The organism is Campylobacter concisus (assembly GCF_003048615.2).
Lineage (GTDB): Bacteria > Campylobacterota > Campylobacteria > Campylobacterales > Campylobacteraceae > Campylobacter_A > Campylobacter_A concisus_C.
Genome location: NZ_CP049263.1, coordinates 171784 through 228916 on the forward strand (window position 1 = coordinate 171784; position 57133 = coordinate 228916).

Sequence of the window (57133 nt, forward strand, 5' to 3'; positions counted from 1 at the left end):
GAGGCAAGGACTAAATCCCTTGAAGCATTTATCGATGAGATAGAGCGAGCAAGTAAGCTTGGACTAAAGCTTTTAAATTTCCACCCAGGCTCGCACCTAAAGCAAATAAGCCAAAATGAGTGCCTAGATAACATCGCAAGATGCATAAACGAAGCGCTAAAACGCACGAGTGGCGTAAAGCTTGTCATCGAAAACACAGCCGCACAAGGCTCAAATTTAGGCTTTGACTTTACGCAGCTGGCATATTTGACCCAGAGAGCAGACGATGAAAGCAGGGTTGGCGTTTGCATCGATACTTGCCACGCATTTGCCGCTGGATACGATCTAAGAAGCAAAGAGACTTACGCTAAGACGATGGGCGAATTTGACGCGATCATCGGCTATAAATTTCTATCTGGCATGCACCTAAATGACGCTAAATTTGGGCTTGGCTCAAAAAAAGATAGGCATGAGAGCCTTGGCAAGGGCGAGCTTGGGCTTGGCGCTTTTGAAAATATAATAAATGATGATAAAATAGGCGAAATTCCCTTGATTTTAGAGACGATTGATGAGAGTATTTGGGAAGATGAGATCAAAATTTTAAGAAACCTAGAAAAGGAAAAGCTATGAAAAGAGTGCTTTTAAGCATTGTTGCGACGTGTTCTTTATTAAATGCTGGGGGTTATAAGGTCCCTGAGCAAAGTGCTGACTCTTTGGGGCTTGCTGCTAGTAACGTAGCCTTTAGTTTTGGGGCTGATGCGGCTTATTTTAACCCTGCAAATATGATGTTTTTAGACGGGCTTCACCATTTTGAAAGCACGCTTGGTTGGTTTCATATAAATTCCATCGACTTTAAAAGCGATGATGGCAAGAGCTACAGCTCAGAGAAATTTGACTCACTAGCTGGCACATTTAGCTTTGTAACGCCAGAAATTTATGAAAACTGGAGATTTGGATTAGCCCTTGCTGTGCCTGCTGCTGTTGGCATCTCGTGGGAGGATCCAGAGACTGCTTTTACTGGCAAGAGGTTTAAACTACAAGTTGTCGAGCTAAATCCAACTGTAGCTTACCGCATAAATGACAAACTTGCCATTGCTCTGGGCGCTAGAGGCGTTTATAGCAAGGGCAAGATAGCAAGCGATTTTGGACGTTTTGGCTACAGAGAGATACAAGGTGATGGTATAAACTACGGCTACAACGTCGCTCTTACATATAGACCTATCGAGGAGCTTAGCTTTGCAGTGACTTACCGCTCGAAGGTAAATTTAGAGCTTAAAGGTAGCGCTGATGCTGATTTTAACGCGCCGCTAGCAGCTATAAGCTATCATGGCAAAACAAGAGCTGAGATCCCACTGCCTGCTCAGCTAGTGCTTGCGACTGGATATAAATTTAGTGATTTTACTCTTTTGCTTGCTTTTGAGAGGACTTACTGGTCTAAATTTAAAGATTATGACTTTGAATATGACGACAAGACGGCTATTCATTCACACCACCCTGCTTTTAAAATGTTTATGGACGATCCAGTCGTTAAAAACGCAAAGGATACAAACACATATAGGATAGGCCTTGCTTACGACGTAAATGAGAAGCTTAGGCTAATGGCTGGCTTTTCATACGATGAGGATATAACTAGCAGCGAGCATACTGGCTTAGAGCTTCCAAACACCACTTCTCAGGCATATTCGTTTGGGGCAAACTATAAATTTACGCCAAATTTAGAGCTAGGACTGGGCTACCTCTATCAGCACCGAGACAAAAAGCGTGCGACAGGTATAAAAAATGGTACTCACAACGGCACCGGCTCAATGTCTGGCGAATTTGACGCAAGTAGCGTCCAGATAGCTGCAATGACGTTTAAATACTCTTTCTAGGGCTAAAAATGCAATACTCTTATAATAATTTTTATGAAATTTTGACCAAAGTAGCAAAGCAGAGTCCAAACCAGATAGCGATCTTTGACGAAAAAGAGAAGCTAAAATACCACGAGCTAAAGCAAAACGTCGATAAAGTGGCGGCTTACTTGCAACTTTGCGGGGTAAATTTTGGCGACAAAGTGGCTATGGCGGTGGCAAATTCGAAAGAATTTATCATCTCATACCTTGCAATCACGGCTATCGGTGCGGTTGCAGTGCCGATGAATACCTTTTTAAAGACAAATGAGTTTGAGTATATATTAAACGACTGTGGCGCAAGGGTGCTTTTTGCCTCTAGCTCGCTTGCAAAGGAGCTAATAGCACTTAGTGAGCTTGAAATTTTAAGAAAAATAATCTGGATCGGTCAAACGCCAAAAAAACTTCAAAGTGCCTCAAAAGACGACTATGTAAGCGTTGATGAGGAGTATGGCGAGAGTGCCTATCTATCTTCAACTCCACAAATTTCAAAAGAGGATATGAGTAAGGGCTATGAAAATAACGGCGTTGTAAAAAATGTAAATTTCAGCGAAGCGCTAAATCACAAATACACTCTAAGCATCACAAAATACCCTAAAATAGACAATCTCATGCACATCATCTACACCTCAGGCACCACAGGCAAGCCAAAAGGTGCTATGATAAGCTATAAAAATATCTTCTCAAACGTCATCGGCGCTCATGAGCGTTTTAAGGTTAAAAAAAGCGATAGATTTATCGTATTTTTGCCAATGTTTCATAGCTTTACGCTCACAGCGATGGTGCTTTTACCGATATATGCGGGCGCTTCGATGGTGCTTGTAAGATCAGTCTTTCCATTTTCAAATGTGCTAAAACAGACGCTGCTTAAAAGAGTTACTGTATTTTTGGGTATCCCAGCCATCTATACGGCCATCGGCAAGGCAAAAATTCCTTGGTATTTTAGATGGTTTAACCGCATAAGGCTATTTGTAAGTGGCGCTGCTCCGCTTGCTAAGCAAACGATTGATGATTTTAGAGTGAAATTCCCACGTGCAACGCTCGTTGAAGGATACGGCCTTAGCGAATGCTCGCCAGTCGTAGCGGCAAATTTATTTGACAAGCAAAAGCTTCTAAGCGTGGGTCCCGCGCTAAATGGCTATGAGGTCAAGATCGTAGATGATGAGATGATGGAGCTACCAGTCGGCCAGATCGGCGAGATCATCGTAAAAGGCGACTGCGTCATGCAAGGCTACTACGGCATGCCAGGCGTGACTGATGAAACCATCATAAATGGCTGGCTAAAGACAGGGGACCTTGGCAAGATCGATGAAGAGGGCTTTATCTACATCGTTGATCGCAAAAAAGACCTCATCATATCAAAGGGCATAAACATATATCCACGCGAGATCGAAGAGGTGATCTATAAGCTTGAAGCCGTCGAGGCTGCAGCAGTCATCGGTGTAAAGGACGTGCATGCAGACGAAGAGGTCGTAGCTTTCATACAGGTAAAAGAGGGTATGGATCTTGATGAAAAGACGGTTAGAGAGCATCTAAAGAAAAATTTAGCAAATTTCAAAATTCCAAAAAGCATTTATTTTGCTGAGGAGCTGCCTAGAAACGCAACTGGCAAGGTGCTAAAACGCGTGCTAAAAGAGCAGATAAAGGATAAAATTTAGTGAAGTATTTGCTTGATTTTCTAAACCAAGACCTCAAAAAAAGTAAAATTTACGAGCTTATAAAATGCGGCGATGAAGAGGGAGAAATTTTAAAATACCTAAGCAAAGCCTACGTGCAAGGCACAGCTAGTATGAGCGTTTTTGAGCTACTTGGAGCTGTTTTTGGCACGCAAAACGACAAGCAGCTTTTATACCTTAAATTTATAAAAAATTTGCTGGGTAGCGGCTGGATAGTGCAAAACTACAGCCTCTTTAAAATGCCAGAGAACTCGCAAAAAAGCTCTAGCCAAGGGCTACTCTCGCTACTTCACTCTGAAATTTCACTCTCTAGCACATTTTTAAAAATTCTAGAAGATGGCAACGCTGATATAAATTTACCAGAGCTTACGCCTTATGAAGATCATTTGGAGTATTTAAAAGATCAGTTTTTAAAGATAGAGCTTTACTCAAAGGCTGCGATATTTGAAGGTGGCTCAAATGACGCTAAAAAGCGCATAAACGAGCAAATTTCTGAGCTTACAAAACGCATAAACGAGCGTGTAAAACTAAGCAAGATCAGCCTAAAAATAGAGCAAATTTTTAAAGAAAATTCACTTGATGAAAAAGAGCAGATCATATTTTTAGCCCTTTTAAAAGAGGAGTACGCGGGCGACTTTGAAAACGGCCGCGACCTAAACACGCTAGTTGGGCTAATAAGCAAAGACGAGCTTGAACGCATCAAAAATCGCACTCTTTTAGAGGACGGCTCAAGGCTCATCGAGGGCGCACTAATCGACTACGACGAGGTTTTAAACGCTTATGGCAATGTTAGTAAGAGCTTTTTTATAAACGAAGAAATTTTGCAAAGCATAATGCACCCAAAAAATGACAAAAACAGCAAGAAAATCAAGATCGAAAGCCTGGTAAAAGAGCAAGAAATTTTTGAGCTCATTGAGCCAGTAACGAGCCTAGAAGATGTCGTGCTAAACGAAAAGACAAAGCAGCTTTTAAGCACGATACTAAAGCAAGTCGATAAAAAAGTGCTCGCTAGACTTAGCAGCTGGGGCATAAAAACTAGAAAAAACATAGACGCCAAGATCATCTTTTACGGCGAGCCTGGCACTGGCAAGACCATGAGCGCAGTTGGGCTTGCAAAGAGCCTAAAGAAGCAAATTCTAAGCTTTGACTGCTCAAAAATTTTAAGCAAATATGTCGGCGAGAGCGAACAAAATGTAAGAAAAATTTTTGATACTTACAAAGAAATTTGCAAAAAAAGCGGCAGCGAGCCAGTGCTTTTACTAAACGAAGCCGATCAGTTTTTAAGCACGAGAGTGGAGAGCTCAAGCGGGGCTGAAAAGATGCATAATCAAATGCAAAATATCTTTTTAGAGCAGATCGAGCGCTTTGAGGGTGTGCTGATCGCCACGACAAATTTCTTACAAAGCCTTGATGTGGCGTTTTCTAGAAGATTTGACTATAAGATCGAGTTTAAAAAGCCTGATTATAACGGCAGGCTTGCCATTTGGCGTAAAATTTTGCCTGAAAATGCGAGCTTTGAAGATGGCTTTAGCGTGGAAAGGCTAGCTGAGTTTAACCTAAGTGGCGCGCAGATCGTCCTTGCACTAAAAAACACCGCTTTAAAAGTGGCTATAAAAGATGATGGGATTTTTACCTTTGAGGACTTCAAAACCACGATAGAGCGCGAGCTAAATTCAAGCTTTGGCGAGGATAAAAAGATGGGATTTGGCTATTAGCTTTTTCCTTAATTTATAAATTTGACTTTACGCTACAAAAAATCACTGACTTTTATAAGAAATTTGCTTTACTCAATAAAAATTTAGACGAGTTTCGCTGCTAAAATCACGGAAAACGCGAGTTAAATTTAAACTTTGGTGATAAGAAGTGCAGATGATTGCCGAGAGTGTGAAATTTTATTTTATACGGAGCATGCCCCTAAAAGCGATAGGGAAAGTGGGCTAAATTCGAGCTTTGATGAGAATGAAAAGATAAATTTTGCTCTTAGATTTTTAAAGTATGTTGCAGGTTTTATGCAATCACAAAGACAAAAGCGCGAATATCAAATTTGCTTTTATCTATTAAATTTACAAGAAGACTGCTACCAAAAGTTATAGAAAACGCGAAGTAAATTCGATCTTTGGTAAAGAAAAAAGAGAGGTTTTCCTATTGGGCTTTTTTAAATATACGCTTTGCGTCACGAGGCAAAGCCTAAAGCACCGGTGCTTGTCAAACTAAATGTGGAATTTTTGTTTTACAACTAAATTTCCGCAAAAAGATAAGTAGGGCAGATATCAGCTCATAACCACATAGTATAAATTTAACTCGCTCGCTTGCCTCAAATTTACCGCCACATCCTTTACAAACAAGCAGATGATCTTAAATTTTAAAATTTTATCCTTTCTGTAATTGCCTACTTTTCATATATTGCGGGCTTTTTCATTAAGATAGATGACTGTGGGTCAAAGTGTGAAATTAAATTTGAGTAAAAAACTACAGCTTGACAGACGCCAACTTATAGGCACTAGTATAAATTAAGCCTATCCATATGGCATAAATTTACTACCCTAACCTTTGCAAAATGGTAGCTTTTATCCAAAAACCGCAAAATTTTGAAATTTATCCACTATGCCTTAAACATCAAGCGCACAAAGTGCATATCTCTAGTTGCGTATGCTTTTGCATTAAATTTTTGTTTTTATCTATGCAAATTTGCAAAAACCACAAGCATGATAAATGCACTCATAACCGCCTAATGTAAATTTAGCTCACAGCTTCAAATTTACTATTGCATTTTTATTAAAAAGCCAAAATTTTAAATTTTATCCGCCGTGTGAAGTGTGGGCGTGACTGCTTTTTTATAACGCTGTATCATTTTTACTAATACAAAAGTCGCTCACTTCATGAAATTTAACCCCAAAAACCCAGTAAATTTCAAACACGCTTCCGCGACTTTTATAGCAGCACTTTTCGCACCAAAAAATGCAAAATTTACCGATCTTTTTAATAATAAATTTAAAAGGCTATGAAATTTTAGTAGTCAAATTTATAGAGAAATTTACTGATTGATCTTATCAAGCAGCTCTTCAACCTCTTCAAGCGCAAAGGCCTCTTCTGAGCTTTGTTTTAAAAAGCTCTCCATAAATTCTTTCTTCGAGATCGCAAGGTCAAGCTCCTTGTCGCTACCCTTTTGATATGCGCCGATGCGAAGCAGGACCTCATTTTCTTTTAAAAGCGAGTAAAGGCGCTTAAATTTCATCGCATTTAGCTTGTGTTCTTTGCCGATCACGTCGCCCATGACACGCGAGGCCGAGTTTTGGATATTGATAGGTGGGTATATACCAAAGTCCGTTAGCTCGCGGCTTAGCACGATGTGGCCGTCTAGGATAGAGCGGCTTTGGTCAGCTATCGGGTCGCTCATATCATCGCCCTCGACTAGCACAGTGAAAAACGCCGTGATACTGCCCTTACCCTCCTCTTTGCCGGCGCGCTCCATTAGCTGTGGCAAGAGTGTGAGCGAGCTTGGCGGATAGCCCTTTGAAGTCGGTGGCTCGCCAAGCGCAAGGCCGATCTCACGCTGCGCCATCGCAAAACGCGTCACGCTATCCATGATGAAAAGCACGTCGTTGCCCTGCTGTTTGAAATACTCAGCCACGCTCATAGCGCAAAATGCGCCGTATTTTCGCATGAGCGAGCTATCGTCACTGGTCGCTACGATGATGACCGTGCCCTCCAGGTCGCCGCCTAGGTTTTTTTCGATAAATTCTGGCACCTCACGGCCACGCTCGCCTATAAGCGCGACTACTTTTATGGGAGCTAGCGTATTTTTTACGATCATGCCCATGAGGGTTGATTTGCCCACGCCTGAACCTGCGAAAATTCCCAGCTTTTGCCCCTTGCCGCAGGTAAGCAGCCCATCTATCGTCTTTATGCCAACACTAAAAGGCTCGTTTATAAGCCCCCTTTTCATCGCATCTATGGGCGCTCTCATGATCGGCATATATTCAGTCGTATCGATCGCCCCCTTGCCGTCAATTGGCTTCATAAATGGATCGACCACTCGGCCTAGTAAATTTGGCCCCACAGGTATGCTCATGCCTTGATCGCTCTCATAGACAAAGTCGCCTATCCTAAAGCCCTCGACAAAGCCAAATGGACTGATATAAGCGCCATCTGTCTTTATCTGAGTGACCATGCCAAGGCCGTTTTTGCTCTTGTCTTTTGCCACTATGCGCACGATGTCGCCGATACTTGGGCGAAGTCCGGTGATCTCTATCGTAGTAGCTGTGATCTTTGTGATGACGCCGAAGGTATTTGAGAGCTTCACACCCTCTTTAAGCCTTGAATTTATGCGCTCTAAGCTCAAAAATGCGTTTCCCTAGGCGAATTTATAAGCGAGAAAAACTCCCGCCTTGTGTCTGCATTTTTGATAAAGCAGCCCCTAAGCGCAGAGGTCGTGGTAGTCGAGTTTATCTTCTCCACACCCCTCATCTCAACGCACATGTGCCTTGCCTCGACGACTACTCCAACGCCTTTTGGAGCGATAACGTCCTCAAGCGCCTTTGCTATCTGCTCGGTCATCTGCTCTTGAATTTGCAAGCGTCTGGCGTAGATATTTACCATGCGTGGAATTTTACTAAGGCCAACAACCTTGCCATTTGGGATGTACGCCACATGCACGCGGCCAATTATTGGCAACAAATGGTGCTCGCAAAGGCTGTAAAACTCGATGTTCCGCATTAAAACCATCTCGTTGTTTGAGCTAGTAAATAGCGCGTCACCAAGGACTTCTTTTGGGTCTTGATCGTATCCGCTAGTTAGAAATTTAAAAGCTTTATAAACGCGCTCTGGGGTTTTAATAAGCCCCTCTCTATTTGGATCTTCACCAATGATAGTTAGCATATTTTTAACTGAATTTTCAAAACTCTCTTGCATAAATTTTCTCCATAATTTTATCGCCAAATTCTACGTTAAAACGCCTTTTATATCTATAAAAATTTACAAATTTACAATGAAATAAGGAAAATTCTGCTATATTTTGGGCTAAAAATTTGTATTCATAAAGGAATTCGATGGAAATCAAAATCAAAGCTCTAGATAGCGTAAATACCCTAGCAAGCACAACCATAAGTGCAGATGCTATAAAGTCTAGCGTAGAAAAACTAGCAAAAAAAGCAGCAAAAACTATGAAAGTAGATGGCTTTAGACAAGGCCATGTGCCAGTCGCTGTCGTGCTAAAACGCTACGAGAAAGAGCTAACAAACGACGCTGAGCAAGATGTCTTAAGAGATGTAGTCGAAGAGGCTATCAAACAAGCAGACAAGAAAAATGACGACCTTATCGGCGAGCCTATCGTTTCAAAATTTGACAGAAAAGATGACAAGATCGACGTTGAGCTAACAGTTTCATTTAAGCCAAGTGTCGATGTGAGCGGCTATGAGAGCTTGATACCTGAGTTTTCAAACCCACGCGTTTTGAAAAAAGATATCGATGAGAAAAAAGCTGAACTTCTAAAAATGATAGCTCCGCTTGAAAAAGTAGAGGGTAAAAGAGGCCTAAAAGTTGGCGATTTTGCTAAATTTGACTTTGAGGGCTTTGTTGATGGCGTTGCATTTGAAGGTGGCAAGGCTGAAAACTACGTGCTTGAGATCGGCTCAAATCAATTCATCCCAGGCTTTGAAGATGGCATGGTAGGCATAAAAGCTGGCGGCGAAAAAGATATCGAGGTAAAATTCCCAGAAAACTATGGCGCTGCACATTTAGCTGGCAAAGATGCTGTTTTTAAAGTCAAACTTCACGAAATTCAAGAGAGAAAGATCCCTGAGAAGCTAGACGAAGAGATGCTAAAAACTATCCTTCCAAACGAAGAAAAACCAACTGAAGAGCTACTTGAAGAGCGCATAAAAGAGCAAATTCGCCAAGAGAAAATTTATAAACTTATAAACGAAGAGCTAAAACCAAAATTTGCTGAAGCTGCGGTTGAGAAATTTAAATTTGATGTGCCAAAAAATATCGTCGAGCAAGAGATCGATATGCAGTTTAGAAACGCGTGGAGCACATTTACTCCAGACGATATGAAGAAATTTAGAGAAGACAAAGACGCTCTAGCTAAAAAACGTGACGAGTATAGAAAAGACGCTGAAAATAGCGTTCGCCTAACTTTCATCATCGATGAGCTAGCTCGCGTAAGAGGCGTAAAAGTGAGCGATCAAGAGGTCGTTCAAGCGATCTATTTTGAGGCATATAGAAGCGGTCAAGATCCAAAAGCACACCTTGAGATGTACCGTAACCAAGGCATGCTTCCAGCTATAAAGATGTCGATGATCGAAGAGAAGCTATTTAGCGAGCTTTTCAACAAAGAAAAAGACGAGAAAAAAGCAAGCAAAAAAGAGAAGGCTGAGTAATGAGCTATTACGTTCCTGTCGTAGTTGAAAGAACTAGCAGAGGTGAGCGAAGCTATGATATATACTCCCGTCTTTTAAAAGACAGGATCGTTATGCTAAGTGGTGAGATAGAGGACGGCATGGCTGCTTCTATCGTCGCTCAGCTGCTATTTTTAGAGGCTGAAGATCCAGATAAAGATATCTACCTTTACATAAACTCACCAGGCGGCGTGATAACAAGTGGCTTTAGCATATATGACACGATGAACTACATAAAGCCAGATGTTTGCACGATCTGCATCGGTCAGGCTGCAAGTATGGGTGCATTTTTGCTAAGCTGTGGCGCACCTGGAAAGAGATATGCACTACCAAATTCTCGTATCATGATACACCAACCACTTGGCGGTGCTAGAGGACAAGCGACTGATATCGAGATACAAGCACGTGAAATTTTACGTTTGAAAGAAATTTTAAATGGAATTTTGTCCAAAAACACGGGCCAAAAGCTAAGCAAGATCGTAAAAGATACTGAGCGCGACTTCTTTATGAGCTCAGCCGAAGCTAAAGGGTACGGACTTGTCGATAAAATTTTGGAGAAAAGTTTTAAATAAGGCCCAAAGTGATAAAGATAGATAACGCACCAGATCCAAAGAAAAAAGCAGCTGAAGCAAAGCTAGCTGTCAAAAAAGAAAAGGTAAATATCTATAAATTTTCAGAGGACGTTTTACACGAGCTAAGCGACGACAACGTCCCATCTACGCCGACAAACTACTCTATCTATTTTGAAAAGATGCTTGATGGGCAGTCAGACGAGTTTAGAAAAGAGATCGGCGATATCATCGTGGCAAATTCTGAAAGCTCAGTGCCGACAAATGGTAACATCTCTATCGAAAAAGAGGTAAAACAAGGCTTTATCCAGATAAAGAGCATGCTTCAAGCAGTCGTGCTCATCTATAAAAATTTAGGCGTTATGAGAAGCCTAGTACAAAAGCGTATGGATGGGCTTAAAAACAACACAAACGTCCTTGCGCTTCAAAACGTTTTAAGCGCCTTTAACCAAGACCTTATCAAGCTAAACGACCTCATGGACAAGCACCTTGACGTCATCAAGATGAGCTACGAAGAGGTCGGCAAGATGTTTAAGGCGATCGAAGAGCAGTCGATCTACGACACAACATACGAGGTCTATAACAAGAAATTTCTAGTAGCGACCATAAGCAGCGAGATCGAGTCTGTTAGGCGCTACGGCTATAATGCCTCATTTTTGTTAGTCAAGATAAAAGATAAATTTGCAAACCGCGTTAAAAATTTAAAAGAGCGAAACAATATGTTTAAAAGCATGTCGCAGCTTCTTTTAAGAACTTCACGTAGAAGCGATATAGTCGCACACTACGGCGATGGCTGCTTTGCTATGGTGATGAAATACACCGACGAAAACGGCACAAAGCAAGCGTGCGCGAGAATTTTAAACATGCTTTCATCTATGCCTTGGAAGATCGACAACGAAGAGTGCAAACTAGACGTGCAGATCGTCTCAAGCATGATCTCAAAGACAAAGAGCACTGAAGAGCTGCTATCTCACGCGCTTGACAAGCTAGAGACCAACCAAGACCTAAATGAGCCGCTATTTTTAGACGAGAAAGCAGAGAATTAGTTTGATCCTAGAAGTTTTATCCTATCCAAATAAAAAACTTTATGAAATTTCAAAAGAAGTTGAAGTCTTCGATGAGAAGCTTCACAAACTTCTTGATGATATGTATGAGACGATGATCGCAAAAGAAGGCATCGGTCTTGCAGCCATACAAATAGGCGTTGCAAAGAGAATTTTCATCATAAATTTAGCCAACGAAGAGGGTGTGCAAGATAAAGAAAATTTAATCGAGATCATAAACCCAAAATTTGAGCTGCGTGAGGGCGAGTGCGTCTATCAAGAGGGCTGCCTTAGCGTGCCTGGCTACTACGAGGACGTTAAAAGAAGCGAGGTAGTTGCTATCAAATTTCAAGACCGCTTTGGCAAAGAGCAGACCTTAAAAACTGATGGGCTACTAGCGATCGCTATCCAGCATGAAAATGACCACCTAGACGGACATCTTTTTATAGAAAAAATAGGCTTTAACAAACGCAAGAAATTCGACAAGGAATACAAAAAGCAGAAAAAAGAAAAGACATCATGAAGTCCTTAAAATGTGCTACTTACGGCGACGGACTAAAGATCATTGATGTTGAGTCGATCTTTTCTCGTGGGCTTCCTGGCTTTAGCATCGTGGGTCTTGCAAGCACCAGCATCAAAGAGAGCACAGAGCGCGTAAAGGCGGCACTTTTGGCGCTTGACTTTGCCTTTCCAGCGCAAAAAATAACCATAAATTTATCCCCCTCAGACCTACCAAAAAGTGGCTCACATTTTGACTTAAGCATCGCCCTTTTAATCGCTCTTCAAAAGGCAAAAAGCTTGGAGAAAATTTTTGTTTTTGGCGAGCTTGGACTTGACGGTAGTGTAAAAAGCACGGCAAATTTATTTTCGATCCTACTTTTTTTAAGCACGCAGGTGCAAAAGGCTAAAATTTTAGTGCCAAAAGAGATAGCTGCAAAAGCTTCGATGATACCAAATTTAGAGGTTTATGGCGTTAGCACACTAGAAGAGGCGATAAAGTTTTTTAGCGACGCAGAATTTGCTAAAAGCACGCATTTTAGCGCCACACACGAGCTATTTTCAAATGTGATAGAAATTTCTGGCAAAAGATATGTACCAAATTTAAATTTCGAGCTTGATTTTAAGGACGTTTTAGGTCAAGAAAGAGCCAAAAGAGCCTGCGTCATCGCAGCTGTTGGCATGCACAATATCTTATTTGAAGGTAGCCCAGGCAGTGGCAAGAGCATGTGCGCAAAACGCCTCGTCTACATCATGGCGCCACAAAGCCTAGAAGAGGTGCTAAAGTCCGCCGCCTACCGCTCGCTAAATCTTCAAGATAGCGAATTTACAAGCACTAGAGCCTTTCGCTCGCCGCACCACACCTCGACTAAAAGCTCGATCTTTGGCGGAGGCTCAAACGTCGCAAAGATCGGCGAGATCGCACTTGCAAATGGCGGAGTGCTATTTTTTGACGAGTTCCCACACTTTGCTAAACAGGTGATAGAAAGCCTTAGAGAGCCGCTCGAGGACAATCAAATTCACATCGCAAGGGTAAATTCAAAAGTGACTTACGAGACTAAATTTATCTTCGTGGCCGCTCAAAATCCCTGCCCTTGTGGAAATTTATTCTCCCGCAACCTAAACTGCAAATGCAGTGAAAATGAGATAAAAAACTACAAAGCCAAAATTTCAGCCCCAGTGCTTGACCGCATAGACTTAAAAGTCGCGATGGATGAGAGCTCGCCAAGCGACAAAGCGAGTTTGAGCTCACAGCAGATGAGCGAGATGGTTTTAAAAGCCTTTATCTTTCAAAAAAAGCGGGGTCAAGATGAGCTAAATGGCAAGCTAAATGACGCGCAGGTGGCTAAATTTTGCACGTTAAATGCCGAGGCGAGTGAGATTTTACAAAAGGCCGCCACGAAGTACAACCTCTCTCAAAGGGGCATAAAAAGGACGCTTAGAGTGGCTAGAAGCATCGCCGATCTTGATGAGAGCGAGCAAATTTTAAAGCCCCACATCCTAGAGGCGCTTAGTTTTAGGGCATAGAATGAAAAATTTATATTTAGACACGAGAGTTTTAGACGAGCGAGCAGGCGAGAAATTTGACCTTAGTGAAGAGCTGTTAATGGAAAATGCAGCCACAGCTATAGCAAATTTCATACGTAAGAAATTTAAAAAAGGCGAGAGAGTGCTTGGCATTTGCGGTGGCGGAAACAACGGCGCTGACGTGCTTTGCGCTTTAAGGATGCTAGAGGGCGAGTATGAGTGTGAATTTATCCTAGCTAGTAAAAATTTAAAGCCACTTGCCGCCAAGCAGCTCGAGCGAGCTAAATTTGCTGGCGTGCGTGAAAGCAAAGACGTAGAAAATAGCCTAAATAGTGCAAAATGCCTCATAGACGGGCTTTTTGGCTCAGGGCTAAATAGAGCTTTGGATCAAAATTTAACTAATCTCATCTCAAAAATAAACGCTAGTCCTGCTTACATCATCGCTTGCGACGTGCCAAGCGGGCTAAGTAGCGAGGGCAAGGTGCTTGGCGCTTGCGTAAAAGCAGACGCCACCATCACGATGGGAGCTAGAAAGCTAGGGCTTTATAGTGACACAGCAAAGGACTACGCTGGCAAGATAAAACTCGCCACTCTTGGCATAAGCGCGCAAAACTACGAGTGCGAGAGCGACTATCATCTGCTTGAAAAATGCGACCTCATACTTCCAAATAGAAAAAATCAATGCGTAAATAAGGGCGACTTTGGCCACGCATTTATCATATCTGGCGAGCACATAGGAGCTAGCAAGCTTTGTGCAAAGGCGGCATTTACCTTTGGGGCTGGGCTAGTTAGCGTGATGGGCGAGCAGAGTTTAAATTTACCAACGCATATCATGCAAGCTAGTAAGATAAGCGAAAAAATGAACGCTGGAGCCCTTGGCATGGGGCTTGGCAAAAGGGGCGTAGAAGAGCTTGAGGTGCAAATTTTAAAGGGCAAAAAGCTCGTTCTTGACGCTGATATATTTTACAGCCAAAAAGTGCTTGACCTACTAAGCGAGAACTGCGTCTTGACGCCTCATCCAAAGGAGTTTTGCTCGCTTTTAAAAATTTGCAAAATAGCCGATATAGATGTGCAAACCTTGCAAGAAAACAGATACGCTTACGCTAAGGCTTGGAGCGAGAAATTTAAGGCTGTGCTTGTGCTAAAAGGGGCAAACACCATAATCGCCAAAGAGGGGCAAATTTATGTCATGCCTTATGGCAAAAGCGCGCTTGCAAAAGGTGGCAGCGGCGACGTGCTAAGCGGTCTTGTGCTAGCACTTTTGGCTCAAGGCTATGAGCCACTAAATGCTGCCATCTCAGCCACTTTAGCTCATGCGCTTAGCCTTAGAAATTTTGACAAAAACAGCTACGCGCTGGAGCCAACAGACATCATCAAAGGAGTAAAATGCTTACGAAAAAAATAGCCGTGCTTTTTAGCGGCAGTGGCTCAAATTTAGAAGCGATACTTAAAAAAGTTCATAATCAAATTTTTAATGGCGTAAAGATAGAAGTTTGTCTTTGTATCTGCAACAAGCCTGGTGCATTTGGTATCGAGCGAGCTAAGAAATTTGGACTTGAAACGCTCGTCATAGAGAGCGCTAAATTTAAAAATCGTGAGGAATTTGACGCTGTTTTGGTGGAGCAAATTTTAAAAAGCGGGGCCGATCTAACGGTGCTTGCAGGCTTTATGAGGATACTAACGCCAGTTTTTACGGCGCAGATAAAAGCCATAAACCTTCACCCATCTATCCTGCCACTTTTTAAGGGCGCACATGCGATAAAGGAGAGCTTTGAGAGCGATATGATGATAGGCGGTGTCAGCGTGCACTACGTGAGCGAGGAGCTTGACGGGGGCAAACTGATCGCGCAAAGGGCGTTTGAGCGCGAGGATGGCATGAGTTTAGATGAGTGGGAGGCTAAAATTCACGCCATAGAGCATGAAATTTTGCCCCAAAGCATAATAAAAATTTTAACAAAGGAAGTAAATGTTTGAATGGTTGAGTTCGCCAGAGGCGTGGATATCGCTACTTACGCTAACTGGCTTGGAGATAGTTTTAGGCATAGATAACATCATATTTATCGCTATTTTAGTAGGCAAACTGCCACCAGAGCAAAGGGGTAGTGGTAGGATAGTTGGTTTAGGACTAGCTATGATAACTAGAATACTGCTTCTTCTTTCATTGTTTTGGATTATGAAACTCACGAAGCCGCTTTTTACTATCGCAGAATTTAGTATAAGTGGTCGTGATCTGGTGCTTATACTTGGAGGTTTATTTTTGCTTGTCAAATCAACTCTAGAGATACATTCAAGCGTTGCTGGTGAAGAAGATAGCAAAGATAGTGGAAAGTCGCACGCAAATTTCTTGGTAGTTGTAAGCGAAATAGCTATTTTGGATATCGTTTTTTCACTTGATAGCGTCATTACGGCTGTCGGTATGGCAGAACATATAGAGATCATGATTATAGCTGTTATTTTGGCAGTTGGTGTGATGATGGTAGCTTCAAAAGCTATATCTGATTTTGTAGATAATAACCCAACCATTAAGGTTTTAGCACTTGCATTTTTAGTGCTTGTAGGTATGACACTTGTTGCAGAGGGTGTAGGCTTTCATATTCCAAAAGGATATATTTATTTTGCAATGGCATTCTCTCTAGCGGTCGAGAGTATAAATATATATGCCAAAAAGAAAAAATTATCTAAATAATATTTTATTGTGAGCAAAAAAATGCAGATAAAAAATTTAGATCACATCGTGATAGTCGTAAGCGACGTTAAAGAGGCATTTAAATTTTACTGCGACATTTTAGGCATGCGACCATCCCAGAAAGACGGTCACATTAGCCTAAATTTTGGCTCACAAAAGATAAATTTACATAGGTTTGAGGGCGAGTTTTTACCTGCGGCAAAGCATCCAACAAAGGGCGGTGCTGATATATGCTTGATAGTCGAAGATGACATAGAAGATGTGCGCTTGCAGCTACTTTCAAAAGGCGTAGAGATCGAGCTTGGAATAGTGGAGCGAAACGGAGCACTTGGAACAATGAAGAGTTTATATATTTACGACTTTGATGGAAATTTGATAGAACTTAGTTCATATAAAATTTAATTTTGGCTAATTTTTGTTCAAAATTATTTTTTTGTATCTATTTTTATTAATTTAAGTATTTTTTAATTGACTTTAACAAAAAAACTAGTTAAAATACGGCTTTTTAATGAGGTAGTGGCATAAACTTACAAACACGACTCAGGCGGGGTGTAGCGCAGTCTGGTTAGCGCATCTGGTTTGGGACCAGAGGGCCGAAGGTTCGAATCCTTTCACCCCGACCATGTTAAATGGTGAGTGTAGCTCAGTCGGTTAGAGCATCAGATTGTGGTCCTGAGGGTCGTGGGTTCGATTCCCATCACTCACCCCATTTTGGGCGCTCGTAGCTCAATTGGATAGAGCGACAGACTTCGGATCTGTAGGTTATGGGTTCGACTCCTATCGGGCGCGCCACTTAAAAGACTTTATGCGCTCATAGCTCAGCTGGATAGAGCAACGGCCTTCTAAGCCGTAGGCCTCAGGTTCGAATCCTGATGGGCGTACCACTTATTATTGTTGTGCGGATGTGGTGAAATTGGCAGACACGCCAGACTTAGGATCTGGTGCCCCACGGCGTGGAGGTTCAAGTCCTCTCATCCGCACCATCTTTTAATTTATTGCCTTTACTATTAATATTTATTTTTTAAATTAAAAATATTTTTTATGCTTATTCTAAAATTTAAATGATCTTTTCTTGACATATAATAATGTTTTTTGTATAATCTCAATTCTTTTTTAAATAATCATGTCTTGCTAGCTCAGTCGGTAGAGCATCTCACTTTTAATGAGGGGGCCGTTGGTTCGAATCCAACGCAGGACACCATTTTTGGGTTTATGACCCTTTCGTCTAGTGGCTCAGGACTCTACTTTCTCTGTGTAGGAACAGAGGTTCAAATCCTCTAAGGGTCGCCAGATATTTTAAATTTTTAGGTCGCTTAGCTCAGTTGGTAGAGCGCCACCCTTACAAGGTGGATGTCATAAGTTCGAGTCTTATAGCGACCACCATTACTTTTAGGTGCAGCGGTAGTTCAGTTGGTTAGAATGCCGCCCTGTCACGGCGGAGGTCGCGGGTTCGAGCCCCGTCCGCTGCGCCATCTACTAAACCTTAGGTTAAGGTTATTGATTCTATTTTTTCTTGTTTTTTGAGTGATCAAATTAAATTTTAAGATTATAAGTTCTAAGATAACGCTTTGTTATTGATATTTAATCTTGCCTCGTTAGCTCAGTTGGTAGAGCATATCACTCTTAATGATGGGGTCGTAGGTTCGAGACCTACACGGGGCACCATCTTTTGGCCCATTCGTCTAGCGGTTAGGACACCAGCCTCTCACGTTGGTAACACGAGTTCGAGTCTCGTATGGGTCACCATTTCTTGATCTTATTATAATACTTCGTTAAGAGTTAGCACAATATATCTTTATAGAGTTTATTAAATCTAAGAAAAATAATAATTTTACATTACAAAAAACAAGATTATAAATTCTAATTTCTAAATTCTGAAAAATATAAAAAGCTTTACAATTCTTGCTTAATGCGAATAATTTTATAAGTAGAACATCAAAATAAAAATTTTTGTGGATTTTACCTTTGTTAAAATACTTGTTTGTAAAAAAACAAATTATTGCAAAAACATTTTAATCAAATAAGACAAGAATAGGTGCTAATTTAGTAAGTTTAATGTAAAGGCTGACAGATAAAATATAATCAAAAAATGATATAAAAACTTCAAAATCCTAAGTTTAAGGTTGCCGCGAGTTAACGCCAGGGCACTATTTGTTTGCACTTTATCTGCTATAATAGCTAAAAAATTTAAGGAAAAAATATGATCCCATTTAGTGATGAAGAGCTTTTAAAACCAGTGACTGCGAGTTTGCAAAAGGTTCTACCGATGCTTGAAAATGACGGCGGCGGCATGGAGCTACTTGGCATAAAAAACGGCAAAATTTACGTAAGACTAACAGGACATTGTCATGGATGCGCAGCTAGCACAACCACGCTAAAATACGGCATCGAAAGGCAGCTTCGCATAGACATTCACCCAGAGCTTGAGGTCATAAATGTCCCAATAGGCGAGGAATTTGACATTGATAGATTATAAAAAAATAGGCATAAAATATTTCAAACGCTCTAAATTTAAAGATGCAATCTTTTACTTTTCACTAGCCTACGAAAAGACGCAGGAGAAAAATTTACTATTTTTGATACAAATTTGCTCTCTTGGCGAGGAAAATGCCGAAGAGGCAAAGCTTTTGTTTGACTACTACATGGCGAAAGTAAGAGCTGGCGAAGACGACGAGGGCGTGGAGGAAATTTTAAAAATTTTAGAGTCCAGAGATGAGGAGAGCGAGTACTTTGAAGAGCAAGACGCGATCAGCTACGAGGACTTTAAAAGGGCTGTTTATAAGGATGGCAGCTTTAAAAAGGTCTTTGAAAACATCATGTTTTCAACCAAGGTGATGATCTCAAACAAAGACGATTTTTTGGAATTTTTAGGAAATTTGATAAAAAATGACTTCATCGATATGAGCATGAACTACCTTGAGAGTGCGGCGGTGATGTTTGGCGGCGACGAGCGTATAGATCAGCTTTTTAAAGAGATACAAAAAAGACAAAACGATGAAAATATCAGTAGAAAATAGCTTCATAACAGATGACTCAAACGAGTGCGAGCAGGGTGCATACTTTGTGCAAACTACTGCAAATGCGAAATTTGCAGAAGACGCGGTAAAAAAGGGCGCTAAGATAATCACCCTTGAAGAGTGCAAAAAGCTTTTAAAAATAGATGAAAATCTAAAAATAGTTGGCATCACAGGCACCAATGGCAAGACCACAACGGCTGCGGCTATCTATGAGACTTTGCGAAATTTAGGAAAAAAATGTGGCCTAAGTGGCACCAGAGGGGCATTTATAGAGGGCGAGCAGATAGATGACAAGGCGCTTACGACAAGTGCCATTTTAAAGACGCTCTCATACCTCAAAGCAGCCAGCGAGCATGGCTGTGAGTATTTTGTGATGGAGGTTAGCTCGCACGCGATCGCTCAAAAACGCATAGAGAGCTTGAAATTTGCCCTTAAAATTTTTACAAATTTAACTCAAGACCATCTCGACTACCACAAGAGCATGGAGGAGTATGCTAGGGTAAAGTCAAGCTTCTTTGACGATGAGAGCGTAAAACTCATAAATATTGACGATGGTGGCGTTAAATTTAACCCAAAAAACGCCTACACATACGCGATCAAAAAGCCAGCTAGCTTTGCACCGATAGTTTATGGGCTAAAGGACGGCATAGACGCAGTTATCAAGACGCCAAATGGCGATGTGGAGATAGACTCAAGCCTTCAAGGTGAGTTTAATCTTTACAATCTAATCGCCGCTCTTGGCGCAGTTTGCCTGCTAGAGCGCCCAGATGCAGCTGCACTTTCAAAGGCGATAAGTAAATTTAAAGGCGTGAGCGGCAGGATGGAGGTCGTTAGCAACGATCCGCTAGTCATCGTGGATTTTGCTCATACGCCAGATGGCATCGAAAAGGTGCTAAATTCGCTTAGACATCTAAATTTGATCGCAGTCTTTGGCGCAGGCGGCGATAGAGATAGGACAAAGCGCCCTAAAATGGGAGCGATAGCCCAAAAATACGCAAGAATTTGCATAGTCACTAGTGACAATCCAAGAAGCGAAGAGCCAGAGAGCATAATCGATGAAATTTGCGCTGGCATGAGCCAAAATGAAAATTTGATACGAAACGCCAACCGCAAAGAGGCGATCGCTCTAGCCATTAGCAAGCTAGAACCTGGCTGGGCGCTTGTCATACTTGGCAAAGGCGACGAGCCATATCAGGAGATAAAGGGCGTCAAGCACCCATTTAGCGACAAAGAAGTAGTAAAAGAGCTTTTAAAGAGGTAAAAATGAATATAGAAATTTTAGCTAGCAAGATCCACAGAGCCGTCGTAACAGACGCAAATTTAAACTATGTTGGCTCGATCAGCATCGGCGAGGAGCTTATAAAGGCTGCAAATTTGATAGAAAATCAAAAGGTTGAAATTTTAGATGTAAATAACGGCGAGAGATTTGCCACATACGTGATAAAGGGCAAAAAAGGCGAAATTTGCCTAAACGGCGCAGCTGCTAGAAAGGTCTGCGTTGGCGACGTGGTCATCATCGTAGCTTATGCTAGCATGAAATTTAAAAAGGCTAAGAAATTTAAGCCAACCATCGTGCATGTAAATAACAAAAACGAGATCATAAAGGAGTAGGCGATGTTTGAGGGATTTGACTTTTCAAAGATGGGGCAGATGCTTGAGGATGTGCAAAAGCAGGCCAAGCAGATGGAAGAAGAGAGCAAAAATAAAGAATTTGGCGCAAAAAGCGGTGGCGGACTAGTGAGTGTGAGAGCAAACGGCAGTGGCGAAATACTTGATATCAGCATAGATGATAGCTTGCTTGAAGATAAAGAGAGCATGCAAATTTTGCTAATAAGCGCCATAAATGATGTGCTAAAATCAGTTGAGGCCGATAAGAAAAACACCGCTTCAAGGATGCTTGGCGGCCTTGCTTCGATGGGGATAAAATGAGACTAAAATATAAATTTGCCCTTGCTTTTTTGCTATCAGCGCTTTGCCTAAACGCCGATCCTAGGCCTACGCAAGAGGACTTTAACGCCTGCTTTGAAAAGAACAAAAACTCAATCGTCTCGGTAAATAAACACTTTGGCGTGGCTATCACTAAAAATTTGATCGCAGTGCCAAAAAGCGAGGGAGCTCCGCTTGGCGAATATGTCAAATTTGACCCATATTTGCAGCTTTTCTTAGTGCGCTCTAGTAAGGAGCTAAGCCCCGTTGTGATGGCTGATGAGACCAACGAGGAGCGCATAAAAAAGAGCACTTGGGTTGGCATTTTAAACGATGCAAACAACACCGTCATGGGTCACATCAAGTCTTTGGGACAAAATTTAGGCGACTTTGACACGCTAAGCTTCGAGTATAACGCGACTGGCGAGATAAACACGCCTTGTTGCAAGATGATAGGCATAGCTGTTGGAGCTGATAAATTTATACCAAACCGCTATTTAAAGCACTTTGTATCTTACGATGACGTATATTACGGCGATATCGGCGTGAAATTCTTGCAAAAAGAGGATAAATTTTTTGTGGGTCTTGTTGATCCACTGGGCCGCGGCAAGATGATGATGGTAGATGATGAGCTTGTTACGATAAATGGCATCAAGCCAAAGAGCCTAAGAGAGCTAAATGAGATGGTGCTTTTTGCTCCAAAAGGCGCAAAACTAGACATCATCGTGAAGCGTGATAGGCAGGAGCTACTCTTTCAAGTGCCAGTAAGCGGAGATGTGAAATTTAACCAAAGCCTAGATATTGACGCTCCTTCAAGCCTTGATCTGCCAAATTTAAATGTCATGCCAAAGTCGCCTGAGAGCTTGCTAGATGATAAAGTTTTGGTGGATTATGGTATCACGGTTGATAAAAATTTAGTAGTTACAAAGGTCGAGCCAAAGTCAAATGCTGATATCTTTGGTATCAAGATCGGCGATAAAATTTTAGGCTACAACAAAGAGAGCGTGAGTAGCCGCGAGGAGCTTTTAGAAAAGATCAGCGACCTGCAAAATTTCGTGCTTTTATTTACTAGAAATGACTTTCAGTTCTTTGCAAGAGTGCCAAAATGAGCCTACTTGAGGACTTCGTAAAATTTCTAAATGCAAATTTGCCAAAGGCGCATAGCTTTCATCCTTACTATGAGGAGGCGCTTGGCGTTATGCTAAAGGCTGGAGGCAAGCACTTTAGGGCGCTATTGCTTCTTGGTGTGGTCGAAAACGTCGATAAAAGCCTCACGCAAAAGGCCATGAGAGTGGCTTTGGGACTTGAGATGATGCACACATACTCGCTCATCCATGATGATCTGCCGTCTATGGATAACGCAAGCCTAAGGCGCGGCACGCCAACGCTTCACGTCACATACGACGAAACGACTGCGATACTTGCAGGAGATGCGCTAAATACGCACGCTTTTTATGAAATTTCACGTGCTGAGTTGCCAGCTGACACTCGTATAAAATGCGTTGAAATTTTAAGCCAAAATGCTGGCGTTAGCGGCATGGTGCTAGGTCAGGCGCTTGATTGTTTTTTTGAAAATACAAACAAAGAGGACATCAAAAGAGCAAAGGCTAAATTTGGCCTCTCTGGTAAGATGCTAAGCCTTGATGAGCTAGTCTTTTTACACATCCACAAAACCGCAAAGCTCATCGCTGCAAGCCTAAAAATGGGCGCTGTGATAGTAAATTTAAGCAAAACAGAGTGCGAGAAAATTTATGATATCGGCCTAAAGCTTGGGCTTGCTTTTCAGATACAAGATGATATCATAGATCTTACAAGCGACGAAGCGGCCGCTGGAAAGCCCGTGCATAACGACCTAGCTAAAAACTCATTTACAAATTTACTTGGTCTATCTGGTGCAAAAAAGAAAAAAGATGAGCTAATTAGCGAGATAGAAGAGGCGCTAAAACAGGTAGATGCAAGCATAGCAAAGATGATCTTAGAGCTTACAGACAAGCACCTAAGATAGTGCGTAAATTTCGTAAATTTATATCACTTTTTAGACATTTTGGGCAAAAATGCAAGGCAAGATTTAATCACTTTTTTGTATAATCTGACGCAATAAAAGGAGATCATATGCTAAAAAAACAAGCCGATACTATAAGATTTTTGTGCGCTGATATGGTGCAAAACGCTAACAGCGGACACCCAGGTGCTCCTATGGGCCTAGCCGATATCATGGTGGTTTTAAGCAACTTTTTAAAACACAACCCTAAAAATCCAAAATGGCTAAACAGAGATAGGCTCGTTTTTAGCGGTGGTCACGCATCAAGCTTGGTTTATAGCTTCTTGCACCTAAGCGGCTACGATCTAAGCCTAGATGAGCTTAAGAAATTTCGCCAACTTGGCTCAAACACCCCAGGACACCCAGAAATTCACACTCCAGGCGTTGAGGTGGCTACTGGCCCACTTGGTCAAGGCGTAGCAAATGCAGTTGGTCTAGCCATGGCAGAAAAATACGCTGCAAACGTGCTAAATGAGTCAGATAATAAAATAATCGATCATAAAATTTACTGTCTTTGCGGTGATGGCGATCTTGAAGAGGGCATAAGCTACGAGGCATGTTCAATCGCAGGAAATTTAAGACTAGACAACCTTGTGCTCATCTACGACTCAAACAACATCACGATCGAGGGTGACACAGCGATCGCATTTAGCGAGGACGTCAAGGCGAGGTTTGAAGCGCAGGGCTGGGAGGTCGCACGCATCGACGGACACGACTACAACCAGATCGAATTTGCACTTGAGCAAGCAAGCGAGAAAGAGTCGCCATATCTCATCATCGCAAACACACACATAGCACGCGGCGCAATGGAGCTTGAGGGCAGCCACCACAGCCACGGCGCACCACTTGGCGAGGAGATCATCAAAAAGGCAAAGGCCGCAGCTGGCTTTGACCCTGAGAAGAAATTTGCTATCGACGAGGATGTGCTTTTAAGATTTAGAGGTGCAGTAGAAAAGGGCGATCTTGAAGAGGCTATGTGGAACAAAAAGGTCGAGGCACTAAGCAGCGAGGGTAAAAATTTATTAAACTCGCTTCTCAATCCAGACTTTAGCAAGCTCGAATTTCCAGACTTTAGCGACAAAAAGCTAGCCACAAGAGATACAAACCATGTCATTTTAAATGAGATAGCTAAAAAACTTCCTGGCTTTATCGGCGGTAGTGCAGATCTTGCTCCTTCAAACAAGACCGAACTAAAGGGCATGGGCGACTTCCCAAATGGCAAAAACATCCACTACGGCATCAGAGAGCACGCCATGGCAGCTATCAACAACGGCATCGCTAGATACGGGCTTTTCTTGCCATTTTCAGCGACATTTTTCATCTTCAGTGACTACCTAAAGCCAAGTGCAAGGATAGCAGCGCTAATGGGCATCAAACACTTTTTTGTCTTCACACACGATAGCATCGGCGTTGGCGAAGATGGTCCGACACATCAGCCTATCGAGCAGCTTAGCACATTTAGAGCTATGCCAAATTTCTACACTTTCCGCCCAGCTGATGGCAACGAAAACGCAGCTAGCTGGCAAGTGGCTCTAAATTTAAACACTCCAAGTGCATTTGTGCTTAGTCGCCAAGGGCTTGACCCACTTGCAAAAGGTGAATTTGGCGAGGTTAGTAACGGCGCATATCTACTAAGCTCGGCAAAAGATGCGAAGATCACATTTATAGCAAGCGGCAGCGAGGTCTCACTCTGCGTAAAAGCAGCCGCACTTCTAGCTGAGCAAGGCATCGGTACAAACATCGTATCAGCGCCTTGTTTTGATCTGCTTTGCGAGCAGCCAGCTGAGTATGTGGCTAGAATTTTAGATAAAAACACAACTATCATCGCAGTTGAGGCTGCAACTGGCTATGAGTGGTATAAATTTGCTGACGCAGTTTATGGCATGAACAGCTTTGGCGCTAGCGGCAAGGCAAATGAGCTATTTGACCACTTCGGATTTACTCCGCAAAAGCTTGCAAATTTTGCTAGCGAACTTATATAAAATTTAACTTTGGGGAGTAAAATCCCCAACTGCAATCTAAAATCAAAAAAAGGCATTTTATGGAAATTTCTCACGTTATCGTTTTGGCCTTGGTGCAAGGCATAAGCGAGTTTTTGCCGATATCAAGCTCGGCTCATCTCATCTTGGTGCCAAAGCTACTTGGCTGGCCAGATCAAGGGCTTGCTTTTGACGTGGCAGTGCATGTTGGTACGCTAAGCGCGATACTTTTTTATTTTAAAGATACGATTTTTAAGCTACTTCGCGACTTTTTTGCCTCGATAGCGCAACGAAAGATGGTGGGCGATAGCTTGCTTGTTTGGTGCGTGGGATTTGCCACTATCCCAGTTGGCATCTTTGGACTTTTGTTTAACAACGTGATCGAAGAGTACGCAAGAAGTGGCGTTGTGATCGCAGTTACAACTATCATCTTTGGCATCGCACTTTACTTTGCTGATCTTCGCTCAACAAACAAAAGCGAATACGAAATGACCATAAAATTTGCTCTCATCATAGGCTTAGCGCAGGCTGTGGCGCTCATCCCTGGCGTCTCAAGATCAGGTATAACGATGACAGCGGCCTTGTTTTTGGGCTTTAGCCACAAGGGCAGTGCAAATTTCTCATTTTTACTTTCGATACCTGTCATCATCCTAGCTGGCGGACTTGAGAGCATCAAGCTTATAAAAGATCCAAATGCCTTGCCATGGAGCGACATTGCCCTTGGCGTCATCATAAGTGCAGTTAGTGCTTATATCTGCGTGAAGCTATTTATGGGGATCATCTCAAGGATCAGGATGCTACCTTTTGTCATCTACCGCTTGATCTTGGGAGCGTTTTTGCTCTATCTATTTTTATAAATTTAAGTTATAAAAGGCTAGGCTAAGACCTAGCCAAAATGATAAATTTGCCAAAAGCTTGGCAAATTTACTCCTCTTTTTTATCTTTTTTTATGACGTTTATGAAGTCTTTTGCGGCTTGATATGCTCTGTCGCCAAATTTCTTAGCTTCTGATTTTATATCCATTTGTTTGATGTCTTCAAGCTTATCATTTGCTTTTTTCTCAAACTCTGCGATATCTTGTTTGAGGCCTTCAAGCTTATCGTTTGCGTCAAAATTTAGCTTTAGCTTTTTGCTCTTGTCATTTAGCTCTTGCTTTAGAGCTTCAAATTTATTGTTCGCCTCGCTCATAAGCTTTGCAACGCCGTTTGATTTTAGCTCTTCAAGCCTTGAGCTGATCTGCTCCATCGCTTGATCGCTTATGCGTTTAAATTTTGCTAGATTTGTGTCAAGCTCGCTATTTATCACGCTTTCGATCTCGCTTTTAGCCACGCCGTCAAATTCATTTTCAAGCTCTTTAAGAAGCGCTATAAACTCTTCATCCACGTTTTTTAAATTTAAAAGTTGTGAGTTTAGCCTTAGCTCATCTGGAGCAAATTTCGCCTCATCTTTTAGCTTTTCAATAGCCCTTAAAATGCCATCTCTTGTGCCATTTATCGCGCCTTTTATGAGCTCTTTTGCAAATATATGCCCCTCATTTGCTAAATTTCCAGCTGCACTGATGATATTTTTTGAAATTTCAAACATTCGCTCTTTGCTAAACTCCCCGCCTCTTATCGCAGCGTAGGTCATATTTTTAGCTATCGCACCAGCGGTCTCTTCTACATCCTTTGCGCCCTCAAGTGTTGTTAAAAAGGCGATTTGAGCACTCTCTTTTAAGATGCCAAGCATCCTTGTTTCTCTAATGATCGCGTTGTTTAAAAGCTCTAAAATTTCTTCTTTTTCGCCAAAATTTCTATCTTTTACGACCTCTTCAGCCGCTTCAAATGAAATTTTTAGCCTATTTTTTATCTCTTCACGCTTTGTCTCGATCGCTCTATTTATCTCATCTCTTTTATCAAATAGCTCATAAAGCTGCTTCTCTTCGCCGCTAACTAGGGCCTGATTTATCCCCTCCATAGCGCTTTTTAGGTTTTTAGCATTTATGAGACTCTCTTTATCCATTTTGTCGTAAAGCTCGTTCATCTTTTGCTTCAAAAGATCAGGTAGTGTGTTTTCGTCTTTGTCTGAGACATCCTTAAAAAAGTCGTTGCAAAGAGCCTTTATGCTAGTTAGTAGCCCCTCGCTATCTTTATAATCACGTAAATTTTGCTCAAGTTTATCCATATTTTTGCCTTATAAAACGTATTTTGCTTCGTGTTTTAGCGCTGAAAAAATCTCTAGCCTCTCTTCTTCGCTTAAAACTAACACGGCTAGATCGTAGCTAGCGTATTTTTTATCTTTGCTAAATTTTGAAAAAACTAGCTTAAATTCTCTATCTTTTACTATCTCTTTTACCTTCTCTTCGGCATTTACGCCAGCGTCAAATATCACTTTGTACTCCCAGTGTGTTGGGTAGTCGATTTTTGCCTTTTTGTTATTTAGATCGCATATATTCGCCACTTTTTCCTCCTGTTTTGCTCTCTAGTACGATGTTGCCGATCTCCATACCCTTATCTATGGCTTTTACCATGTCGTAAATGGTTAAAAGTCCCACGCTCACGCCTGTTAGCGCCTCCATCTCAACGCCTGTCTTGCCCTCGATCTTGACGCTCACGTAAAGCTTAAAAGCGCAAATTTCAGGCAGCTCCTCGATGTCACAATCCACACCCAAAATGGCTAGTGGATGGCACATAGGTATTAGCTCGCTTGTCTTTTTAGCGCCCATTATCGCAGCGATGACGGCTGTTTGGATGACTGGGCCTTTTTTGCCGGTATTTTCTTTGATCGCCTTAAAAGCATCTTTGCTCATTTTGATGATCCCGCTAGCAGTTGCTACTCTTTTTGTGGGATCTTTTGGGCTTACATCGACCATCTTTGGACGGTCTTTTTCATCTAAATGTGTTAGCATTATCTCTCCTTTTTTTGGCAGATTATAGCCTATTTAAGCAAATTTAAGTTATCAGTAAATTTAAGCAAAAAAATATCAAAAATCTAAAAATTAAGCTTTGCTCAAAAGGCAAGAGGATTTTTTCATTTCTTAATATAATTATCTAATTTAAATAATTTTTTTAAAAAAATATTTATAATTTAAATTTTAATGCATAAAATACTTAAAATACGAATTTTTATAGATAATAAATTTTATCAAAAGTATATTTCTATCCGTTAAATTCCAAAGTCTATTTATTGTAAATGGCAAAATTTAAAAAAAATTATTGATATTTTTCTTTAAAAGCTTAAGAAAACAAATTAACTTCTAATTTGCTTTTAAGATATGAATATGTATATTTTTGTTAATTTTAAATTTACGATGAAAGCAACCTAGATAATGAAATTTCTGCTATGTCTTAGCTTATCTTTGATAGCGCTTTTTGCTGAGGATAAAGGCTGTTTTGTCGATGAAAATAGTCAAAACATCATCTTTGTAAAAGATGGCGAGACAAAAAGCCTAGGACTAAAGGAGAAAATTTACAAAGATCAAAGATGTGCTTTTGACGAGAGCTCTTTTTACGTTGCAAATTTAAACAACGAGATCGTAAAGGTAGCTAGCGAGAAGGAATTTTTATTTGCACTGCCAAATGTTGGCTGTAAGGTTTCAAATATCTTGCTAGATAAAGAGAAAATTTACGTCGCTTGCGATATGGCAAATGTCGTAACGATCGCTATTTTTGACAAGAGTTCTAAAAAATTTATATCAAAAAATTTTAACAATGTTTATAAAATTTCTAGCTTTTTATCGCTTGGCGAGGGAGTGTTTTTTACAAGCTTTAATGGCAAGGCATTTTTGCTTGATAGCAAGCTTAACGCAAAAGAGCAAAAAAGCGTTGGCTTTGCTCCGATAAGTGCTTGTAAATTTAGTGATGATGAAATTTTCATAGGCTTTAGAAACGGAGAAATTTTAGATCTTAAAAGTGGAGCTAAAAAGCAAGTTTTAAGATCTAAAATTTCAGCTCTTGCGTGCGCGGGAGACGAGGTTTTAGTAGCTGGCGAGGACGGAGTGATCTATAAATTTGACAAAAGTTTTAAGCTAAAGGGCAAAAAAGAGCTTTTTAGCGGCGAGATAAAAGAAATTTTTATAGATAAAAACGTGCTTGTTGGCGTGGATCTAAGTAATAAGATAAAGAGTTTAGAGATAAATTCATTTTAAAAAGGAGAGTAAATGCAAAAGTTATTTTGTGTCGCAAGTGCTGCACTGCTTGGGCTATCTTTAACTGCTGCTTGTGCTGCTAGTAGTGACCTTGAAAAAGTCATGAAAGAGCGCGGGCTAAGCGAAAAAGATGTCCTTGCAGCTGCTAAGACTTACCAGCCAAGCGGTAAAAAAGATGATTTCATCGTCTTTTCATCTGGCGGGCAGAGTGGTCAAGTGCTAGTTTATGGCGTTCCGTCGATGAGAATTTACAAATACATCGGCGTTTTCACCCCAGAGCCTTGGCAAGGATATGGCTATGACAATGAGTCAAAAGCCGTTTTAAAACAAGGCAACATCAGGGGCAAAGAGATAACTTGGGGCGATACACACCACCCAAATTTCACTGAGAAAAATGGTGAGTATGTTGGTGATTATCTATTTATCAACGACAAGGCAAACCCAAGGATCGCTGTCATAAATTTAAAAGACTTTGAGACAACTCAAATGGTTGTAAACCCTATCATGAAGAGTGAGCACGGCGGTAGCTTCATCACTCCAAACAGCGAGTATGTCATCGAAGCTAGCCAGTATGCAGCTCCACTTGATGATAACTATCACTCAATGGACGACTACGAAGCCGTTTATAGAGGCGCTGTGACATTTTGGAAATTTGACTATCCAAAAGGCAAGATCGACGAGAAAGCATCTTTCTCACTTGAGCTTCCTCCATACTGGCAAGACCTAAGTGACGCTGGTAAGGGCGAGAGCTACGGCTGGGGCTTTACAAACTCGATAAACACTGAGATGTATACAGGTGGTATCGAAAAAGGTCTTCCTCCATTTGAGGCAGGTGCTAGTAGAAATGACACCGACTTCTTACACGTTTATAACTGGCAAATTTTAGAAAAACTTGCACAAGACAAGAAAAACTACAAAGTTATAAATGGTCACAGGGTAGTTACAATAGATGCTGCTGTAAAAGCAGGAGCACTATTTTTGATCCCAGAGTCAAAGAGCCCACACGGTTGTGACGTAAGCCCAGATGGCAGATACATCATCGTTGGCGGTAAGCTTGATACTCACGCATCAGTTTATGACTTTAGAAAGATCAAAGAGCTAATCGATAAGAAAGAGTACGCTGGCACTGACCCATACGGCATACCTATCTTAGATAGAGAAAAGTCAATGCACGGACAAGTAGAACTAGGCCTTGGACCACTGCACACATCATTTGACTCACAAGATGGCATACTTTATACTTCACTTTACGTTGATAGCCAAATCGTAAAATGGGACTATAAAAATTTAAAAGTGCTTGATAAGATAAATGTTCACTACAACATCGGTCACCTTGACACAATGGAGGGCAAATCAGCAAAACCTAAGGGTAAATACGCAATCGCACTTGATAAACTTTCAATCGATCGCTTCAACCCAGTTGGTCCTTTGCACCCACAAAACCACCAGTTAATAGACATCAATGGTCCAAAAATGGAGCTAATCTATGATATGCCTATCCCACTTGGTGAGCCACACGACGTTGTTTCAATAGCTGCTAGCAAGCTAACTCCAGCGCTTACTTACAACATGGGTACAAACTCAAGAACAGGCGAGGCTAGCCCATACGCAACCCTAGCTGGTCAAGAAAGAGTTGAGAGAAACGGCAAAAACGTAACTGTCTATGCAACAATGATCAGAAGCCACATCAACCCAGAGCACATCGAGGTAAATAAAGGCGATAACGTAACAATTCACCTAACAAACCTAGAGCGCGCTCAAGATGAGACTCACGGCTTTGGCATCGACCTTTACAACATCCACGCTTCACTTGAGCCTGGCAAAACTGCTTCAGTAAATTTCGTAGCTGATATGGAAGGCGTCTTCCCATACTACTGCACCGAGTTTTGTTCAGCACTTCACCTAGAGATGATGGGTTATTTGCTTGTTAAAGATCCAAATAAAAAATATGAATCTGCAAAAAATAGCAAGCTAAAAACTCTAAGCCCAGAGGCTCTAAAAGCTGAGTACGACAAAGTAATCGCAACTAACAAAGCAACTGATGATGTTATCCAAGAGGTTGTTAAATACCTAAAAGAGAAACATTATGAGAAATATCCAAAAGTAAAAGCTTTGGTTGATGACGCACTTGATCAATACGGTCACATCAAAGAGGTAAAAGCTAAAGCTGACGAAGCTTACAAAAAAGGCGACGTAAACGGCGCTATCCTTTGGGAGTACCAAGTATGGCAATACATGGTTAAAACTGCTGACGTTGGTCTAAGAGCTAAAAACAACCTAGCTAAAGAGATCGCAACTCCGATGAGCCCAGCTGCTGCAAAAGGCGAAGAAGCTTATCTAAAAGGCGGATGTAATGGCTGCCATGTCATCGGTCAAGTAAGCTCAGGCCCAGACTTAACTGGTGTCTTGCTAAGACATGAAAACGGCGAAAAATGGGTAGCAGACTTTATAAAAGACCCTGCTAAATTCTATAACGACGACTACGTTAAAGCGATGATTGACTTCTTTAAACTTAGAATGCCAAATCAGCACATGAGTGACGAAGAGATCAAAAATATCATCCAGTATCTAAAATGGATAGACGAAAACGCAGGTATGTAGTTTTAAGGGGCAAATTTGCCCCTTTTAAATTTTAAAATTTAACTTTTTGCTAGGCTAAATTTTAAAATTTAAAGGAGAGATTATGAGTAAATATAAAATTTATACCATTGTTGCACTTATTATTATGAGCGTTTGTTTTACTCTGCCAGTCCTTGGCTGGCACGGAGCAAAAGAGCGTATAGCTAACGGCGACGAGCTACCATCTTATGCTTACACTATCTACGATCTTTATAGCTCATTTCAGTATAAAAACCACCTTTTGCCAAAAGAGGTGGCAAGTGATCTTCATAAGATGATCGAGCAAAAAGCAGAGATAGGCACGCCATCTCTTCCTATCTGGTACGTATCTCTTGAAGCGCCAAACTATCCAAAGGCAGCCTTTCCAGATGGCATCCCAGTATATTTTCACGTAGATGGATATAGTGGCGACGTGCACGAGATGAATACGATAAACCACTATATCGGCATGTATCCTATGGAGCATGGCGGCAATGTCGAGCGAGCCATCGCGCCTTATTATCTACTTATCGCCACACTTTGCATGCTTGCGTTTTTATACTATGACGGTAAATTTAACTCACTTCTCATGGTGCCAACCATCATCGCACCGGTGCTATTTATGAGCGCATTTGTGGGCTGGCTATACTGGTATGGACACAATATGCAAGAGTGGGGCGCCTTTAAGATCAAGCCATTTATGCCAACCGTTTTGGGAGATGGTAGCGTGGCGCACTTTACAACGCACTCATACCCAACTATCGGCTTTTGGGTGATGATGGTGATGAGCGTGCTTTGCATACTTGCGGTATTTTCAAAGAAAAAAGAGCTAAATGCGTAAATTTTCTAAATTTGCCCTTGTTTTTTTGCCACTTTTTGGCTTTGCAAACGTCCTTCAAGATGCGATAAACAACGCTAGCCCTGGTGATGTGATAAAGCTGGGGGATGCTGTTTATGAGGGAAATATAATCATTTCTAAGCCTCTTAGCATCATAGGAGAAGGCAAAAATGCCCACATAAAAGGGGAGGGTAAGGGCAGCGTTATAAAGATCATCGCTTCAAATGTGACACTTAAAAATTTAAAGATAAGTGGCAGTGGCAACGATCTTGGCGAGCTTGACGCTGGCATAGGCTGTGACAAGGCAAATAACGTTGAAATTTCTAAAAACGACATAAGCGATGTGCTTTTTGGGATTGACTTTAAAGAGTGCAGTAGCTCAAAGATCACTGAAAACAACATCACCTCAAAAAAGGGCGCTAGCCTTGGCTTTAGAGGCGATGCGGTGAGACTTTGGTATAGCCATGAAAATTTGATCGAGCGCAACAATATCCGCGACAGCCGTGACATGGTCGCATGGTACGCAAGCCATAATAAATTTCTAAGCAACAAAGCAGTTGGTAGCAGATATTCGCTGCATTTTATGTATGCTAATCAAAATTTAGTTGAAAATAACGAATTTATCGGCAACGCTGTTGGTATGTTTTTTATGTATTCAGCTAGCTCAAATATAAAAAACAATCTCGTTATGGATAGTGACGGCGCCTTTGGCATCGGCATCGGGCTAAAGGACGTATCTGACTTTACGATAGAAAATAACACCCTTGTCTATAATGCGCGTGGCATCTTGCTTGATAACTCACCGTTTCAGCCGGGATCAACTATAAATTTTATAGGCAATAAAATTTTACACAACGTAGTTGGCGTCTATTTTCACGCTACGCAAGGCACAAGCATCTTTGAAAACAACGACTTTATCGGCAACATGGACATCGTCGTAAACGACACCCCGGGCGAAAAGATGCTACTAAATAGATGGAGTAAGAACTATTATGATGAGTATGAGAGCTTTGATAGAGATAAAGATGGCTACGGCGACACGCCATTTTTGCACCTTTCATACATCGATCAGCTTTGGCAGTACTATCCAAATTTGCAGTTTTTCTACGGCTCAAGCGTCTTTAGCGTCTTAAATTTCTTAGCCAAACTCGCTCCATTTTCTGAGCCGATAAAGCTACTTGAAGATAGTTCGCCTAGGATAAAACCGCTTGATGTTTCAAATTTCAACGCTTTAAAGGCGAAACGTGGATAGAAGAAATTTTATGATAATAGGCTCAGCTGCAGCGGTGGCTGGATACGCCATAGGCAAGTTTTTGCCAAAAAGTAGTGGCGATAAGCTCTATCTTAGACCGCCAGGCGCTGTTGATGACTTTGATGATCTTTGCGTAAAATGCGGTCAGTGCGTGCAAGTCTGCCCTTATCACAGCATAAGCTTACTTGATATAGAAGATGGTTATTCAAGTGGCTCAGCTCACATCGACGCCAAAGAGCGAGGCTGCTACTTGTGCGATCTTTTCCCATGCGTGCTAGCCTGTCCTAGCGGTGCGCTCGATCACGCCACAAAGGTCGTGGGTGACGTCAAAATGGGCGTTGCAGTTTTAAGTGACACGGCTGCCTGTTTGAGCGTGAAAAGAGAAAATTTAAGCGAAGCTGGCGTTAAAGATCTGCTTGATCGCAAAGCCTATAACGACAGAGAAGAGGCGCTAAAAGATAAGATAAAAGGCAAGATCGGTAAAATTTGCGATCTTTGCGTCACGCTTTGTCCAGTTGGCGATAGCGCGATAGCAATGAGCGAGACAAATTTACCGCTTATAAAAAATGGCTGCGTGGGATGTGGCGTTTGCGCTGAGGTCTGCCCAGCAAAGATCATAAATATCGCCCCAAAGATGAGTTATGATGAAATTTACAAGGAGAAAAAATGAGAGTAATAATACCTTTAATAGCTGCTGCGTTGCTATTTGTCGGCTGTGAAAAGAGCGAGGACAAAGCGCAAGAGGCTGCTAGCGAGCAAGGTGCAAAAGTAGCCACGAGTGCTAGCATAAAGGTCGAAAAAAATGAAAACAACGAGAGCGCAAATAAGCAAAATGAATTTATAAAATACGATATGCACGGCGAAAAAAGCGTTAAATTTGGACTTGAAGACAACAACGTAAGCCGCCAGATCGGAGCGCTTGCCATGGTAAAAAGCCCGCTTCAAAGTATAAATTTAAGGCTTATAAAGGGCAGACTTAGCAAGGACTTCATCACAAAGTGCTCAGCCTGCCACGACGACTATGCAAATGGCATCATCGGACCATCTCTTCTAACAAAGAGCGAGGATGAAATTTATAAGATGATAAACGCTTATAAAAACAAAGAGAAGGTAAATGTGCTGATGCGTGATCTTGTTAAAAAGATGGATGAGAGTGAGATTAGAAATCTAGCAAAAGAGATAAGCGATTTTAATGCGCAGTTTAGGAGCAAACAATGAAAATCGGAAAAATCATAACGATCATTTTAGCGGTGCTGATATGTGGCATCATGGTGTTTATGCTAAGCCAAACTCCGCCTAAAAAGGAGAAAGTAGAAGCTAGCGTTCAGCCAAAAGTGGAGCAAAATATCTCAAAAGAGCAGTCAAAGTCTAGCGAGGAATTTGCCAGTGAAGATGAGCTAAAAAAGGTAAAAGAGCTAAGCCTAAGCGTGGCTAAGACGCAAAATGAAGGCGTTAGCAAGCAATACCTAACCTCTTGCGCACCATGTCACGGCGCAAATGGCAAAGGCGTCGTAGCGCCTGATATCACCCATCTAAGTAAAGAGGATCTGCTTAAAAAACTGGCTGATTATAAGGCTGGTAAGGTGCAAAACACGCTTATGAAGGGACTACTTACAAATGTTAGCGACAGCGATCTAAACAGCCTTGCTGATGAAATTTCTAAATTTAAAAAGTAAAAATGGATAAATATAACGTTCGTGCGACCGTTAGAAACGTAAGCTTTCTAAGCACGCTAATAACGACCACAAAAGATGGCAAAAAGCGTCCAAGCATACGTTTTTGGCGTATTTTTACCATCGTTTTAGTGCATCTTTTATTTGTGCTCTCTTACAGGGTCGATGTGCAAATTTTAGAGGGCGACATTAGCGCCTCAAGGATACTTGGCTTTCACCTAGCAGACGCATTTATGAGCTTGCAAGTCTTTTTAGCAACGCATGAAATTCATGTAAATTTACTAATTGGCTCGCTTAGTATCCTAGCCTTTTACATCATTTTTGGTGGCAGGGGCTTTTGCTCGTGGGTTTGCCCGTACTCACTCATAAGCGAGATAGCTGAGAAAATTCATGAAAATTTACGCGCCAAAAAGATAGTAAAACCGCGAGTTTTTGACACAAAGTGGCGATATGTTTTTACCATTTTATTTTTGGCTCTTAGCTTTGCTAGCTCAAGCCTAGTCTTTGAAATTTTTAACGTCGTTGGGATATTTTCAAGATTTATCATCTATGGCTACTTTCACGCTATCTGGCTAGTTGTAGCTATGCTTGTGGTTGAGATTTTCTTCTCGCGCAGGGCGTGGTGCAGGTATGTCTGCCCTGTTGGAGCGACCTATTCGCTACTAGCAAAGCCAAATGCGATAAAGGTCAGCTGGGATAAAGAAAAGTGCGATCACTGCTTGGTTTGCACCGATGTTTGCCTAGTGCCACACGTGCTTTTTATGACAAAAAAAGGCGCAAAAACTGATGATAGTAAAAAGCTCTTTAGGATAGCTGGGGCTGACTGCACGCTTTGTGGCAGGTGCATCGACGTTTGCCATCAAGATGCACTTAAATTTGACAACGGCTTTAAGAAACTCATATAAGGAAATTTTTTGATAGATATAAAAGAAGTAACGAAAATTTTTGGCTCGCAAAAGATACTTGATAGCGTCAGTCTAAATGTAAAAGCTGGCGAAAAGATAGCGATACTTGGGCAAAATGGAGCTGGCAAAAGCTCGCTTATGCGTATCATCTTGGGCGAGTTTGTGCCAAATAGCGGAAGTGTCGCGATAAATGGCGTAAATACCCTAAAAGATAGAAAAGAGGCGCTAAAGTTTATCTCATTTGTGCCGCAAACCCCGCCACCACTTAAATTTAGCCTGCGTGAGCTTTGCGAGTTTGTCTGCAAAAGCTCAAATGTAAAATTTGAAGATATTGAGAAATTTAGCAAGCTTTTAGAGCTTGACCTGCATGCAAATTTAAACAAGTCCTTTTACAAGCTCTCTGGCGGTATGAAGCAAAAGATGCTAATAGCCATCGCATTTGCCAAAGATAGTGAAATCTTGATGTTTGACGAGCCAACAGCAAATTTAGATGTAAAAGCAAGGGAGTCTTTTAAAAATTTGCTTGACAACTTCACGCGAAAAAAGACACTAGTTTTCATCTCGCACCGCATAGATGAGATCGCTCATTTGCTTGATAGATGCGTCTATATGGACCTTGGCAAGATCATCAAAGAAGAAAATTTAAGGAGCAAGAGTGAATAACCTTTTTTTAATAGCAAAACTAGACGTCAAAGAGTCGTTTCGCTCGAGGTGGTTTGCGATCTATGCGCTTCTTTTTTCTGCTTTGATGATAGGATTTTTATTTAGCGGAGTGACCGACTCGCGCGTGCTAGGCTTTTCTGGGCTAACAAGGGCACTACTTTTGTTTATACAAATTTGCGTCATCATCGTGCCGATATTTATCCTCATTTCAACCGTTAGAAGCATAAATCAAGACAGAGATACAAACCTACTTGAATACGTGCTAAGCTTCCCGCTAAGCCTTAAAGAGTACTACTTTGGCAAGGCGCTTGGGCGGACATTTGTCGTTTTTGTGCCGCTTTTGTTTTCGCTTTTGCTTTGCGTGGTGGTTGGCTTTATAAAGGGCGTGTCGATACCTTGGGGCGTGCTGGTGCTTTATTTTGGCCTGCTTTTTAGCCTAAGTATCGTCTTTTTATCGCTTGGCTTTTTCATATCAAGCCTTATTAAAAACCAAGAGACAGGCCAAGGCGTGGCGTTTTTGCTCTGGCTTATCATGCTAGCTTTTATCGACTTAGCGCTCATTGGGCTGCTTATGCGAAGCTCTGTCGATGAGTACGTCATCTACTCTATCGCGATGTTAAATCCGATCGAGCTTTTTAGGATAGCAGCGCTTAGCCTTTTTGATCCAAATTTAGCAGTCATTGGCACTGCGTCTTACTTTATCTTAGGCACATTTTCAAAAGCGACCTTCGTAGCTTATGCGATCATCTATCCTTTGGTGCTTGGCGCGATCTTGCTAGTTTGCGGCTATTTGGGCTTTAGCAAGAGAGATCTTGTTTGATTGTTTTTTGTTAAATAAGAGTTGGCTTTAAATTTAGACGAGGCTTGTATTATTCCACTTGTCCAACAAGAAACCTCCTTTTTGTAATGACCCCCTTTCCCCCAAAGGGGGGTTTATCTCTCTCAAGGAAATTTATGAAAAAATCCATTTTATTTTTAGCCTTTGCCCTTTTATCTCTAAGTGCAAACTGGGATGAAAACATGCAAAACTGCATCAACAAAAGTGACGCAAAAGCTTGCGAGAGCTTTACTAAAAAGCTTTCAAGCGAGTGCGAGAACAAAGATAAAACCTCTTGCTTTTTATATGCTGACATGCTAGGTCGAGGTCTTGGCGTGGAGAAAGATCTGGTTAGATCTTATGAGATATTTAAGTCGCTTTGCGAAAATGGCAGCAGCGAGGCTTGCTATGAGCTTGCTACAAAATATCTGCAAGGAAACGGCGTAGAGCAGAGCTTTGATCTATCTGCAAATGCCCTTGATAAAGCTTGCAAAATGGGCAGCAAACGAGCCTGCAACGTCTTAGAACTCGTGCCTAAGAATTAAAATTTATCTGAAATTTATATGTATGACGAAGCAAATTTGCAAATTTTAAAATTCCATTCACTCTTATCTGACTTGATAAAGCAAATTTATAAATTTTAAAACTTTACTCACTCGCCTTAGCAGACTACTAAATTTAGGTCTCGTAGCCACTCTCCACTAAATTTAGAGCCGAAATTACTCGTTCATGAAATTTTAAAATTTGATAGAACTTTTGAAAAAATAAATAAAATAACTTTTGAATAAATCACGTTTAATATTAATAAAAATAAAATTTCAAATGTGATTTTTGCTTTCATGCAAAGCATATATTTTTACCTTTTCAAAAGAGAAATTTCTTTAGAAAATGCCTAAATATCGTGATTTACTTTAGTATTACGCAGAATTTCTTTTTTATTAACTAAAAATTTCATTAAAATTTATATTTAAATAATAACATTTCATCGTCCTAAACGGGCACTCCTTTTTGTAGCGGTTAAGACTTTGCTTCCCCCTTTTCTGGCTTTTCCGCTTACACAAAGAGGAGTTGTCTCTCTTTTTTAAACTCAATTCCTTACCTTTATAAACTCAAATTTCACAAACGTCACTTTCTTTTTAAAATTATATTTTGATAATGGTTTTAAAAATTATAAAAGCAAAAATCTTATAAAATTGCGAGCTGTTATCAAGACTAACTTTTAAAAGGTGGCAAAAGGGGTGAAATTTTTAAATTTAAAGCTTTTTTACAAGGTGCATGCATATTTGTCGCTTCTCTTTTTTACCCCGCTTGTCGTAGTTTGCTTTAGCGGTGCGATCCTAGTTTATAAAGACGAGCTAAACAGCCTTTTTCGCCCAAATATCGTAAATGTAAATTTAAACAAAGAAAATTTGAACAAAAGGATCAGCTTTGATGAGCTAAGAGATATCGTCGCAAGCGAGCTTAGCGGCTACGAGATGGTTGGCATAAATATCGATGCAAACCCTAAAAAATGCGACAAAATCTGGCTAATCGAGCATAACGATAGCAAAAAAGAGTGGAAATTTATCTATTTTGACGCTTTTAGTGGCAATATAAAGAGCAAGCCACTAGCACACGATGAGGGATTTTTCGGGGTTTTAGCGCATATCCACGAGGAGCTTCTTCTTGAAAAAAGTGGCAACATTATCCTCTTTTTGACAGCTATTTTTACATTTTTTATCTGCATTAGCGGCTTTGTGATCTACCGTAAATTTTGGCTAACTCTGCTTAGATTGCGCGTAAATGGACTAAACGTTTTCATGAACGACATCCACAAGATAATAGGAATTTTTTGCACGCCAGTTTTACTGCTCATTTGCATAAGCGGCGCTTGGTGGGAATTTCAGATGGCATGCGCGCCAGAGTTTAAAGATGACTTCGTGATAGACGCAAAAATTTACAACAAAAGTTTATCTCTTGATGAGCTGGTGGCGCGAAGCAAAAAGGATATCAAAGGCTTTGAGCCACACTTCATCTCGCTACCTTTCATGCAAGGGGCAAACATCCGCATCTTTGGCTACGTGATATGGCAAAGTTTCTTGCATAACGAATACTCAAGCGTGATCACCTACGACAAAGATAGCGGCAAGCTAGTTAGCGTCCTAGACATAAAAAATGCAAATTTAAGCGAGAAAATCCTCTCGGCCTTTAGGAGATCGCACTTTGGAAACTACAACCAAACTACAAAATTTATCTGGTTTATGGTAGGCATCTCGCCGCTAGTTTTGAGCATCTCAGGGCTTTATCTGTGGTTTAGAAAATTTAAAAGGAGAAAAAATGAAAAAAATTTTACTTAGCTTAGTTGCTTTAAATTTGGCATTGCCTCAAATTTATGCTAGTGAAAATGACAAGGTTTTAGAAGCGGTCGATGTCGTGGAGAGCGAGCGAAGAGACGATGCAAACTACTTCGCAAAAGAGCTTGTAAAGAGCACAACAAGGCTAAATTTAACCTCTCGTCAAACGCCACAGTCGCTAACTGTGCTAACAGAAGCAAGGCTAAAAGATCAAGGCATCAAGGACTATCAAGTGCTTCTTAGAAATATCCCAGGCGTCACGCTAAACAAATGGGACGAGCGCGTATATCCGACGGCTCGTGGCTTTAAGATAGATTATTACTTGCTTGATTCGATGCCTAGCTTTGGCGGCTTTAGTCTTGGCGCAAATGATATGAGCTTGCTGCCTTATGAAAGAGTCGAGGTGGTAAAAGGAGCAAATGGCCTACTTACAGGCGCTGGCAACCCAGCTGCAAGCTTAAATTTCATAAGAAAAAGGGCAGACTCAAAGGAGCTAAAAGGAAATTTTGGTGTAAGTGCTGGCTCATACGATAGATACAGCGTAAATGGCGACGTGCAAACACCAGTAAATGAGAGCGGAAGCGTTAGAGCAAGGCTTTCTTTTATGCATGAGAAGTCGCACTCTTATATGGATTATTACAACCGCAAAAATAGCGCGATTTACGGCATAGTTGATAGCGACATAGGCGATAACTCATGGCTTAGCCTTGGTGCGTTTTATCAAGAGCTAAGACGACGTGGCGTTAGATGGGGCGGTATGCCAGCATTTTACACAGATGGCTCTAGGACAAATTTTAGTAAAAATGAAATTTTCTCTCAGCCTTGGACTAGGTGGGATATAAAAACGCTTGATTTCTACGCTGATTTTAAGCACTACTTTGAAAATGAAGCGAGCTTAAATTTAAGCTACTCATTTAGACGGGCAAACACTGACTCAAATTTACTCTACTACGGCGGAGCGGTAAATTTAGATGGCACCGGCAACATAGGTGGTCTTAGCGCTTATGCAAATAAAAGAGAGGAGAATATCCACAACGTCGATGCTTATGCAAATATCCCTTACGAGATAGCAAATTTATCTCATGAGTTTGTCTTTGGCGCGATGTATAACAACTATAAAAAAAGTAGCGATAAGGTAAGTAGCTACTGGTTGCAAAGGACTACGCCAGCAGGGCTTGCTTATACGGCTAGAAACAGGATAGACTTTAAAAACTTACACCTTGATGATCCAAAGTTTCCTTACGAAGATCAAAATAACAAAGACAAAACGATACAAAAGGCATTTTATGCGGCAAATAAACTATCAATCACCGATGAGCTTAAATTTTTGCTAGGTGCTAGGGTGAGCTACTACAAATACGAGATCGAAGGCGGCAAAGACAATAGAAATTTCACAAATGAGATCACGCCATATCTTGGCATCACTTACGACATCGGAGCAAACCACACTCTATATGCTAGCTACACGAGCATATTTAAACCTCAAAGCGTAAAGGACGCAAACGACAAGTATCTTGATCCGATCCAAGGCAAGGACTATGAGGTGGGCATCAAAGGCGAGTATCTTGACGGGGCGCTTCAAGCAAGTCTTGGCATCTTTAAGATCGTGCAAGACAAGCTTGGCATAGATACTGGCAAGATAAATCCAGCGACAAATGCCAAAATATATGAATCTGGCAAAGGCGTGACAAGTAGGGGCGTCGAGCTAGATCTAAACGGCGAGATCACTAAAAACTTAAGCCTAAGCTTTGGTGCAACGCACTTTAACGCAAAAGATGCTAATGGTGAAAAATACACCACCGACTCATCAAGAAGCACGGCAAATTTATTTGCAAAGTATGAATTTAGGGACTTTAGAGTAGGGGCTGGAGCTATGTATAAGAGCAAAATTTACACTGGCAAAGGCGCAGGTGAGATCACACAAAAGGGCTATACTTTGGCAAATTTGATGTTTGGATATAAATTTGGTAAAAACTTTGACGTGCAGCTAAATATCGACAATCTCTTTAATAAAAAATACTACGAAGGTATCGGCAAAAATATGATGGTTTATGGCGATCCACGCACATTTAATCTCAGCTTTAACTATAAGTTTTAGCTAAATTTACTCTAACGCGCCAGCTAAATTTCTAGTTGGCGCTCTTCATTTTTTGCATAGGGGTGTATAATTTCAAGAAAACTAAGGAATTTGCATTGCTTAAAGTGGAAGTGATATATAAATTTTGTCTTGTTTGCGCTCTTGCTTGTGGGATCTGTCTGCTTGCATTTACTGGGCTAAATTTCGCCATGGGCGATTATAGTGAGTGGATGATGAGCGCGCATAAATTTGCAGGAGCTTTGATCGTTTGTGCCGTGATCTTGCACATTTTTAACCGCAGAAAAAAGCTAGTAAAGCTCATAAATGAGATAATCGACGTCACCACGCACCGCAAAAATCCAACGATCTGTAACATGGACCGCATCATCGCCTCGCTTGAGCCTTACACGATCAGTGAAATTTCACGCATGCTTGGCTTTGACGAGGCTCTGTTTTGCAAGAGCTTGCGCGAAAATGATGTTAAATTTAATGACGCTAGCCAGACCCTGCGCCAGATCGCACGGCTAAACGATGAGAAGATATTTTTCGTGCTTGTGCTCATCGTCGAGGCCAAATTTGGCAAGAGATTTTGTGGCGCGGTAAGCTGCAGCGTCGGGAGAAAATTTTAGTACTCGCTATGCTCCTGCCACCTTCGCTCCTCAAGGTCGATGTGATACAAAAAGATCCTGATGATCTCTTCGTCGATTTTTGGGTCTTTGTTTAGCTCACGAAGCGCCTTTCGCTGCTCATTTAGGATCTCAAAATAGGTCTGCCTGACCTCGTCGCTGATCTCGAAATTTTCATTTGAAAGCTCGAAATTCCAAACTTCTTTGAGTTTTTGGAACAAGAAATTCTCCTCATTGCAAAATTTCTCGCTTTGAAATTTAAGCGAAGCCTCGGCAAGTGCCTTTTTTATCTTGATCCTTGCAAGCTCATTTGGCATGTGGTCGTTAAAGTCTGGAAATTTGACACTTTTTATAAGTAGCGGCAGAGTTAGTCCCTGAACTACGAGCGTTAGCAAGATAACGACAAAGGTGATAAACAAGATGAGATCTCTATGCGGAAACGGCTCGCTACCAGCCATGGCGGGGATAGAGAGTGCCGTAGCTAGCGAGACTACGCCCCTCATGCCCGCCCAACCGACGATCAATGGTGCGGCTTTGCCAGGGTTGCGATCGTCCGCCACGCTGATATAGCGCTTCATAAACATCGTGATATAAACGGCTCCATAAGATGACATGAGGCGGATAACGATGAGCACGGCAGTGACCAAAACGCCGTAAGAGACCGCCTCAAAGAGCGAGACGCCGCTACGCTTTAGCCCTGACAAAATTTCAGGCAGATCAAGGCCGATCATGGTAAAGGCAAGGCCGTTTAGCAAGAAAATAAAGTTGTTCCAAACGGGCACTGCGTGGATCCTTGTTGAAGCGGTGAAAATTTCATTTTTCTTAGTCGAGAGATAAAGTCCGCCACAAACCACCGCCAAAACGCCGCTAGCACCTAGCTCCTCAGCCAAAATATACATGATATAAGGCGTCGTGATCGTCATTATCGTATCGCTGTTTTCATCAGTTGGCAAAATTTTATGTAAAAAATAAGCCGCAAGTGCCACTACAAGACCCGCCAAAATGCCGCCAACCACCATCCAAACAAAGCTAGCAGCTGCCTCATACCAGATAAACTGCCCAGTTGTGACCGCAACTGCGGCAAAGCGAAAGATGATGAGCGAGGAGGCGTCATTTAAAAGGCTCTCGCCCTCCAAAATGGCGCTGATCCTGCGTGGGGCTTTGACAAATTTAAGGATAGCTGCCGTGCTCACCGCATCTGGTGGCGAGACGATGGCTCCTAGCATGAAGCCAAGGGCGAGCGAGAAGCCAGGGATCACTAAATTTGCTATCACTGCAATCGCTGCTGCGCTTATGAAAACCATGATAAAGGCGAAGCTGCCAATCATACGGCGCCATTTAAAGAGCTCTTTTAGCGAGTTTTCCCACGCAGCCTCGTAAAGAAGTGGCGGTAAAAATATGATGAAAATAAGCTCGGGATCGATCTTGATACTTGGTAAATTTGGCACAAAGCTAATGGCAAGCCCGCCAAGGACTAATAGCACCGGATAGGCGACTTTTAGGCGGTTTGAGACCATCACCAAAGCGATGATGATGGCTAGCAGTGCGAAAAATAGCAGCAAATGTTCGATCATTTTGTCTCTTTTTGGTTTTATAAATTTGCATTAAATTTAGGAGATTTTAGCACTTTAGGTTTAAATTATTTGTCTGTTTAGTTTGACTTATTTTAAAAATTTAATATATTTTTGACTTTTTTTTGATAATATACAAATAAATTAATTCATATTTTTACCACTATAATTATTTTAGACATTTAAAAGTCTTAAAGTTCTTTATATAATTCAATTAATTTTATCTAAAGGAGCAAAAATGAAAGCAATGGATGTGGCAGCACATGTAATTAATAGATGCATTGAAACAGGACGTCCTATAACAAATTTAAAGCTCCAAAAAATACTATATTTCTTGGATATGACTTTTCTTGTTCAGACTGAAGAAAGACTTATAGATGATAATTTTGAAGCTTGGCAATATGGTCCAGTTGTCCCGGCAGTTTATAGAAATTTTTCTATGTTGGCAGCTAGTCCAATAATAATTAAGCAGGAATTCCAAGAAAATTTCCCTGATAACTATTTGGATAGGTTAAATAATAAAATAGATAGTCTTGCTGATACTCCAGCATGGGATTTAGTAGAAAAGAGCCATAAAAAAGATACGCCATGGTATAAAACTTTTTATAGTGGAAGTTGCAACAAGGAAATCTCAACAGAATTAATGAATGATTTTGCTAAAGAAATAAGAAGCAATAAAAAATGAATTCAAATGACCCATATGGCTGGGGAGAGAAATCAGACTTCAGTATTGATAGAGATGGTGATAATAAATTATACGAAATCTTAAATAATTTATGTTGTATAGAGGATGCACCAAACAACAATTTTGTGAGTAAATTAAGAGAAATATATAAGGATGATTTTAGACATAGTTACTCATCCATTAATGCTTCTTTAATAAGTATATCGAATGGCGATATAAACAAGATAACTATAATTGCGAATAAGCTATTGGAGATTTATAAAGAGGTAAAAAAGAATTTAAAAGCAGATGATAAAAATGAAGAAGAATTCTTAAGACATTTATTCAAATTATATGATCATATAAATTTAGAGGCAGTTCAACTTCAATTTATGGCAAGCACAAGCGAGCAAATTAGAAAAACAGAAAGTAATATTCAAAATACTGAGGATAAAATAAACGAACAGTCCAAGGAAGTAAACAAAACAAAAGATAGTATTCAAACAACAAAAAAGGAAATAGAACAAGTAAAAAATGCTATAGAGAAGACACAGGCAAATTATGTTGCTATTTTAGGCATATTTGCTTCTATTATAATAGCTTTTGTTGCAAATATGTCTTTCTCTGCTTCTGTTTTGCAAAATATAGACAAGCCTAATACTCTCAAACTTGTAGCAATTATATGTTTCTTAGGTATTTTTATAGTCAATATATTAAATTTGCTTTTTAACTTTATTAAAGAAATACATTTTGGTAAAAGAGAAAGTAATGGATGTTGCTCAAAACTTTGGCTTTTTAATATAATTATAATTTTTATTGCTACAATGTGCCTTATTAAGTCTTTAGAGTACGATAAAAAATATTCACCACAAAAAGATAATAACTCTACTATTAATTTCAATATCACCGCTCCCCGCTTTTAATAGTAATAATTTTGTATTATTTTAATTCATATTGTAAATAATAGAATAGAAATGGTATCAATTATATTTTAAAAAAATTGGTTAATAAAGGTTGATGTTTATAATAGATTATAATTGCTTATAAGTAATGGCGGGTAGAGAGAGATTCGAACTCTCGGTGAGTTGCCCCACACACGCGTTCCAGGCGTGCTCCTTAAACCGCTCGGACATCTACCCAAGAAGAAGGTGATTATATCTTCATTTGCTTAATGCTTGGCTTTTAGAGCTTTAATCCCAAGATAACGACATCTTTATACTCGCCATCCATCAGGCAAACGCCAGGCAGTTCGCCCCATTTTTCAAAGCCAAATTTCAAAAACAGCCCAAGGCTTGCTTCGTTTTTGCTAAAGATTAGCGCGATGACGTTTTTTAAATTTAGCCCTCTAGCTTCATTTAGGCTGTGGGCTAAAAGCTGCTTGCCGATGCCCTTTTTAAGAGCCTTTTTAGCGACATAGATGCTTATCTCTACGCTTATATCGTAAGCGATCTTGGGATTGAAGTCACTTAGCGAGCAGTAGCCTAAAATTTCATCATTTTCTTTGTAGATAAAGATAGGGCGCGAGTCGCCGTGGGCGTTAAACCAAGGCTCTCGCTCCTTTGTGCTAACTGGCTGCATATCAGCAGTCGCACTTCTTTCTAGTATGTAGTCATTATAAATTTGCGTGATCGCTTCAAGGTCGCTTAAATTTGCTCGCTCGATCAAGCCTAACCTTTTTTGGCTGCTTGATATACTGGCTCAAGCTTTGCTGCGACCTCTTTTAGATCCTTGATCCTGCTCTCGTTTGATGGGTGAGTGCTTAAAATTTCAGGCACTTTGCCACCGCTCATCTTGCTCATCTTAACCCAAACTTCGACCGCCTCTTTTGGATCGTATCCAGCTCTTGCCATTAGCTCAGTGCCGATGTGATCAGCCTCGGTCTCGTGTGAGCGAGAAAATGGCAGTGAGATGGTGTATTGGCTGGCTAAATTTAGAGCGCTTGCGCCAAGATCGCCAAGTCCTGTGGCGGTTGCGACTGCGAAGATGCCGATGTTTTTGAGCTGGTCGGTGCTAGCTTGCTCTCTGCCGTGCTCTCTAAGCGCGTGGGCGATCTCGTGACCCATGACCGCCGCTAGCTGTGCATCTGTCAAATTTAGCTTTTTAATAATACCGCTATAAACGACGATCCTGCCCCCTGGCATGCACCAAGCATTTAGCGTATCTTCGTTGATGACATTTACTTGCCACTTCCATTTTAAGGCATCATCTCTAAAAACGCCAGTTTGCGCGATCAGCCTTTTTGCGATATCTTGAACCCTTTTTGTGAGGATCGGATCGACATTTAGCTCGCCCTTGCTTCTAGCAGCTGTTAGCGTCTTGACATAAGCTTGAGCTGAACTTTGCTCCATCGCTTCAGCCGATACTAGCATAAATTGTTTTCGGTCTATGCCCACTGCGCCTGATTTTGTGACGCTCGTGCAACCTGTGATAAGCATGCTAGCTGTTAATAACGTAAGTAAAATTTTTTTCATTTTCATCCTTTTTGGATTAAAATTTGGCGTATTATAGCCTGAGTTGGATATTCATTGTTAAACGAGGGGTGAAATTTAAATTTTGCGATTTCAAAAATAGAAATTTACCACTTTTGCAAATTTTAAACTTTCATTCACTCGCAAGAATTGACTACTAAAATTTGGCTTCGCTTATAGCTTAGCTCAAATTTTAGAGCCGAAATTACTCGTTCATAAATTTTAAAATTCATCCGAGTTTCTTCAGTATATAAATTTAACCCTTACGCTTTATAGTCTATATTTCTCTCAAATTCTCTCAAACGCTTATTGACCGATCTTAGCTCAGTTATCGTTGTCCAGTTATCGATAAAGACGCTAAAACTCTCTCTGACCTGTGAGAAGGCATTGCTAGCTTGGATCAAAACGCCAAGCGTGATGACGCCGCTAAATAGGCCATTGCCCATGATGATGTAAGGCACAATGACAAGAATTTGCGAAAACGAGATGAGCCAAAGATTAAAGTAGCCGTAGTGCAAAAATAGCTTGTAGTAGTTTAGCTTCACCCCTGTAAAAAGCTCTAGCATAACGTTTGGCTGGCAAAATTTGAGCTTATCATCCTCACCATAAACCAGCTCTTTTCTAAACGCCGCCTCCGCTTTTTGGTTGTTATACTCAAGGTGTGGCAGCTTTATGCCCACAAACCACGATACGATGAGGCCTCCGATGCTAATTAGTAGAGCGATATAAACTAGCGAGCCCTCGATGTCCTTGATGAAAGGCAGGCTCACGCTTTTGCTTAGCTCCCAAAGCACTGGTATAAAGGCAATCAGTGTCATAAATGCCTTTAAAACCTGCACGCCAAGGCTCTCCATGATCTTAGCAAAGCGATAAACGTCCTCTTGGATACGCTGCGAGCTGCCCTCGATGTCGTTTTGGCAGTTTCTCCAAAATTTGAGGTACTTAAAGGTCATCGCCTCCCTCCAGCGAAAGACCCAGTGGCTCGCAAAGAACGATATCACCGTGTAGGTCACTACGTATGGCATGGCGATCTTTATGAAATTTAATATCTCGCGCCAAAACTCATCTACATTGTGATCCTTTGAGTTTTGCACGATGTCGTAGAAATTTTTATACCACTCGTTGATGCGGACGTTTAGGTGCGTTTGATAGACAAGCAGCAAGATGATAAATATCGCTCCGCCGTAAGCCCAAAGTGCCCATTTTTTGTCTTTGAAAAATGATGAAAACATAAAGTGCCTTTTGTAAATTTTGGCAATTATAGCAGGCAAGGTTTAAGCATTTATATAAAATTTAAACCCAAACTATATCATTTTGCAAATTTTAACGTAAAGGAAAATGATGAAGAAATTTGCATTTTTAGCTCTTAGCCTTTGTGCGACCTTAGCACTTGGGGCCGATATGAAGGTCTATAAAAGCCCAACTTGCGGTTGTTGTGGCAACTGGGCGAGTGCTATGCAAAAGGCTGGCTTTAGCGAAGAGACCATCAAAGTAGATGACTTGGTCAAGGTTAAAAAAGAATTTCACGTGCCACTAGAGCTTTCAAGCTGCCACACAGCGATCGTTGATGGCTACGTCATCGAGGGTCACGTGCCAGCTGATGAGGTCAAGCGCCTGCTGGAGCTTAAACCAAAAGATGCCGTTGGTATCGCAGTGCCTGGCATGCCTATGGAGAGTCAGGGCATGGAGCAAGGCGGCAAAGCCGAGCAATACGACGTCATACTCTTTAAAAAAGATGGCTCGCAAGAGGTCTTTGCCACCTACATAGGCACCAAAAAGCTAAAATAAATTTAGCCAAAAGGGAATTTAGAAAGAAATTCCCTTGCTAATGGCGATCACACAGAGTAAAAGCGTGAGCGGAACGTAGATAAATTTACCCACAAAATACCAGAGCGAGCCATAAGGTTTGCTAGCTCCAGAGTTTATCTCATCTAAAATTTCTTCTTTTTTAATGACCCAAAACCAAGATATTGCGCCGATGACCGCGCCTATTGGTATGATGTAGATAGAGACAAAGTCCATCCAAGGTCCCCAGCTGCTAATAGGCTCCATAAACGCTCCAAAGCCAAAGCAAACCACGCAAAGTAGCGCAAGCGTCCAAAACCTGCTAAGGCGTGGGAATTTATGCATGAGTGACTCAGCGACCACCTCAAACATATTTTGAAGCGAGGTGATACCGCCAAAAATGACTGCTGTAAATAGTATGATCGCAAAAATTTGACCGCCGATCATGTTTTGTAAAATTTTAGGAAGCGTTACGAAAAGTAGCTTTGGCCCGCCAGCTGGGTCCATAGCGTAGGCAAAGACCGCTGGGATCATAACAAGGGCCGCCACAAGAGCTGCAAGGGTGTCAAAAAATGCCGTAGTTTTCGCACTTGCAACGACGTCTTCGTTCTTTGAAAGATATGCTCCATAAACTATCATGCCTGATCCCGTGATAGAGAGCGAGAAAAAGGCTTGACCCATCGCAGTGACCCATACCATCGGATCTTCAAGCTTGCTAAAGTCAGGGATAAATAGAAATTTATACCCCTCAAATGCGTTTGGCAGCATCGCAACATTTATAGCCAAAATGGCAAATAACACGAAAAATAGTGGCATCATGATTTTATTAGTCTTTTCGATGCTTTTTGCTCCAAAAAATAGCGTAAGAAGCGTGCCAACGATCACTATGAAGTGATAGGGCAAGACTGAGTACTCATGAAGCGCAAAGGAGTCAAACCAGACATTTGTATCAACGCTCATAAACGAGCCAGTAAGTGCCTGCGTGAGAGCTTTTAGCACGTAGGCGATGATGACTGCGTAGCCAATGGCTATGCAAAGTGAGCCAGCAAGTGGAAGCCAGCCGATGATACTACCTATGACGCCTAAATTTCTACTCTCCCATGCGTATTTATATGAGCCAAGTGTGCCAGTCTTTGCGCGCCTGCCGATCGCATACTCAGCGCTTAGGCCAACGTATGAAAAAAGTGCCACAAAAAAGATGTAGATGAGTAAAAACGCTCCACCACCATTTGTGCCAAGCTTGTAAGGAAAGCCCCAAACATTTGCCATACCAACGGCTGAACCAACTGAGGCTAGTATAAACGCCCAGCGTGATGAAAAATTCTTTTTGCTCATTGTAAAATCCATAAATTTAGTGATGAAAATAATGTTACCAAAATATGATTTAAGAACTTTTTATAAATCTTAAATTTAAGAAACGTTGTTACTTTTGGGCGCGGCTAATTTGACCGCTAAATATAAATTCGCTATAATCAGCCAAAATTTTTAACTCTTAAGGATCATAATTGTACCCCAGTAGCGATAACTCGCTTTTAATGGTAATACTTGCCATTATATTCATTTTACTAAACGCATTTTTTGTTTTGTCGGAATTTTCCCTTGTTAAGGTTCGCAAGTCTAGACTTGAAGAGCTTATCAAAGAGAAAAAGCCAAACGCCCAGCTTGCCTTTGAGATGTCAAACAAGCTTGATACCTATCTTAGCGCCACTCAGCTTGGCATCACGCTAAGCTCGCTCGCCCTTGGTTGGATCGGTGAGCCAGCAGTCGCAAGGCTCATAGAAGCCCCACTTAAAAATGTTTTTAATCTTAGCGATATCTTAGTTCATACAGTCGGCTTTGCGATCGCATTTACGCTTATCACGCTACTTCACGTAGTTATGGGCGAGCTTGTGCCAAAGTCAGTCGCCATAGCAAAATCAGAATCAGCAGTGCTTAAAATCGCCCGTCCGCTTCACTTTTTCTGGATACTATTTTCGCCTATTATAAAGCTTTTTGACATCCTAGCTACATTTGGACTTAAAATTTTAGGTATCCAGCCAGCAAAAGAGAATGAGCTAGCGCACTCTGAAGAGGAGATCAAGATCATCGTTGGCGAGAGCTTAAAAGGCGGCGTGCTTGATAGCTTTGAGACTGAGCTTATCAAAAATGCAGTTGATTTTAGTGACACGGTCGCAAAAGAGGTTATGACGCCAAGACGTGACATGATCTGTATAAACAAACAAAAGAGCTTTGAAGAGAATTTACAAGTCGTTTTTGAGTCAAAATATACTCGCTATCCTTATATAGACGGCTCAAAAGATATCATTTTGGGCATGATACACATTAGAGATATCTTGCAGCTGCACTTTAGCGAGGATAAAGAGAAGAGTTTTGACGCGATCGTGCGTAAATTTGTCATCGTGCCTGAGAGCCTTTCTATATCAAAGGTGCTTGTGATGATGAACAAGGAGCAAATTTCAGCTGCGCTTGTAGTTGATGAGTATGGCGGCACGGCTGGACTTCTTACGATGGAGGATATCATGGAGGAGGTACTTGGCGACTTTAACGACGAGCACGACGAGGTAGATCAACACTATAAAAAGATAAATGAAAACATCTATGAATTCCAAGGCAGATACGATCTAGAGAGTGTTGAGGAGCTTCTTGGCATAAGCTTTGATGAAGAGACTGATCAAGTCACTATCGGCGGATATGTCTTTAACCTTATCGGTCGTTTGCCAGTAGTTGGGGACAAGATCGAGGATGAAAACTGCTACTACGAGGTGAGAAAGATGGATGGAGCTAGCATCTCACGTGTAAAAGTTAGAAAAAAGATAAAAGAAGAAGAGGAGCCTGCTCAGGCTTAGTTTATAAATTTAATGGCTTTTTTGAGCCATTAAATTTAATATCAAAAATCATAAAAAATAGGGCAAATTTAAGTGGCATTGCGCTTTTTAAAGACTCTAAGCCATCAAATTTATCTCACAAAACCACAAAATTTAAAGCGACACCACCTTTTTAAATAGCTCTAAATTCTAAAAACGTTATCACCGCATTTTTGTAAATTTGGTTATAAATTTAAAAGTGGCTTGCTAGTTTTAAATTTATCATTTGCTTGCAAAAGTAGCCGAGTAATATTGCTTGTGATATTTAAATTTACTAAAGTTAATTAGCCTTTACTGGGAGATGTGATGTCACGAAATTTCGTTATAAATTTCTCTATCGCACTCATCTAGGCTGCAGTAAGAGAGCGAAATTTCTTTTGTTAAATTTTAAAACGCCTCTTAATAGCTCTTTTATAGCCAAATTTGCTTATCTATTTTTATGTGTAAATTTATCTTGATAAAAGCGTGCTAGATCTTTGCCATGCTTTAATGCTAGCTTGTAGTACGGCATGTCTGGGTCCTCTCCTATCATCTCATAGAGCTTTTTACGAAGCTCTGGCAAAAGGCGAAGATCGCTATAATCTATCCTCTCTTTATACGCTGGCAAGCCTTGTAAGAGCAGGGCATTTGAGTAGTTTATGCCGCCAGTTTTGCTGCCAGTAATGTTAAATTCATTTTCATATTGCGTGCGAGTTAAGCTAGTTGGTATGCTAAGCTCTCCTCTCTCTAGGCAAATTTTATCATTGCTACTTACGATATACTCTGGAAATTCTAACTCTTGGTAGTTGATATCTTCGTGATCATAATACACCCACTTTATGCCGTCTTCATTTTTGCGGTTGAAACTGCTTTTGTAGATGAAGCTACCCGGGATTATAAATTCACGGCTTTTTAGCACCGGTGTATCTGCTATATCTTTATAAACAGCAACCAAGTAGCAGTCACTAAAAAAATCAAGCGGCCAAAGAAGGCCCTCATTCGCTCGCTTTACAAGGCGGTTTTTAATATCAGCTAATATTTTGCCAAAGAAATATCTCTTGTAGTAGTCATTATAGACGTAAAATATGTCGCCCTCTTTGAGTTTTGTCTTATCTGGCATTTTATAAATTTAGCTCTTCCAGATGTTTTTGTTTAGCTCCAGATCACGCACGATCTCCACAAAGTCGCTGATACTTGAGATGTAGTTTTGCACGCTCTCGTTGCTGTTTATCGGCTTTTTAAGATCAGGCTCAAAGCTATCCTTTCTAAGATCGATCGCGATGAAAATTTCATTTTTTAAAAACACTGCCGAGAGTGGGGCGTTAAATTTAGTTCTTAGAGTGGTGAAATTTTCCATCAACTTTGGCGTCAGAGCGTATCTAGCAGCGATCTGATCGGTCGCATAGGTCTTAAAAAGCTCATTAAATTTAGGGTTATCCATCACAGCTTGCTCGCCATCGCTTCTTAGATCAGACGTTCGCTTTTTATCGCAGACGTAGATCGTGGCGTTTAGCTCTTTTTTAAACTCAGCCTTTAGTAAAATACCTTGAAATTTTACCGTTGTAGTGGTGCGTTTCTCACCTTGCGTCTCTTTTGCCGCATAAAAATCACAAAGCTTAAACTGCGTCTCATCGATCTGTCCGTAGATCATATCTTCTGCGTAGTGTCTATTTACATCAGCGTCATAAATTTTTAAAAAATCATTCAAACTTAGTCCGCCATTTGCGCTGAAATTTAGACCATAGTTTTTTACGATGACGCCAACTACTTTTTGTTTAAATTTTGCTATAAGCTCGTTTTTTAGCCCATTTATCGTCTTGCCAAGATAAAAAACTCCGCCGATTAGCAAAAAGAAAAATAAATTTCCAAGGTGCAGTGATGCCAAAAAACCACTTACAACTATGATGCCAAGAAAGCCATAAACTATCATTTTAAAGGCTTTTTGCCCCATAGCAAGACGCTCTTTTTCAAGCTCGTCAAGGTCGCTTAGATCGATGCCTTTTAGTTCGTCTGCTTGCATTTTTTATGCCTTATTTTTTAAAAAGATCACCGACGTTTGGAGCAACTGCTTCATTTTCAGGGATATCAAAAAACACATCTTTGTGAAAGCCAAACATTGAAGCTACGATGTTTGAAGGAAACATCTGTGTGGCGTTGTTGTAAATTTCAACAGCTGAGTTGTAGGCACGGCGCGCAGCTGAAATTTGCTCTTCGACCTCGTTTAGTGTGCTTTGGATGTGAAGTAAATTTTGATTTGCTTTTAGATCTGGGTAGTTTTCTACGCTCACTCTTAAACCATTTAGCAAGCTTGAAATTTTGTTATTTAGCTCAAATTTCTCCTCATTTGTAGAGGCGCTTCTAGCGCTTTCTCTAAGGGCAGTGATGTTTTCTAGTAGGCTCTTTTCATGCACCATGTACTCTTTTGCAGTAGCTACTAAATTTGGTATGAGGTCATATCTTCTTTTTAGCTGCGCGTCGATGCCAGCCTCCACGCTTTTTACCTGGTTTTGCTTTGCAACAAGTGAGTTGTAAAGGCTGATGAAAAAGACAAAAATGACTGCGACAACAAGTATCACGATGACTAACGAATTCATAACTTTTCCTTTGAAATTTAAGTTTGTTGTAGTTTATCCAAAGTTGCTTAAGAGTATTTAAACACCGAGGTTGGGTGATTAAATTTAATATTATAATTTAATCTTAAATTTTACATATAATTTATATAATTAAAAATTGTTTTTTACGAGGAGGATAAATGAGAACGGTAAACGTAAAAGATATAAAAGAGACTGTTGCAAAGCTTTGCAAACAAGCCTGTTACGTTGTTACACCAGATCTAAAGGCTGCTTTTACAAAAGCACAAACCACCGAGAGCTCATCTCTTGGTAAGGATATCTTGGGCAAAATTTTGCAAAATGCCAAGCTAGCAGAAGAGGGCGTTGCGCCTATTTGCCAAGATACGGGCATGACGGTTGTCTTTGTCGAGATCGGTCAGGATGTGCATATCGAGGGCGGATATATCGAAGATGCGATCAACGAAGGCGTTGCAAAGGGCTACACTGAGGGCTATCTTAGAAAATCAGTCGTTGCTGAGCCACTTTTTGAGAGAAAAAACACCACAAACAACACTCCAGCAGTCATCCACACTAGGATCGTCCCAGGCGATAAGCTAAAGATAAAAGTCGCTCCAAAAGGCTTTGGCAGTGAGAACAAATCAATACTAAAAATGCTTGTGCCAGCTGATGGCATAGAGGGCGTTAAAAAGGTATTTTTAGAGGCTGTAAAATACGCTGGACCAAACGCTTGCCCTCCAATGACAATAGGCGTTGGTATAGGCGGCACTATGGATAAAGCTGCACTTCTAGCCAAGCAAGCTGCAGTTCGTCCAGTAGATAGCAAAAATGCCGATGCTAGATATGCAAAACTAGAAGATGAACTTCTTGAGCTTGCTAGCAAAACAGGCGTCGGTCCTCAAGGGCTTGGTGGCGATACAACTGCCATAAAAGTAAATGTCGAGTGGTATCCAACTCACATCGCAGGCCTACCAGTAGCCATAAATATCAACTGCCACGCTGCACGCCACGCAGACGCCGAGCTTTAAGGAGATAACATGTCAGAAGTAAAAAGAATAACAGCACCATTTGATAAAGAGGTGGTAAAGAGCCTAAAAGCAGGCGACAATGTCCTAATCTCAGGCACTATCATCGCAGCTCGTGACGCCGCTCACAAGGCACTAACAGAGGCTTTAGCACGTGGCGAGAAGTTGCCAGTTGAGCTAAAGGGCGAGACTATCTACTACGTCGGACCAACACCAGCTAAACCAAACCAAGCTATCGGCGCAGCAGGTCCAACAACAAGCGGCAGAATGGACAAATACACACCAACTATGATAAATGAAGTTGGCATAAATGGCATGATCGGCAAGGGATATCGCAACGACGCCGTAGTCGAGGCTATGAAAAAATCATGCTGTGTTTATATGGTCGCTATCGGCGGTATCGGAGCGGTCATTAGCCAAAGCATCAAAAAATATGAAGTACTAGCCTATCCAGAGCTAGGACCAGAGGCAGTCGCAAGGCTCACAGTAGAGGACTTCCCAGCGATAGTCGCTATCGACTGCGAGGGCAATAACTTCTACGAAGTCGGCCAAGCACCTTACAAAAAAATCTAAATTTGATCCGCTAGCAGCCTAAGCTAGCGGAATTTCTCCCAAAATGAAAACTTTTTGCAACGATCAAGCAAAGCCACTACTTAGATTTTTTACCAAAACCAAAAGTGAAATTAGAAATTTAAAGCTAAAGCAAATTTTAAACGAGGGCTTTATCTTAAAACCCCAAGGGATATTTTTAAAAGCTGCCATAAGAAAAAGGCAGAAATTTGAGCAAAACAAGACGCAAAATGAGTGGTCGATAAATGAAATAGTAGTTTTTGAAAGCGAGTATGAGAGCTGCGAGGAGTATTTTAGCGATGTGGGGTTTTTTGTAGTGAAGCTGGCTGATAAATTTAGAACAAGTGGCATTAGCGAGAAGTTGGTCTTTGCTGTTTCGTTTCAGGCACTGCAGTTTGTCACGCTGGATAGCGAGGAGTTTAAATTTATATACGAGGACTACGACGAGAGCACAAACTCCGCTCACATTAAAATTTACGCCAAAAGAGAAAACGACGAAAT

General features: G+C 41.0%; 57 protein-coding genes and 12 tRNA genes (2 of these 69 running past the window's edge). 55 read left to right on the forward strand and 14 right to left on the reverse strand.

All coding sequences use genetic code 11. The features are described from left to right. From nfo to CVS89_RS09960, 5 genes are all read left to right on the forward strand, one after another. On the forward strand, positions 1-609 hold the 3' portion of the coding sequence (gene nfo, locus CVS89_RS00905) for a deoxyribonuclease IV (RefSeq protein WP_103590877.1). Its footprint begins 243 nt before the window's first position; the window shows 609 of its 852 coding nt (coding positions 244-852); the start codon falls outside the window, past its left edge; the stop codon is at positions 607-609. Further along, the gene (locus CVS89_RS00910; RefSeq protein ID WP_107848263.1) at positions 606-1850 is read left to right on the forward strand and encodes an OmpP1/FadL family transporter; all 1245 of its coding nucleotides are present in this window, start codon (positions 606-608) and stop codon (positions 1848-1850) included. The genes nfo and CVS89_RS00910 overlap by 4 nt, the downstream gene beginning before the upstream one ends. A gap of 8 nt (positions 1851-1858) precedes the next feature. After that, positions 1859-3526, forward strand: coding sequence for a fatty acid--CoA ligase (locus CVS89_RS00915; RefSeq protein WP_107848264.1), 1668 nt, complete (start codon positions 1859-1861; stop codon positions 3524-3526). After that, a complete protein-coding gene (locus tag CVS89_RS00920) occupies positions 3526-5259 on the forward strand; it encodes an ATP-binding protein (RefSeq protein ID WP_107848265.1) in 1734 nt (577 codons plus the stop codon). The genes CVS89_RS00915 and CVS89_RS00920 overlap by 1 nt, the downstream gene beginning before the upstream one ends. 138 nt (positions 5260-5397) lie before the next feature. Next, on the forward strand, positions 5398-5637 hold the full coding sequence (locus CVS89_RS09960; RefSeq protein ID WP_232523986.1) for a hypothetical protein: 240 nt from the start codon (positions 5398-5400) through the stop codon (positions 5635-5637). Between the two features lie 941 nt (positions 5638-6578). On the opposite strand, the gene fliI is transcribed toward CVS89_RS09960, so the two are convergent. Beyond that, a complete protein-coding gene (gene fliI, locus CVS89_RS00925; protein WP_004317323.1) occupies positions 6579-7886 on the reverse strand; it encodes a flagellar protein export ATPase FliI in 1308 nt (435 codons plus the stop codon). Further along, positions 7883-8455 carry a GTP cyclohydrolase I FolE gene (folE, locus tag CVS89_RS00930; protein ID WP_004317386.1) on the reverse strand — a complete coding sequence of 191 codons (573 nt, stop codon included), beginning with the start codon at positions 8453-8455 and terminating at the stop codon, positions 7883-7885. Before folE ends, fliI begins: the two co-directional genes overlap by 4 nt. A gap of 137 nt (positions 8456-8592) precedes the next feature. Between folE and tig the strand changes: the two genes are divergently transcribed. The 29 genes from tig to CVS89_RS01075 all read left to right on the forward strand — a co-directional run bounded on the left by tig (position 8593) and on the right by CVS89_RS01075 (position 26085). Next, complete coding sequence (gene tig, locus CVS89_RS00935) at positions 8593-9924, forward strand: trigger factor (protein WP_107848267.1); 1332 nt, start codon at positions 8593-8595, stop codon at positions 9922-9924. Next, positions 9924-10514 (forward strand): ATP-dependent Clp endopeptidase proteolytic subunit ClpP, encoded by a 591-nt coding sequence (gene clpP / locus CVS89_RS00940; protein ID WP_107848268.1) that lies wholly within the window; start codon positions 9924-9926, stop codon positions 10512-10514. The genes tig and clpP overlap by 1 nt, the downstream gene beginning before the upstream one ends. Positions 10515-10522: 8 nt before the next feature. Beyond that, positions 10523-11557 (forward strand): GGDEF domain-containing protein, encoded by a 1035-nt coding sequence (locus CVS89_RS00945; protein ID WP_107848269.1) that lies wholly within the window; start codon positions 10523-10525, stop codon positions 11555-11557. Position 11558: 1 nt separating this feature from the next. Further along, positions 11559-12077: a peptide deformylase gene (gene def, locus CVS89_RS00950; RefSeq protein WP_012001014.1), complete on the forward strand. Its 519-nt coding sequence runs from the start codon at positions 11559-11561 to the stop codon at positions 12075-12077. Further along, positions 12074-13579 carry a YifB family Mg chelatase-like AAA ATPase gene (locus CVS89_RS00955; protein ID WP_107848270.1) on the forward strand — a complete coding sequence of 502 codons (1506 nt, stop codon included), beginning with the start codon at positions 12074-12076 and terminating at the stop codon, positions 13577-13579. Before def ends, CVS89_RS00955 begins: the two co-directional genes overlap by 4 nt. A gap of 1 nt (position 13580) precedes the next feature. Then, complete coding sequence (locus tag CVS89_RS00960; RefSeq protein WP_107848271.1) at positions 13581-14984, forward strand: NAD(P)H-hydrate dehydratase; 1404 nt, start codon at positions 13581-13583, stop codon at positions 14982-14984. Further along, positions 14966-15553 (forward strand): phosphoribosylglycinamide formyltransferase, encoded by a 588-nt coding sequence (gene purN / locus CVS89_RS00965; protein WP_103602317.1) that lies wholly within the window; start codon positions 14966-14968, stop codon positions 15551-15553. The genes CVS89_RS00960 and purN overlap by 19 nt, the downstream gene beginning before the upstream one ends. After that, complete coding sequence (locus CVS89_RS00970; protein WP_107848272.1) at positions 15546-16265, forward strand: TerC family protein; 720 nt, start codon at positions 15546-15548, stop codon at positions 16263-16265. Before purN ends, CVS89_RS00970 begins: the two co-directional genes overlap by 8 nt. A 21-nt stretch (positions 16266-16286) precedes the next feature. Next, a complete protein-coding gene (locus CVS89_RS00975; protein WP_107848301.1) occupies positions 16287-16667 on the forward strand; it encodes a VOC family protein in 381 nt (126 codons plus the stop codon). A 143-nt stretch (positions 16668-16810) separates the two neighbouring features. Then, a tRNA-Pro gene (locus tag CVS89_RS00980) sits at positions 16811-16888 on the forward strand. A gap of 9 nt (positions 16889-16897) precedes the next feature. Beyond that, positions 16898-16974 (forward strand) — tRNA-His (locus CVS89_RS00985). Positions 16975-16980: 6 nt separating this feature from the next. After that, positions 16981-17057 (forward strand) — tRNA-Arg (locus tag CVS89_RS00990). Between the two features lie 15 nt (positions 17058-17072). Beyond that, positions 17073-17149 (forward strand) — tRNA-Arg (locus tag CVS89_RS00995). 14 nt (positions 17150-17163) lie between these two features. Beyond that, positions 17164-17248, forward strand: a tRNA-Leu gene (locus CVS89_RS01000). Positions 17249-17390: 142 nt separating this feature from the next. Continuing rightward, positions 17391-17466 (forward strand) — tRNA-Lys (locus CVS89_RS01005). A 13-nt stretch (positions 17467-17479) separates the two neighbouring features. Continuing rightward, positions 17480-17555, forward strand: a tRNA-Glu gene (locus CVS89_RS01010). A 17-nt stretch (positions 17556-17572) separates the two neighbouring features. Beyond that, positions 17573-17648 (forward strand) — tRNA-Val (locus CVS89_RS01015). 12 nt (positions 17649-17660) lie between these two features. Next, positions 17661-17737 (forward strand) — tRNA-Asp (locus CVS89_RS01020). 117 nt (positions 17738-17854) lie between these two features. Then, positions 17855-17930, forward strand: a tRNA-Lys gene (locus CVS89_RS01025). A gap of 6 nt (positions 17931-17936) precedes the next feature. Next, a tRNA-Glu gene (locus CVS89_RS01030) sits at positions 17937-18011 on the forward strand. Between the two features lie 454 nt (positions 18012-18465). Further along, positions 18466-18741 carry a NifU family protein gene (locus tag CVS89_RS01035; RefSeq protein WP_009295267.1) on the forward strand — a complete coding sequence of 92 codons (276 nt, stop codon included), beginning with the start codon at positions 18466-18468 and terminating at the stop codon, positions 18739-18741. After that, positions 18728-19282: a hypothetical protein gene (locus CVS89_RS01040; RefSeq protein WP_009295268.1), complete on the forward strand. Its 555-nt coding sequence runs from the start codon at positions 18728-18730 to the stop codon at positions 19280-19282. Before CVS89_RS01035 ends, CVS89_RS01040 begins: the two co-directional genes overlap by 14 nt. After that, a complete protein-coding gene (locus CVS89_RS01045; protein ID WP_107848273.1) occupies positions 19260-20543 on the forward strand; it encodes a UDP-N-acetylmuramoyl-L-alanyl-D-glutamate--2,6-diaminopimelate ligase in 1284 nt (427 codons plus the stop codon). The genes CVS89_RS01040 and CVS89_RS01045 overlap by 23 nt, the downstream gene beginning before the upstream one ends. 2 nt (positions 20544-20545) lie before the next feature. Further along, positions 20546-20893: an aspartate 1-decarboxylase gene (gene panD, locus CVS89_RS01050; RefSeq protein WP_002941539.1), complete on the forward strand. Its 348-nt coding sequence runs from the start codon at positions 20546-20548 to the stop codon at positions 20891-20893. A 3-nt stretch (positions 20894-20896) separates the two neighbouring features. Next, positions 20897-21211 carry a YbaB/EbfC family nucleoid-associated protein gene (locus tag CVS89_RS01055; protein WP_012140545.1) on the forward strand — a complete coding sequence of 105 codons (315 nt, stop codon included), beginning with the start codon at positions 20897-20899 and terminating at the stop codon, positions 21209-21211. Next, positions 21208-22317: a DUF7488 domain-containing protein gene (locus CVS89_RS01060; RefSeq protein ID WP_107848274.1), complete on the forward strand. Its 1110-nt coding sequence runs from the start codon at positions 21208-21210 to the stop codon at positions 22315-22317. The genes CVS89_RS01055 and CVS89_RS01060 overlap by 4 nt, the downstream gene beginning before the upstream one ends. Then, on the forward strand, positions 22314-23213 hold the full coding sequence (locus CVS89_RS01065; protein ID WP_107848275.1) for a polyprenyl synthetase family protein: 900 nt from the start codon (positions 22314-22316) through the stop codon (positions 23211-23213). Before CVS89_RS01060 ends, CVS89_RS01065 begins: the two co-directional genes overlap by 4 nt. Positions 23214-23320: 107 nt before the next feature. Beyond that, entirely contained in the window at positions 23321-25231 is a 1911-nt protein-coding gene (tkt, locus tag CVS89_RS01070) for a transketolase (protein ID WP_107848276.1), read from the forward strand. Positions 25232-25290: 59 nt separating this feature from the next. Further along, positions 25291-26085, forward strand: coding sequence for an undecaprenyl-diphosphate phosphatase (locus CVS89_RS01075; protein ID WP_002941660.1), 795 nt, complete (start codon positions 25291-25293; stop codon positions 26083-26085). Between the two features lie 67 nt (positions 26086-26152). Here the strand turns inward: CVS89_RS01075 and CVS89_RS01080 are convergent, their stop codons facing one another. From CVS89_RS01080 to moaC, 3 genes are read right to left on the reverse strand one after another with little or no spacing between them, the layout of a single operon-like run. Continuing rightward, positions 26153-27391 carry a hypothetical protein gene (locus CVS89_RS01080; protein ID WP_107848277.1) on the reverse strand — a complete coding sequence of 413 codons (1239 nt, stop codon included), beginning with the start codon at positions 27389-27391 and terminating at the stop codon, positions 26153-26155. Positions 27392-27400: 9 nt separating this feature from the next. Next, entirely contained in the window at positions 27401-27667 is a 267-nt protein-coding gene (locus tag CVS89_RS01085; protein WP_009295275.1) for an HP0495 family protein, read from the reverse strand. Next, positions 27642-28118, reverse strand: coding sequence for a cyclic pyranopterin monophosphate synthase MoaC (gene moaC / locus CVS89_RS01090; protein WP_196088155.1), 477 nt, complete (start codon positions 28116-28118; stop codon positions 27642-27644). The genes CVS89_RS01085 and moaC overlap by 26 nt, the downstream gene beginning before the upstream one ends. 417 nt (positions 28119-28535) lie before the next feature. Here moaC and CVS89_RS01095 point away from each other — a divergent pair, with 417 nt between their 5' ends. From CVS89_RS01095 to CVS89_RS01160, 14 genes are all read left to right on the forward strand, one after another. After that, positions 28536-29354, forward strand: coding sequence for an ATP-dependent protease (locus CVS89_RS01095; RefSeq protein ID WP_107848279.1), 819 nt, complete (start codon positions 28536-28538; stop codon positions 29352-29354). Positions 29355-29366: 12 nt separating this feature from the next. Then, positions 29367-31955, forward strand: coding sequence for a Sec-dependent nitrous-oxide reductase (nosZ, locus tag CVS89_RS01100; protein WP_107848280.1), 2589 nt, complete (start codon positions 29367-29369; stop codon positions 31953-31955). A gap of 82 nt (positions 31956-32037) precedes the next feature. Continuing rightward, positions 32038-32793: a hypothetical protein gene (locus tag CVS89_RS01105; protein WP_021087210.1), complete on the forward strand. Its 756-nt coding sequence runs from the start codon at positions 32038-32040 to the stop codon at positions 32791-32793. Continuing rightward, positions 32786-34042 carry a nitrous oxide reductase family maturation protein NosD gene (locus tag CVS89_RS01110; protein ID WP_107848281.1) on the forward strand — a complete coding sequence of 419 codons (1257 nt, stop codon included), beginning with the start codon at positions 32786-32788 and terminating at the stop codon, positions 34040-34042. Before CVS89_RS01105 ends, CVS89_RS01110 begins: the two co-directional genes overlap by 8 nt. Beyond that, positions 34035-34712 carry a 4Fe-4S dicluster domain-containing protein gene (locus tag CVS89_RS01115; RefSeq protein WP_107848282.1) on the forward strand — a complete coding sequence of 226 codons (678 nt, stop codon included), beginning with the start codon at positions 34035-34037 and terminating at the stop codon, positions 34710-34712. The genes CVS89_RS01110 and CVS89_RS01115 overlap by 8 nt, the downstream gene beginning before the upstream one ends. Further along, positions 34709-35260, forward strand: coding sequence for a c-type cytochrome (locus tag CVS89_RS01120; protein ID WP_107848283.1), 552 nt, complete (start codon positions 34709-34711; stop codon positions 35258-35260). Before CVS89_RS01115 ends, CVS89_RS01120 begins: the two co-directional genes overlap by 4 nt. Next, positions 35257-35718: a c-type cytochrome gene (locus CVS89_RS01125; protein ID WP_087581143.1), complete on the forward strand. Its 462-nt coding sequence runs from the start codon at positions 35257-35259 to the stop codon at positions 35716-35718. The genes CVS89_RS01120 and CVS89_RS01125 overlap by 4 nt, the downstream gene beginning before the upstream one ends. A 2-nt stretch (positions 35719-35720) precedes the next feature. Then, positions 35721-36620, forward strand: a complete 900-nt coding sequence (locus CVS89_RS01130) for a NapH/MauN family ferredoxin-type protein (protein ID WP_107848284.1) — start codon at positions 35721-35723, stop codon at positions 36618-36620. Between the two features lie 9 nt (positions 36621-36629). After that, entirely contained in the window at positions 36630-37283 is a 654-nt protein-coding gene (locus CVS89_RS01135; RefSeq protein ID WP_107848285.1) for an ABC transporter ATP-binding protein, read from the forward strand. Continuing rightward, a complete protein-coding gene (locus CVS89_RS01140; protein WP_009295293.1) occupies positions 37276-38103 on the forward strand; it encodes an ABC transporter permease in 828 nt (275 codons plus the stop codon). The genes CVS89_RS01135 and CVS89_RS01140 overlap by 8 nt, the downstream gene beginning before the upstream one ends. A gap of 134 nt (positions 38104-38237) precedes the next feature. Then, on the forward strand, positions 38238-38645 hold the full coding sequence (locus tag CVS89_RS01145) for a tetratricopeptide repeat protein (protein WP_107848286.1): 408 nt from the start codon (positions 38238-38240) through the stop codon (positions 38643-38645). 693 nt (positions 38646-39338) lie between these two features. Next, entirely contained in the window at positions 39339-40436 is a 1098-nt protein-coding gene (locus CVS89_RS01150; protein ID WP_107848287.1) for a PepSY-associated TM helix domain-containing protein, read from the forward strand. Further along, entirely contained in the window at positions 40417-42531 is a 2115-nt protein-coding gene (locus CVS89_RS01155; protein ID WP_107848288.1) for a TonB-dependent siderophore receptor, read from the forward strand. The genes CVS89_RS01150 and CVS89_RS01155 overlap by 20 nt, the downstream gene beginning before the upstream one ends. Before the next feature lie 95 nt (positions 42532-42626). Continuing rightward, on the forward strand, positions 42627-43139 hold the full coding sequence (locus CVS89_RS01160; RefSeq protein ID WP_035144823.1) for a hypothetical protein: 513 nt from the start codon (positions 42627-42629) through the stop codon (positions 43137-43139). Here the strand turns inward: CVS89_RS01160 and CVS89_RS01165 are convergent. Continuing rightward, complete coding sequence (locus CVS89_RS01165; protein WP_107848289.1) at positions 43136-44710, reverse strand: Na+/H+ antiporter; 1575 nt, start codon at positions 44708-44710, stop codon at positions 43136-43138. The two genes, CVS89_RS01160 and CVS89_RS01165, sit on opposite strands and share 4 nt — an antisense overlap. Before the next feature lie 235 nt (positions 44711-44945). Here CVS89_RS01165 and CVS89_RS01170 point away from each other — a divergent pair, with 235 nt between their 5' ends. Continuing rightward, complete coding sequence (locus CVS89_RS01170; protein ID WP_107848290.1) at positions 44946-45392, forward strand: Panacea domain-containing protein; 447 nt, start codon at positions 44946-44948, stop codon at positions 45390-45392. After that, complete coding sequence (locus CVS89_RS01175; RefSeq protein ID WP_107848291.1) at positions 45389-46294, forward strand: coiled-coil domain-containing protein; 906 nt, start codon at positions 45389-45391, stop codon at positions 46292-46294. The genes CVS89_RS01170 and CVS89_RS01175 overlap by 4 nt, the downstream gene beginning before the upstream one ends. Before the next feature lie 128 nt (positions 46295-46422). Here CVS89_RS01175 and CVS89_RS01180 read toward each other — a convergent pair. The 4 genes from CVS89_RS01180 to CVS89_RS01195 all read right to left on the reverse strand — a co-directional run bounded on the left by CVS89_RS01180 (position 46423) and on the right by CVS89_RS01195 (position 49071). Beyond that, a tRNA-Ser gene (locus CVS89_RS01180) sits at positions 46423-46510 on the reverse strand. Between the two features lie 43 nt (positions 46511-46553). Further along, on the reverse strand, positions 46554-47036 hold the full coding sequence (locus CVS89_RS01185; protein ID WP_107848292.1) for a GNAT family N-acetyltransferase: 483 nt from the start codon (positions 47034-47036) through the stop codon (positions 46554-46556). A gap of 2 nt (positions 47037-47038) precedes the next feature. Beyond that, the gene (locus CVS89_RS01190) at positions 47039-47842 is read right to left on the reverse strand and encodes a M48 family metallopeptidase (RefSeq protein WP_107848293.1); all 804 of its coding nucleotides are present in this window, start codon (positions 47840-47842) and stop codon (positions 47039-47041) included. A gap of 260 nt (positions 47843-48102) precedes the next feature. Continuing rightward, entirely contained in the window at positions 48103-49071 is a 969-nt protein-coding gene (locus tag CVS89_RS01195; RefSeq protein ID WP_107848294.1) for a putative transporter, read from the reverse strand. A gap of 109 nt (positions 49072-49180) precedes the next feature. Between CVS89_RS01195 and CVS89_RS01200 the strand changes: the two genes are divergently transcribed. After that, complete coding sequence (locus CVS89_RS01200) at positions 49181-49627, forward strand: DUF411 domain-containing protein (protein ID WP_103608907.1); 447 nt, start codon at positions 49181-49183, stop codon at positions 49625-49627. Between the two features lie 18 nt (positions 49628-49645). Here the strand turns inward: CVS89_RS01200 and CVS89_RS01205 are convergent, their stop codons facing one another. Further along, positions 49646-50959 carry a sodium-dependent transporter gene (locus tag CVS89_RS01205; RefSeq protein WP_107848295.1) on the reverse strand — a complete coding sequence of 438 codons (1314 nt, stop codon included), beginning with the start codon at positions 50957-50959 and terminating at the stop codon, positions 49646-49648. Between the two features lie 170 nt (positions 50960-51129). On the opposite strand from CVS89_RS01205, the gene CVS89_RS01210 reads away from it, so the two are divergent. Then, on the forward strand, positions 51130-52470 hold the full coding sequence (locus tag CVS89_RS01210) for a hemolysin family protein (RefSeq protein WP_012140520.1): 1341 nt from the start codon (positions 51130-51132) through the stop codon (positions 52468-52470). A gap of 445 nt (positions 52471-52915) precedes the next feature. On the opposite strand, the gene CVS89_RS01215 is transcribed toward CVS89_RS01210, so the two are convergent. The 3 genes from CVS89_RS01215 to CVS89_RS01225 are packed head-to-tail and all read right to left on the reverse strand — an operon-like array spanning position 52916 to position 55061. Beyond that, a complete protein-coding gene (locus CVS89_RS01215; protein ID WP_107848296.1) occupies positions 52916-53587 on the reverse strand; it encodes a sugar transporter in 672 nt (223 codons plus the stop codon). A gap of 9 nt (positions 53588-53596) precedes the next feature. Further along, the gene (locus CVS89_RS01220) at positions 53597-54487 is read right to left on the reverse strand and encodes a DUF3137 domain-containing protein (protein ID WP_107848297.1); all 891 of its coding nucleotides are present in this window, start codon (positions 54485-54487) and stop codon (positions 53597-53599) included. Positions 54488-54497: 10 nt separating this feature from the next. After that, positions 54498-55061: a LemA family protein gene (locus CVS89_RS01225; RefSeq protein WP_012140517.1), complete on the reverse strand. Its 564-nt coding sequence runs from the start codon at positions 55059-55061 to the stop codon at positions 54498-54500. Between the two features lie 158 nt (positions 55062-55219). On the opposite strand from CVS89_RS01225, the gene CVS89_RS01230 reads away from it, so the two are divergent. The 3 genes in view from CVS89_RS01230 to CVS89_RS01240 are tightly spaced (at most 43 nt apart) and all read left to right on the forward strand, a layout consistent with a single transcriptional unit that may run on beyond the window. Beyond that, positions 55220-56065 carry a fumarate hydratase gene (locus tag CVS89_RS01230; RefSeq protein WP_009295312.1) on the forward strand — a complete coding sequence of 282 codons (846 nt, stop codon included), beginning with the start codon at positions 55220-55222 and terminating at the stop codon, positions 56063-56065. Between the two features lie 9 nt (positions 56066-56074). Further along, positions 56075-56635: a Fe-S-containing hydro-lyase gene (locus CVS89_RS01235; RefSeq protein WP_021092611.1), complete on the forward strand. Its 561-nt coding sequence runs from the start codon at positions 56075-56077 to the stop codon at positions 56633-56635. A gap of 43 nt (positions 56636-56678) precedes the next feature. After that, positions 56679-57133: the 5' portion of an L-cystine-binding protein TcyA gene (locus CVS89_RS01240; protein WP_107848298.1), read on the forward strand. It continues 85 nt past the right edge of the window; 455 of the gene's 540 nt are visible here — the first part of the coding sequence; its start codon is at positions 56679-56681; its stop codon lies off the right edge, out of view.

Excerpts from the sequence above, each read along its gene's own strand:
- CVS89_RS01055 (WP_012140545.1), top strand. The coding sequence starts at position 20,897 with ATGTTTGAGGGATTTGACTTTTCAAAGATGGGGCAGATGCTTGAGGAT.
- CVS89_RS01165 (WP_107848289.1), bottom strand. The coding sequence starts at position 44,710 with ATGATCGAACATTTGCTGCTATTTTTCGCACTGCTAGCCATCATCATC.
- CVS89_RS01205 (WP_107848295.1), bottom strand. The coding sequence starts at position 50,959 with ATGAGCAAAAAGAATTTTTCATCACGCTGGGCGTTTATACTAGCCTCA.
- CVS89_RS01220 (WP_107848297.1), bottom strand. The coding sequence starts at position 54,487 with ATGCAAGCAGACGAACTAAAAGGCATCGATCTAAGCGACCTTGACGAG.
- nosZ (WP_107848280.1), top strand. The coding sequence starts at position 29,367 with ATGCAAAAGTTATTTTGTGTCGCAAGTGCTGCACTGCTTGGGCTATCT.
- CVS89_RS00910 (WP_107848263.1), top strand. The coding sequence starts at position 606 with ATGAAAAGAGTGCTTTTAAGCATTGTTGCGACGTGTTCTTTATTAAAT.
- CVS89_RS01195 (WP_107848294.1), bottom strand. The coding sequence starts at position 49,071 with ATGTTTTCATCATTTTTCAAAGACAAAAAATGGGCACTTTGGGCTTAC.
- purN (WP_103602317.1), top strand. The coding sequence starts at position 14,966 with ATGCTTACGAAAAAAATAGCCGTGCTTTTTAGCGGCAGTGGCTCAAAT.
- CVS89_RS01065 (WP_107848275.1), top strand. The coding sequence starts at position 22,314 with ATGAGCCTACTTGAGGACTTCGTAAAATTTCTAAATGCAAATTTGCCA.
- CVS89_RS01130 (WP_107848284.1), top strand. The coding sequence starts at position 35,721 with ATGGATAAATATAACGTTCGTGCGACCGTTAGAAACGTAAGCTTTCTA.
- CVS89_RS01125 (WP_087581143.1), top strand. The coding sequence starts at position 35,257 with ATGAAAATCGGAAAAATCATAACGATCATTTTAGCGGTGCTGATATGT.
- CVS89_RS01105 (WP_021087210.1), top strand. The coding sequence starts at position 32,038 with ATGAGTAAATATAAAATTTATACCATTGTTGCACTTATTATTATGAGC.
- CVS89_RS01145 (WP_107848286.1), top strand. The coding sequence starts at position 38,238 with ATGAAAAAATCCATTTTATTTTTAGCCTTTGCCCTTTTATCTCTAAGT.
- CVS89_RS01230 (WP_009295312.1), top strand. The coding sequence starts at position 55,220 with ATGAGAACGGTAAACGTAAAAGATATAAAAGAGACTGTTGCAAAGCTT.
- CVS89_RS01095 (WP_107848279.1), top strand. The coding sequence starts at position 28,536 with ATGAAATTTCTGCTATGTCTTAGCTTATCTTTGATAGCGCTTTTTGCT.
- CVS89_RS01200 (WP_103608907.1), top strand. The coding sequence starts at position 49,181 with ATGAAGAAATTTGCATTTTTAGCTCTTAGCCTTTGTGCGACCTTAGCA.
- CVS89_RS00960 (WP_107848271.1), top strand. The coding sequence starts at position 13,581 with ATGAAAAATTTATATTTAGACACGAGAGTTTTAGACGAGCGAGCAGGC.
- CVS89_RS01035 (WP_009295267.1), top strand. The coding sequence starts at position 18,466 with ATGATCCCATTTAGTGATGAAGAGCTTTTAAAACCAGTGACTGCGAGT.
- CVS89_RS00975 (WP_107848301.1), top strand. The coding sequence starts at position 16,287 with ATGCAGATAAAAAATTTAGATCACATCGTGATAGTCGTAAGCGACGTT.
- CVS89_RS01225 (WP_012140517.1), bottom strand. The coding sequence starts at position 55,061 with ATGAATTCGTTAGTCATCGTGATACTTGTTGTCGCAGTCATTTTTGTC.
- CVS89_RS01075 (WP_002941660.1), top strand. The coding sequence starts at position 25,291 with ATGGAAATTTCTCACGTTATCGTTTTGGCCTTGGTGCAAGGCATAAGC.
- CVS89_RS01045 (WP_107848273.1), top strand. The coding sequence starts at position 19,260 with ATGAAAATATCAGTAGAAAATAGCTTCATAACAGATGACTCAAACGAG.
- CVS89_RS01190 (WP_107848293.1), bottom strand. The coding sequence starts at position 47,842 with ATGAAAAAAATTTTACTTACGTTATTAACAGCTAGCATGCTTATCACA.
- CVS89_RS00970 (WP_107848272.1), top strand. The coding sequence starts at position 15,546 with ATGTTTGAATGGTTGAGTTCGCCAGAGGCGTGGATATCGCTACTTACG.
- CVS89_RS01215 (WP_107848296.1), bottom strand. The coding sequence starts at position 53,587 with ATGCCAGATAAGACAAAACTCAAAGAGGGCGACATATTTTACGTCTAT.
- CVS89_RS01155 (WP_107848288.1), top strand. The coding sequence starts at position 40,417 with ATGAAAAAAATTTTACTTAGCTTAGTTGCTTTAAATTTGGCATTGCCT.
- CVS89_RS01110 (WP_107848281.1), top strand. The coding sequence starts at position 32,786 with ATGCGTAAATTTTCTAAATTTGCCCTTGTTTTTTTGCCACTTTTTGGC.
- CVS89_RS00955 (WP_107848270.1), top strand. The coding sequence starts at position 12,074 with ATGAAGTCCTTAAAATGTGCTACTTACGGCGACGGACTAAAGATCATT.
- clpP (WP_107848268.1), top strand. The coding sequence starts at position 9,924 with ATGAGCTATTACGTTCCTGTCGTAGTTGAAAGAACTAGCAGAGGTGAG.
- tkt (WP_107848276.1), top strand. The coding sequence starts at position 23,321 with ATGCTAAAAAAACAAGCCGATACTATAAGATTTTTGTGCGCTGATATG.
- CVS89_RS01120 (WP_107848283.1), top strand. The coding sequence starts at position 34,709 with ATGAGAGTAATAATACCTTTAATAGCTGCTGCGTTGCTATTTGTCGGC.
- CVS89_RS01080 (WP_107848277.1), bottom strand. The coding sequence starts at position 27,391 with ATGGATAAACTTGAGCAAAATTTACGTGATTATAAAGATAGCGAGGGG.
- panD (WP_002941539.1), top strand. The coding sequence starts at position 20,546 with ATGAATATAGAAATTTTAGCTAGCAAGATCCACAGAGCCGTCGTAACA.
- CVS89_RS01175 (WP_107848291.1), top strand. The coding sequence starts at position 45,389 with ATGAATTCAAATGACCCATATGGCTGGGGAGAGAAATCAGACTTCAGT.
- folE (WP_004317386.1), bottom strand. The coding sequence starts at position 8,455 with ATGCAAGAGAGTTTTGAAAATTCAGTTAAAAATATGCTAACTATCATT.
- tig (WP_107848267.1), top strand. The coding sequence starts at position 8,593 with ATGGAAATCAAAATCAAAGCTCTAGATAGCGTAAATACCCTAGCAAGC.
- CVS89_RS01170 (WP_107848290.1), top strand. The coding sequence starts at position 44,946 with ATGAAAGCAATGGATGTGGCAGCACATGTAATTAATAGATGCATTGAA.
- CVS89_RS01235 (WP_021092611.1), top strand. The coding sequence starts at position 56,075 with ATGTCAGAAGTAAAAAGAATAACAGCACCATTTGATAAAGAGGTGGTA.
- CVS89_RS00915 (WP_107848264.1), top strand. The coding sequence starts at position 1,859 with ATGCAATACTCTTATAATAATTTTTATGAAATTTTGACCAAAGTAGCA.
- CVS89_RS01060 (WP_107848274.1), top strand. The coding sequence starts at position 21,208 with ATGAGACTAAAATATAAATTTGCCCTTGCTTTTTTGCTATCAGCGCTT.